Below are 56,099 nucleotides of genomic sequence, written 5' to 3' on the forward strand. Positions count from 1 at the left end.
CTACAGCACTATCTTCAACTATGTCCGGTGTCGTGTCTTCACCTTCACCCGTTGTAGTGGTAAAGGTTTGATTATCTGTCACAAACTGACGATAACCAATCGCGTCATCGGTGCCTAAGCCTGATACACTACTAATGGTATTGCTCATAACACCCGTTACTGCTTTAGGTTCTGGTTCTGGCTCTGGTTCTGGTTCTGGCGTTACGTCTTGGTTCTTCTCAGCACCATAAGTACCTTGTGAACCGTTACCTTCATAGATACCACCGATATAATTGGCATCTTCACCGTAGAAAGCACCTTCAGTATTGTAGCCACTCTCATCAGCGGCCTCCCCTGAGAATTCGTTACCGTCGATGTCTGCTGCTAGGTTAATGTCATCTGCATTGGCAAACTTCAATTCACCAGCTACTTTCTTCTCAACGAAGTCTGCTGTAAAAGCAGAGGTGCCATATTCAATCGCATTGTCTGCACCTACTTTACGATTGGTAGCATCCCCTGTGTATTCAAACTTACCTTCTGTCGGTAAGGTAGCAGTTCTATTACCAACCACTAAAACTCCGTCTACTGGAATTTCATTACCTAGTGCGCTGACAGCACCGTTGACATGAGCAATACGTAACTCACCATCAGCTCCAAAGTCTTTGTAGGTCGAAGTATAGCTCAAGTCACCTTCAGCTAGGACGCTGCCTGTTCCTTCGTATGATTTAAAGCCACTTTCGGTGTCAGCGTCGCTATCACCTGATAAGGTAACGGCCACTGGGTTTTGTACGACGCCTGTTAATACTTCGTCGGCGCGAGCATCTACATCCGCAGTACTGCGAATATCAAATTCGCGAGTGGTGTTCGTTAGAGCGCCTTGACCAATAGCTGTTGCATCAACAGATAGGTGCTGAGCGCCTGATAGGTCCGCTTCTGCGGCTGAGCTATAGTCTTCACCAGGCTCTGGTTCAGGAGTAGGCTCTGGTTCAGGAGTAGGCTCTGGTTCAGGAGTAGGTTCTGGCTCAGGAGTAGGTTCTGGCTCAGGAGTAGGTTCTGGCTCAGGAGTAGGTTCTGGCTCAGGAGTAGGCTCTGGCTCAGGAGTAGGTTCTGGCTCAGGAGTAGGCTCTGGCTCTGGAGTAGGCTCTGGCTCAGGAGTAGGCTCTGGCTCTGGAGTAGGTTCTGGCTCAGGAGTAGGTTCTGGCTCTGGAGTAGGTTCTGGCTCTGGAGTAGGTTCTGGCTCAGGAGTAGGCTCTGGTTCTGGCGTTGGCGTCGGTGTTGGCTCAGGTGTTGCTACCGGTAATTGTGGTACATAATTACTATCGTGATCGTTTGCACATGCAGATAATATGACAGCAGTGATCAGCACTATACTGGCTTTTAAGGGAGTTTTTAACTTTTTTGCTGTTGATACAGCTGAGATTGATTGACGGTTCGGTGACATTCGTCTTCCTCCATGAAGATTTTGTGATAGTCCGTTAAGTACTGATTAAAATCAGACACTGCTATAGATAACCAAAACCCTTATTTAAAGTCAACTTTTATAGAGAGACTATGCATTCATTTTAAATGGTAGTAAAAATAAATTATCAAGATATTAAATATCTTAATACCAGATGATAGCCATAAAAAAAGCGCCATAAGGCGCTTTTTTATTCATTATATATTGATATTTTAATTTACTGCTTTTCAGCACCAAAAGTACCTTGAGCACTCTCACTTGAATAGATACCTCCTAAGTATTTAGCATCATCACCGTAAAACCCACCTTTAGTAGTATAAGCACCACTAGTGCCAGCGAATTGGCTTCCATCGATATCACCTGCGATAGCTATATTACCAGCATTGTTAAACGAGAGCGTTCCATCAACTGTTTTAGCGGCAAAGTCAGCTGTGAATGTAGAGCTACCATACTCTATTGATTTATCTAGACCAAGCTCTCGGTAAGTCGCATCACCCGCGTAGGCAACGCTACCATCTGTAGGTAAGGTGAGTGTTTTATTACCATATACTGCTACACCACTCACAGGAAGCTTAGCCTCACCTGCAGCAGCAGACCCATCAATATGTCCGATACGCATCTGATTACTAAAGTCTTTGTAAACTGAAGTATAAGTCAAAGGTAATTCGCCAAAAGAGGTAGCGACTCCAACAGTGTCATTATGGCTTTTGAAACCGTTTGAGGTGCTAGAATCGCCAGAACCTGAAGTAGTAATAGTCACTTTAGTTAATAGATTGTTAGATGCAAGGTCTGCTCTTGCCACTAAGCTATTCGCGTCAATCTTAAAATCGTCAGTTGTGGTTATAAATTCTTGACTTATTAATGCCGTAGCATCAATATTCAATGTTTGAAAACCAGTTTTTGTCGTTTCGACACCTGAACTATAACTAGGATCGCCACCAGTATCGCCACCAGTATCGCCACCAGTATCGCCACCAGTATCGCCACCAGTATCGCCACCAGTATCGTCACCAGTATCGTCACCAGTATCGCCACCAGTATCGCCACCAGTATCGCCACCAGTATCAGTGTCGGTATCCGTATTATCGCTATCGCCTGGCGTCACTGCTGGACTACCGTCAAAAATATCCCCAAGAGCATATGAATTATCATTATCACTTCCACATGCAGATAACATAACAGCAGTAATAAGTAATACACCAGCTTTTAGAGGCATATCTAAAGACTTTAATGAAAAAGCAGTACGATTTGAATGATTATTGATTAACATTTTCATTCCTCCATGAATGGTCAAATGGTATTTTTATGATATTAGTATTAAAACTAAGACCAGTATATTAGATAACCCAAGCTAATATACTAGCTTTAATATTTAAAGTATTGATAGAAATATTAGAAGTAAAGTTATTTAGCTGCTAGTCAGAGCCTTATAAAATCTATCTGCTTATTCAGATAGACTTTATACGTTAAAATGCTAAATTACTGGCTTTGATAAGACAGCTTGACACCTGCGATATAGCCATCATTGTCTTCTGCTCTACTAACGATACTGCCATTAGGTAACTGTCCAGTAGCATCACCAAATTTGAGGTACTTACCACCAACTGATACTGCCCACTCAGGAGTGACATTGTATTTCACGCCGCCACCGATACTATAGAACCCTTCAATAGTACCAAGCGAGCTCACCGGATCGCCTGCACCAGAGTCATAGCCGACAACCACTGAACCAGCCAGTTTTTCATTGAAACGTTTGGCTAGACCCACGTCGACTTTCCATTGGTCTTTGTCATAGGACAATAATGGCAAGCCTTCTGGAACAGCAGCCTTAGAGTAAGCATTGTATAATGGTGGTACGATGGTAAAATCACTCCATGGTACCCAGCGTACATCTAATGTACCTAATAGCTGATACTTTTCACTTAGACCTGTTTGAATATTTAAGTTCACAGACTCAGGCGTTGTGACTGTCGCATCAGTGGTGGCATATTCGCCAACAGACTGGCCTAACTCAGAATTTGGATCAATCCCAAGTTTGCCTAGTGCAATATCTCGTAGAGGTGACCCTAATAGAGGTATTCTCTCTCCCACCGGGGTTTCATGGTCAATCTCTGAGCGATACGTTAAGGCAGCATTTAAGGCGATTTCAGGCTTGCTATACGCCAAGCCTGCTACCCAACCATAGTCAGTGTCACTATTCACATTAGCATCGTAGCCTGTCAACGGACCGTATGCTTGACCGCGCAAGTGCACATCTGCTTTTACCTTTTGCATCACAGGACCGCCATAGACTTGAAAGCCATTGGACTTATAACCGATCAAACCTGTCCAGGATTCAGAGTGCACACTGACGTTGGTATTTTTGTCGTAATCTGGGTCTAGTACCGAAGAGTTGATAACTTGGTTTGGAACGGATGTCCCAGTTGACGAGTCGGCAATAGTATCCTTACCTGCTTGAGAGACAAACGTGCTATCGCCAGAGTACTCTACTTCTGCACCAAATGGTTCGTCATAAAATACACCAATACTGAAGTTCTCATTGATGTCGGTTTTGACGCCATAGCGCATAAAACTATATGTATCTGGAGTTGCATCACCAGTTGACTTACCTTTTCTATAAGCATCTTCTGTCGAAGTAATGCCATTACTAATATCACCACCTGGAGTAGTAATAGCACCGGCATTATCATGGGCTGAAACATCAGTATCAATGTAAGCGTAATCAATCTCGGCATAAGTACCAGGATTAAAAAAGCCTTTGATGTCTTGACCAGAACGGTCGAGGCCAGCAGCTTGCGTCAACGAAGCAGCCGATAGCGTGATCAGAGCGAGGGTAAGTTTAGAGATAGGAAAATTTTGAGACACTTAGATATCCTCCATGAATAAAATAACTGGCAAGTAGCTCGAAGACTATACAGACTAGTGACCTGTACTAGTAACGTCAGCCGATGCTATGGAATCCTTTGCCAAACGACTTAACTGTCGAAAGTAACGATGGTTTACGCAACATCACTTTCGTTGTTATCAGACATTACCGCTATGTAAGACAACGTAACTGATTTCAGTATCATAATTAAACTTCTATACTATAGCAATACTCTTTTAGAAATTTTACATAGATAGATTTATGTTAATAGAATATTCACCACTGTTTCATTGAGCCAATAATGTGGCATTTTTTACCTCACAAACGCTTTCTTATCGTCTATATGCCACCTTATATGATGTACTATATCTCATTGATTATAATAGATATATTTTATAAATTTTTTTTTGTAAAAAAAGTCAGCGGTTTTAGGCCGTCATTTTTATAAAGAATAGCACAATAAATTGTTAAAACAATCGTTCACTGACTTATAAGTATTAATTAGCTATTTGACATTTTGATTAAGCAGAAATCTCATCTATGGTCGACTCTAAGTAAAAGAATTATATGTTTATTCACCAGTAAGGCTGACCATATTATTTGTTTTTGCCAAAAAAAAGCGACCCGTAATGGATCGCTTTTTTAGCATTTATCTCAGTTTAAAACTCAACTGATTTAGTGCTTATTTTGCTTGATAAGACAGCTTCACACCCAGCGCAAAACCGTCGTTGTCTTCAAACTTGCTAACAACTTGCTTTGATGGAATTTGACCATCAGCATCGCCGAACCGTAGATATTTACCACCTGCAGACACCGCCCAGTTTTCTGTGATGTCGTATTTACCACCTAGACCGACACTATAATAGCCTTCGATAGGGCCTAGTGAAGTGACAGGGTTGCCAGCGCCACTGTCCCAACCAACGGTACCACTAACGGCAAACTTTGGTGCTAGACGTTTGGCAAGACCTAACTCTACCTGCCATTGGTCTTTATCATAGCTTACTAATGCCAAGCCTTTATCATCTTGCGTAGCAACTTTACTCACATCGTTGTATAACGACGGTACGATAGCAAAGTCGCTCCACGGTACCCAGCGCACTTTAGCAGTGGCTAATGTGGTTGGATTGATACCCGTTTGGAAATCAAAGTTAACTGACTCTGGTGTGTTAATTTCGATATCAGCATGTCTAGTCGTTGATAATGGAACGCCGATAGTGGCACCAGCAGCGGTGGCCAAAGGGAAAGATTCGAACGCTTTTGCGCTATGCTTGATCTCAGAGCGATATGTCAACGCCGCTTTTAGCGCAATCTCAGGCTTGCTATATGCCATACCAGCAATCCAACCATAGTCTTGGTCATTGCTAATATGCGTGGTATAGCCTTTTGCTGAGCTGTATGCATCGCCACGCAGCATCACGTCCGCTCTTACACGCTGAGCAACGGGACCACCATATGCTTGGAACTCTTTGTTTTGACCAAACTTCATTCCAAGAATACCCGTGATACTTTCGGTACGTACTTCAACTTGTGTCTCTTCGCCTGCAACTGCTGCTAGACCTTTAGCGGCTTCTAGACCGATTAGCTGAGCCTGTGCCTCTTTTAATTGCTCAGCTGTCAAACCGCCTGGGTTACCTGGCGCGAGCGCGCCTTGCAACTGCGGTATCAACACATCATCAACATAAGCTTCGGTAACATTAGGGTTGCCTGTAAAATCTTGGATGATAGCATCGGCATCAGTATTGGTAATGAAGTCATTTTTACCAATATAGTCGGCTGCGGCGCCAAATGGCTCATCATATAAGACACCGATACTAAAGGTGTCATTGATATCTGTTTTTACGCCGTAACGGAAAAAGTCGTAATCTTCTGCGATGTCGTCAATTTTGTTGCCTGATGAATCTTCACCCGTTACATCAGCATCGATATAAGTATAAACAGATTCGGCATAAGTGCCATCTTGTAGAAATGCGGTGATGTCTTGACCTGAACGATCAAGACCAGCAGCACTAGCAACGCTAGCGACAGATAGAGTAGCAACAGCTACTGTGAGAGTTTTTAAATGAAAAGTTGCGCGCATTATATATCTCCAAACATCCGCATTGTTTCACTACTTAACCCGACTTTTATGGGTAAGCAGCATCCGAGGGTGAAGATAGTAAAGATTTTGGCACACGAAAACAACTGTAAAAACACATTATTTCTTGTTTATGACTGAACAGTATCTTCATCTATTGACTTCCTCCCCTCCCTAAACGGAGGGGATTCCTACTAAAGACGGCCAAGCCCGACCGCGAGAATGTTTTTTGCTCCATTAACATCTCTGTTATGGGTCGTTTTACAAGAACGACAAAACCATACTCTTATACCAAGACCTTCTCTACCTTTCGGACTGTCTTGGCGGGAGCCGCAATTTGATCAGGTTTGGGTGCTGTACGCTTCATTGACTTCGATATAGTGGCAACCTGCGTTCGCGCATTTATAATCCAGTTGCCGCTTAATCTCAAACCAACCTGCGTCATAGACGGATTTGGCCAGTTTGGATGAAGTGAATGAGTTTGATTTAATCTTTCCAACAACGATTAGGCTGTTGGCCTTAACAAGCTTTGATGTGAATTTATGGATCAGATCTTGACGGGTGTTTTTAATCTTGGCGTGAATGGCTTTGACCCGCTTTTTGTTTTTAGCACGTTGGGCGGTGGCCAGTTTTTCTGCGTATTGATGGGTGACTTTGGTTTGTAGCTGATCACCATCGCTACTGACTGCTGAATCCTTGCAGCCTAGTTCAATACCAACTTGGCCCGTGCCACACTTAATCTTTGGAAATTCTTTGACGGTGATACAGGCATACCATCTGCCTCGTGCATCTTGTACCAGCTCACAGGTGTTGATGCTATACAGGGCTAGGTTATAGCTGTCCCATAGATCTATAGTAAGTTTTTTGCCTTTAGCAAGGCTTAGCTGAATGGTGGATTTAAGGCTTTTCTTGCCTGACTGGCGGGTTGCTAGGTGTTTAATCGCGGTCTTTTTAAAAGGAATCCAGCCCAAACTTCTTCTCTTGGCCTTTGGGTTGTTGGTGCGCCAGTTGAGTTTGGCTTTTTTAAACTGTTTACGGGATTTAGCGTAAACCTCACTAATCGCTTGCAAGGTTTGGCTGTGCAAGTTTAAATACTCGCCACTGCCTTTGGTATAAGCGGCCAAGTCATAGGCTGAAAAGAATTGACCTATACACTTAAGATGTTTAAAACTTAGATCATTAACGTAATTCCAGACAAAGTTAACCGCCCCAGCCAAGATATTTAGCTGAGTGGCATGTTTGTCTTTGATGCGTAGCTTGAGCGTTTTCATGGGATAATTATGATCTCAATGCAGTTGGGTATCAAGGGGTTCACAATATTGTACGACAACGACTGACGCCTGATATCTACGACCTAGAAGGATGTAGATATCAGGCGCTGGTTGATAAAACAATCAAACAAAAAATATCCAGTCCTGCATCAGATATTGGTTTAGAAATCAGTAATGTGGCGGTCTATCTGCCATCACATCAAATGGTGCAATACCCACTTCAGTAGCTTGACTGTCTATTTGCTTATAAATGAGCTGTAACTGACGCTGCAATGTATGAATATCCTTATCTTGTCGCGTAATGACGTCATTTAACCTTTCGACAGTGACCTCAAGATGCGCTAGGCTCGTTTGTAAATCGATTACTTGGGCTTGCAAGTCATCTTGCATACCAAACCCGTCCTCTTTATCTTTGAATTGATTCATGTTGTTCTCTAAATAATGGTAAGTAGAAGGTCAAATAGACTCGGCAGCAGCATATTTGCAGCAGCGTCAATAGTAGCCAGTCACCTTTGATAACAGGCATTAAATCGCCGCCACTATGCAAAGTAATAAATAGTGTTGATAAAACCACTTACGCGCACTACAGTGATGCGGTGGCATGTTATACTGCTGGCAATTTTGCAACAACCCCTACTTCACTATTATATAAGCTTAAGATACTCTATGGCACTGATACATCTAAAAGACATTCACTTAGCCTTTGGCGTCGCCCCCATTCTCGATGGTATTGATTTTTCGATCAATGCAGGCGAGCGTGTGTGCTTAATCGGCCGCAATGGCGAAGGTAAATCTACTTTATTTAAACTGATCAATGGCTCGCTGCAGCCAGATAGTGGTGAGATCATCACCAATAGTAGCATGCGCGTTGCGATGCTCGAGCAAGACGTTCCCGAGTCGAGCGGACGCATACTTGATATCGTCATGGGCGGTAGCCGCCGCACAGCTGAGCTGCTGATCAATTATAATAAGCAAGTGGAGATGTGCGCCAATGGCGACATGGACGCTTGCGAGCACATGGCGACCTTGCAGCATGATATCGACGCCGTCCATGGCTGGGACTTAGAGCGCGATGCCACCCGTCTAATCACCACCATGGGGCTTGACCCAGAGGACGACCTCTCCTCGCTATCTGGAGGCCGTAAGCGCCGCGTTTTACTCGCGCGTGCGCTGGTCACCAAACCTGATGTACTCTTACTTGATGAGCCGACCAACCATCTAGACGTTGATAGTATTGAGTGGTTAGAGCGCTTCTTGCTTGATTGGCAAGGACTGACTTTGTTATTTGTCACGCACGATAGAGCATTCGTTGATAAGCTTGCGACTCGTATTGTAGAGCTTGACCGTGGCCAATTGACCAGCTATGACGTCACCCAAGGCGCCAAAGGCTACGCTCGTTATCAAGAGCTAAAAGAGCAGCAGCTACTTGCTGAGGAAAAAAACAATGCCAATTTTGATAAAAAACTGGCGCAAGAAGAAGTGTGGATTCGTCAAGGCATCAAAGCCCGTCGTACCCGTAACGAAGGCCGCGTACGCGAGCTAAAAGCCCTGCGCGAAGAGCGAAAAAACCGCCGCGAGCAAGTCGGCAACGTCAATATCACCATGGGTGAAGGCGAAAAAAGCGGCAAGCTGGTCTGTAAAGTCAAAAACCTGCACCTTGAATATGAGGGTAATGTACTGGTTGACAACTTTACGACCACTATTATGCGCGGCGACAAAATCGGTATTGTCGGCCCTAACGGCGCAGGCAAAACCACATTAATCAAAGCCCTACTCGATATGTCGGATGACGAGGTTACCAAGACCGGCAGCGTCACGCTTGGCACCAATTTGCAAATTGCCTTTTTTGATCAGCTTCGCGATCAGCTCGACCTTGAGGCAAGCGTCGCGCAAAACGTCTCAGAGGGCTCGGATTTTGTCGAAGTGGGCGGCCGAAAAACCCATATCATGAGCTATTTGCAAGACTTCTTATTTGCGCCGGAGCGCGCGCGTACACCTGTCAAAGCCTTATCGGGTGGTGAGCGCAACCGCGTATTACTTGCCAAGCAATTATTAAAACCTGCCAACATATTAGTACTTGATGAGCCGACCAACGATTTGGATATGGCCACCCTTGAGCTATTAGAAGAGTCGGTCAGCAGCTTTAACGGTACCATCTTGCTGATCAGTCATGACCGCTCATTTATGGACAATGTGGTCACCTCCACTTGGGTATTTGACACGGATGAAAATGGCAATGGCATCGTCAAAGAGTATGTCGGCGGTTATCAAGAGTACTTGATACAAAAAAACCGTGAGGAAGCCGCGCGCGCCGCAAAAGCACCCGTTAGCAATACTAAAGCGTCAAAATCAGCCAATAAAGCTGACGCTGGAAAGCCAAATAAAGCCGCCAAAAAGCTCAACTTCAATGAGCAGCGCGAGCTAGATAGCTTACCCAAAGAAATCGCGGCGCTAGAAGCCGAACAAAAAACGCTAGAAGACAAGCTGGCTGATGGCTCATGGTTTACCACCGACTTTGATGCCGCGACGGCCGCCAGTGAGCGCTTATTGGCCATCGAAGAGGAGATGATGAGCAAGCTTGAACGCTGGAGTGAGCTTGAAGGCTAATCGCCTAAAGACGCGTTTAGGATAATAAAAGATCACCGCTTTTGTCGCTAAAGTGGTGATTGTTGATTGACGATGAGAGACATAACGCTTAAGTACTGAAAGTTAGTGAACATTGCCTGAATTTCAAGTATCATTCGCTATTGCTGAATATCCTTATTGATTATAAGGTCATCACGTGACCATCGTCTGCAAAACCGTTGAAGCGCCTTTGCGCCCTTTATCGAAACAAAACGGATGTTAGACGTTGATAATCCAGCTTTTTTGTATGGGTTACCCTGTTCAACCTTATACTGTGTTCTCTCAAGGTTGCTTTATTTTTAACGCAATAATTTATTTTATCACCGAAATAGCTTAGAATAGCAACAATTAGCAAAATTAGGCACAGCTAAAGTGGCTTGATATTGTATATTTTCTAAGCCACAAACCCAGTGTGGGATAATCCCATTTCATTCACCTGGAGGAAGTATTAATGAGCCAAGCCGAAGGCGTTAACGTACAACGCCGTAGAGTTCTTATTGCCTCAACTGCCGCAATTGGTGCAGCTGGGGTAGCTGCTGTGGCAACACCTTTTGTCCGCTCTTGGTACCCAAGCGCCAAAGCTGAGGCTGCAGGGGCTGCAGTCACCCAAGACATCAGCTCTATTGAAGCGGGACAGATGATTGTCGTCAAATATCGCGGTAAACCGATCTTTGTGGTAAAACGTACCGAAGACATGTTGAGCACGCTTGAGTCAGTTAAGCCATTACTATCTGACCCTAATTCAGAAGCATCGCTACAACCAGAGTATTGCCAAAACCCAGAGCGTTCTTTGACACCAGAAGTCTTGGTGGTCGAAGGCGTGTGTACGCATTTAGGCTGTGCACCGAACTACCGTCCTGATGTGGGCGCAACTGATTTGGGTGGTAACGACTGGTACGGCGGCTTTTTTTGCCCCTGTCACGGATCAAAATATGACTTAGCAGGCCGTGTCTATAGTGGCGTTCCTGCACCGCTGAATTTACCTGTTCCAGAATATAGCATGCAAGGTACCATCTTGACGGTTGGGGAGGCTTAATATGAGTATGGGTAAAAAGTTAATGCATTGGGTGGACGCGCGTTTCCCAGCGACTGAAACCTATGAATACCACATGTCAAAGTACTATGCACCAAAGAACTTTAACTTTTGGTACTTCTTTGGCGTATTGTCAATGGTCGTATTGGTCAACCAGTTGGTGACCGGTATTTGGCTGACGATGATGTACAACCCTAGTGCCGAGGGCGCATTTGCGTCTGTAGAATACATCATGCGTGATGTCAAAGGCGGTTGGCTCATCCGTTATATGCACTCGACTGGCGCCTCAGCGTTCTTTGTCGTGGTGTATTTGCATATGTTTAGAGCACTGCTCTACGGCTCATATCAAAAACCTCGTGAGCTTATTTGGCTCATCGGTATGGGCATCTATTTGGCTCTTATGGCCGAAGGTTTCTTTGGATACCTACTCCCTTGGGGCAACATGTCATTTTGGGGTGCTCAGGTTATCTTAAACCTTCCTGCGGCGCTGCCGGTAATTGGTGACGGTCTTGCTGAGTGGGTACGTGGTGACTATATCATCTCAGGTATCACCCTAAACCGCTTCTTTGCGCTACACGTTGTCGCTATTCCATTGGTCCTTGTGGGCTTGGTCTTCATGCACATTGTCGCATTGCACCATGTAGGCTCTAACAACCCTGATGGTATCGATATTAAGAAGCTAAAAGACAAAAATGGCGTACCATTAGACGGTATCGAATTCCATCCATACTACACTGTGCATGATATGGTGGGTATCGTAGTATTCTTTATCTGTTTCTTTGCGGTGGTGTTCTTCTTCCCTGAAGGCGGCGGTTATTTCCTTGAGCCACCTAACTTTGAAGTGGCGAACTCTCTAAAAACACCAGAGCATATCGCGCCAGTATGGTACTACACACCGTTCTATGCCATCTTGCGTGCGGTTCCAAGTAAGCTGGGCGGGGTCATCGCCATGGGTGCGGCCATCGCTGTACTATTCTTGATACCGTGGCTCGACAGATCACCTGTACGCTCAATACGCTACAAAGGTATCTTGTCTAAGATTGCACTAACTGTCTTTGCTATTAGCTTTATCGTACTTGGCTATTTGGGTGCAACACCTGCAACGCCAACTGCGACTATTATGGCTCGTGTATTCACGATTCTATATTTCTTGTTCTTCTTGTTGATGCCGTTTTACACTGCAATCGAGAAGTGTAAACAGCCACCAGAACGCGTTACCGGAGGTCACTAATGAGCACGCTAATCAAATCCCTAGCTGGTCTAGGCTTAGGCGCGGCATTGAGTTTGACTGCTGGTAGTGCGCTGGCAGCTGGCGGTCACGGCTGTGGTACTTTTACCAATGCCGACGGCGTGGTAGAACATTTGGCTTGTAGTGAAGCCCCCATTGACTTTACCAATAAAGGCTCGCTACAAAACGGTGCAAAAATCTTTATGAACTACTGTGCTGGTTGTCATTCTGCACAGTACGTTCGTCATTCGCGCATCGCCAAAGACTTGGATATTCCACCTGAGCTGGTCGAAAAATACCTAATGGTCACCACCGATCAAATCGGTGATCATATCACAGCGGAGATTGACCCTGAGGTTCAAGCCGCGTGGTTTGGTGCGGCGCCACCAGACCTGTCGCTTGAAACCAGACTACGCGGTGATGACTGGGTTTATACTTATCTATTGTCATTTTATGAAGATCCAAGCCGTCCTTGGGGCTCAAACAACTTAGTGCTGGCAAACGCAGCAATGCCGCACGTATTGCATAACATGCAAGAAGAGCTTAGTGCTGAAGAGTTTGAATCTGAAGTTGGTGACTTGGTCAACTTTATGGCATGGATGGCAGAACCTGCCCGTCATGACCGTCAAGTGATTGGCTTCTTTGTGATTTTATTCTTGTTAGTATTACTGATCCCAGTTTACTTACTCAATAAAGAATTCTGGAAAGACGTAAAGTAACAGCATCATAAACATAGCCTATCGCTATAAAAAATTGGTCATAATAGACACAAAAAGGCACTACTTGGGTAGTGCCTTTTTTCATTTTGCCGCACCGTATTTTGTACGTGTTACTATATAGTTTGATCCAAGTAAATCAGATACATGGCTATCAAGTCGCTCAATGAAACGTTTTTATATCGAATCGAGGATAGCGTAGATAATAGAGACTGATAAGATAATAAAGACTGACAATAGAACAAACACCTCTCCATACGGCATCCACCCATCGTGTTTACGTACGCTGGCTTGATAATCGGCTCTACTTTGTTTACGATGACACCCTTTACTATGAACATTAGGCTTTCATGATTGATGCAAACGACATTCCAAGTAGTCAGCTAATCTTATATGCTGATGACGGCTACGACAGTCATGTGGTGCGCCTATTACTTGAAGAAAAAAAGCTCGATTATTATTTGTCACGTTTGCACTCTGAGCGTCCCGAAGACTTAACTGAGCTAAACCCTTATCATACCCTGCCTGTGTTGCAGCAGCGTGATATTGCCCTTTATGAAATCAACGTGATTTTTGAATACTTAGAAGAGCGCTACCATACCAATAAGCTGCTCCCTGAAGCCCCGCAAGAGCGCGCACAGTTTCGCCAATTGGCATGGCGCATCCAGCATGATTGGCTGGTGCTCGGCAAGCAGCTACTGACACATCCTGATAGTTTTAATAAAGCGAAAGCTGTCATTGCCAAAAAACAGCTCAGTGATTCTTTAATCACGCTTGCGCCTTTGTTTGCGCATAAGCCTTATTTTATGGCAGATGACTTTGGCTGGTGTGACGTGTTGTTAGCGCCTTTACTGTGGCGACTAGAAGACATGGGCATAGCGCTACCGCGTGCGATCAGTCGGCCTTTATTGGACTATCAGCAGCGTATCTTTGAGCGCGAGAGCTTCCAAAGAAGTGTGCGCTAATTAGACAACGCTCGATGTCTGTCTTAGAATAAAAAGTGTAAAAAGAATAAAAACCAAACAGACAGTGACAACGCAAAAATCAGTCCCGCCATACTTGTCTGTTGCAAACAATGTATTATTTAAAATAGTAGACTGTTGTCAAAGATGACCGTTTATCTCTTAACCCATATTTAGTATAGGAAATCATTAGATGAGCGATACCACTTCTCTCACCCCAACTCGTCCATATATGGTACGCGCCCTTTATCAATGGATAGAGGACAATGCGCTGACGCCCTATCTGATGGTCGATGCGACGGCCAAAAACGTCCAGGTACCAACCGAACATGTACAAGATGGCCGTATTGTGCTCAATATTGCCAGCCGTGCGACAGGCAATATGCGCATGGACAATGACTATATCCAATTCAGCGCTCGTTTTGGTGGCGTCTCACAAGAGATTTGGGTGCCATTGACGGCGGTGATGGGTATCTATGCCAAAGAAAACTCGCAAGGCATGTTTTTTGATCCAAACGAGTATGACAATTATGTGCCAGAAGAGCAGCACACGACGCCCAAGGCGGACAAGCCTAAACCCAAACGCGATAACAAAGCGGGTCTAAAAGTCTTAAAGTAACAAAAACCTCTAACACCTTAGTTTTTAGCCCACAAAAAAGCCAGTCGTATGAACCATGACTGGCTTTTTGCTTATTTAACACTCTATAACGTTACTCTATAAGGCTAAAGACCTAAGCTAGCGCCAAACAGCAATAATTGAGCGGCTGCCGACTACGTTCTTGGCAGCGTGACACCGCGTTGACCTTGGTACTTGCCGCCACGGTCTTTATAGCTGGTTTCACAAACATCATCGCTATCACTTTGGAAAAACAGCATCTGTGCAACCCCTTCACCTGCATAAATGCGCGCAGGTAGATTGGTGGTATTACTAAACTCAAGCGTCACATGCCCTTCCCACTCTGGCTCAAGTGGTGTGACGTTGACGATGATGCCGCAGCGTGCATAAGTAGATTTACCAAGACAAATAGTCAGGACATCGCGTGGTATACGAAAGTACTCAACAGTACGCGCCAGCGCAAATGAGTTGGGTGGAATGATGCACTCATCACCAACGATATCGATAAAGCTTTTATCATCGAAGTTTTTGGGATCGACCACCACAGAGTGTACATTGGTAAAAACTTTAAACTCAGGGGCACAGCGCACATCGTATCCGTAGCTTGATGTGCCGTAGCTGACCAAACGCTCGCCTGCATCGTTGAAACGTACTTGACCCGCCTCAAATGGCTCAATCATGCCATGTTCTTCAGCCATTTTGCGAATCCAGCGGTCAGATTTGATAGACATTTTTGTTCCTTAGCAAATAATAATATAGGGGTTGGGCGCTGACGATAACGCATCAATGCTCCAGAGGCTGTCATGATTGCCACCTTCTAAGAGACACGCTTCGTATATTGGTAGCGGTGATTATACGGAATTGAGCGCTGAATTTATAGAGCTGTCACTATTTATCATGCAAACCATTTAATAGCCAAACCCTTAACACCCAAACTACTTGACAACCAAACTTTTAACACCCGAGTCAACCGAGTAACTTTATAAAAAGCAGGCAAGACCTCTAGGCTACCATTTGGCAAAATGGTCTTCTGCCAATCCCATGACATGATCGAGCCTGATGACGGTATCGCCCAGCCGTATCTCCCCACTATACCAGCCAAGCCATTGCTCAAAAATACTGGCCAGCACGCCAAAGTTATCGGTTTTTTGATAGGCAGTTATGGGCGTAAAGGTCAAATCAATATCGACATTGCTCCAGCCAAGGTTTTGATGATAAACACGCCAAGTACTTGGCACAGTTGCCTGCAAGGCCTGACGTACAAACATCACAGGCGGTAGATAATGTATCTGCCCATCTAGCCAGCAGGCATTTTCGCTCATACCTGTTTCATTGACACCCATCGATAAGTTCAATAAAAAATGGCGACCATCGGGCAAATAGTGATTGATACATGTCCAAAACCAATTGGTCTCGCGACGCATATAGCCCAGCGTCCAATCTAGATTGGCAATTGCAGACGCATCAAAGTCTATTTGCTTGGTTTGGCTGCCAGCCGTAACCGCAGCGATATTAAACATTGATGCTTCTTTGATGCACATGTGTCCCACGACTGCTGTCAGTGGCTCTTTTTGTGTGTATGTCCAGCCGCGCCTGCCCGTTGGGGTGCAGATCGCAAGTGGCTGCGCTTGCCGCTGTAGCATCGCATCAAGCGTAATGTGTTTACTATCCAATGCTACTACGATTTGTGAAGGCGTAAAATCCAATGTTACGGTCAGCTTATTATGGGTAAATGCCATTCGCCCTTGATAGCAATCACCTATTAGCTGCGTCTGCCGCGTCAAAGGCTGCAAAGCTTCACAAATCTCTCGCTCATCAGTCTCATCGTTATAAAGATAAACAAAGGCACTGGTGGCAAGTTTGATGGTCGCCAGTGCCAAACAGATGCGATAAGGCGGCTGGATAATTTGGATAAAGCAAAATTGATTGGCTTTGAGATCTTTTCGCCAGTTTGGCAGCGTCTTTTGCGAGATCAGATGACTGTGGTAGTCAAGATAATTGATGCTTTTGACTTGCGTAAACACCCCAAAAGTGGGCTGTCCCTCTTGGATAAGCTGTTCAATAACTGGTCTTGCACCCACAGGTGAGTGCGGCTGATTTTGTGCGTTAGGGCTGGGGTTTTGGTTCATAAGTGAGGTATCCTACCAAAATTTTATCGTGAGACTACCTGTCCTTGGTAGCCAACGGTGGTGCTTACGACGCTTCTTTTTGCTTGTCTTGCAGACACCCAAATGGCTTCTCTTATCACCTTAATCTCTATATCGGTCAAACCATCTGTCAGCTTTTGTGTCACATCAGTAGCGGCTATCGCGCTCATCCATAGAAAGTGCCGAGGAAACTTTTTTAATAACTCAGCCAACACTGCTGAAAACTTATTAAAATCAGCGATCACCATGCGGCGATTGCTAAATTCGGCGTTGATTTGATACCGTTTGCTACTACCGTCTTTGTAATAGCAAACAGCAATTATTTGATTGTTTGAAAGCTCGATCATATATATCGGCGGGCGCAACAGTTTCAATAACACATACTGCTTGGGAATATCGTCTAAATGACGCCGATAAATCGATATACTCACCATACTTCCTTGCTGTAAACCACGTTCTTTATGGAAAAATACGCTTAGGCTATTTTACTATTATTCGAGTAGCGCGCGAAACTTATCAAAAAATTCGCTTATCATCGACTGGTTTGGCAAATTTTGCAATGTTGGCTTCGATGTTTTTGGCAATGCTCAAATAATAAGAGGCAAACTCATCGTCAGCCAAGACGCTTGGCACCCCTTTGTCCACTTGGGCGCGGATACCACTGGCAAGTGGCAACTGGCCTAGTAGCGGCACCTGATATTGCTCTGCGATAAACTCGCCGCCACCGCTGCCAAAGATGGCCTCGGTATGGTTGCAGTTACTACAGGTATGCAGCGCCATGTTTTCCACCACACCCAGTACGGGGATATTGGTTTTGTTAAACATCTCAACGCCCTTTTGCGCATCCATCAAGGCCACATGCTGCGGTGTTGTCACAATCACCGCCCCTGTGACAGGAATACGCTGCGCCAATGTCAGCTGAATATCACCTGTACCAGGTGGCATATCAATCACCAAATAGTCCAATTGTGGCCAGTTGGTTTGATTGTATAGCTGCATCAGGGCGCCCGTGGCCTTGGGGCCGCGCCACGCGACAGGAGTGTTGTCACTATCGAGCAAGCTACCTATCGATAGCATGGCCATGCTGTGCGCCTCGACAGGCACAAACTGCTCGTTTTCTAGCTCAGGCTTGATATCCGCCACACCCAGCATCGTTGGCATACTAGGGCCATAGATATCGGCATCTAGCACGCCCACACGGTTGCCAAGCTTTTGTAATGCCAAAGCAATATTGACTGTCGTCGTTGATTTGCCGACGCCGCCTTTGCCTGAGGCCACCACAATGATATGACGAATACGTGGGTGCGCTGCCAGCGATGCTTGCGTCGGCGCAGCCTTAGTAATTGGTGGCTCGCTGCTTGTCGGTTGTTGGTCTGCTTGGGTAGCAGCTTTGGCGTGAGTGGCCATGGCATCTGTCGTCTTTGGCATCGATTTGGGCGGCGCTTTGGGCAAGCTTGCACCAGCACCTTTAACATCGGCTGGTAGGCGCACATTCATATGAATGGTTCTGATACCATGCGGATGCAGAAGTTGACCCAGCTCCTGTTGTATCTGTTCAGGGTTACTGTCTTTGGGTAAGCGCAAATCTAAGGTGAGCACTTGCCCGTCGCGCTCAAGCCCCGTCACCATCGTGGCAATGCTAACGGTGCCGACTTCATAGCCGAGCAAGACTTTATCAACTGCGCTATCACGCTCGGCACGCTGCTGCGGTGTTTCGGCTTTGGATTTTTTTTTCATAAAATTAAACATGGCTATTATGACTACCTATTTTGCAAGTGGGCCGGTAGGACAACTCGAGCAATACCGTTGTCGCGCTGGTCAATAATACATCATCAGCTTTTTTGTCTACCCTTATTATCCGACAGTGTAGCTCAATTGACGCTATAAAAAAACCACAATGCCAGTGGGTCTGACATTGTGGTTTTTTCTATTATAATAGGCGCAATATTTGTCTATTAATTCATAAACCAGCCATGACTGGCAACGATAGATTGTCCTGTAAACACATTACTGGGAAACGCCGCTAAGAATAGTGCCAGCTGGGCAATATCATCGACTGTGGTAAACGCTTTATCGACGGTATTGACCAGCATAATGTCATTCACCACTGACTCTTCACTGATGCCTTTTTCGGTGGCTTGTTCGGGGATTTGTTTTTCGACCAGTGGGGTTTTGACAAACCCTTGGCATAGGTTTCGGCGATATCGCGTCCAATACCACTTGCGGCGCCTGTGATTAAGGCCACTTTGCCTGTCAAATCTTGTTGTAATTGGGTCGCCATATGCGATCATCCTTTATCAGTTGGCTGTGTTCAGTCTTTGTTGGCCACCGTTATTGCACAATGCGCACTGGGGTTTTTTCTTGTAGCTCCTCAAAGCTGACACCCTCTGCCAATTCCACCAGCTTTAGGCCATCATGGGTGACGTCTAATACCGCAAGCTCGGTGATGATACGGTCGACCACGCCTTTGCCTGTCAAGGGTAGCGCGCATTCTGCAAGGATTTTTGGCTCGCCGTGTTTGTTGACTTGCTCCATCAGCACAATCACCCGCTGCACGCCGGCCACCAAATCCATCGCCCCGCCCATGCCTTTGACCATTTTTTTGGGGATCATCCAGTTGGCCAAATCCCCTTTTTCTGACACTTCCATCGCGCCGAGTATCGCCAGATTGACATGACCACCTCGAATCATCGCAAACGACTCTGAGCTACTAAAATAACTGGCGCCCGGCTCTGCGGTCACCGTTTGCTTGCCCGCATTAATCAAATCGGCATCGACATTCTCCGCTGTTGGAAACTCGCCAATACCTAATAGGCCGTTTTCAGACTGCAGCCAGACATCCACCCCTTCAGGAATGTAGTTGGCCACGAGGGTCGGTAGTCCAATGCCCAAGTTTACATAATAGCCGTCTTGCAACTCTTGTGCGGCACGCTGTGCCATCTGCTCTCTTGTCCATGCCATGGTGATTTCCTTATTTTTATAACCACTCCAAGAAATATGATTAGCGGCATCAAACTCGCTTAGTCTACAAAATGTAGCACTTAGGGTTATCTTACTTGCTGCTCAATTTTTAGAAGTAGTATTACAATATTCTATTATTAACGTCATTTTTAAAAGGTTTGGGTAAAACCACTAACTAAGCACTCTTGGCGGCTTTAGTGGTGGTTTTTTCGATACGTTTTTCAGGGTTATCATTTAAGACGATACGCTGCACAAAGATACCGGGCAGGTGTACGTCATCAGGGTCAAGAGTGCCGGTCTCGACGATTTCTTCGACCTCAACAATGGTCACTTTGCCCGCCATCGCACAATCCGGGTTGAAGTTACGAGCGGTTTTATTAAAGATTAAATTGCCCGCCTTATCAGCCTTTTGCGCTTTAATCAATGCCACATCGGCGCGCAGTGAATGCTCTAACACATAAGTACGACCGTCAAACTCACGGGTTTCTTTGCCTTCAGCGACCAGCGTACCAACGCCTGTGGCGGTATAAAATGCAGGAATGCCTGCACCGCCTGAGCGCAGTTTTTCGGCCAAGGTGCCTTGCGGCGTCAGCTCAACTTCAAGCTCACCTGCCAAATACTGACGCTCAAACTCTTTGTTTTCGCCGACGTAAGATGAAATCATTTTTTTAATTTGACGGGTTTGTAGTAGTAATCCTAAACCGAAGTCATCGACACCGGCGTTGTTACTGATACAGGTCAAATCCTTAACTCCGCTATCACGCAATGCTTCGATTAACGCTTCAGGAATACCGCACAGACCAAACCCGCCAATAGCAAGCGTCTGCCCATCACTGACGATGCCTTTTAGCGCCTCTTCGGCACTACTATATACTTTTGATCGACTCATACTTATCTCCTTGCAAGTCTGTTTTTGTTATTAACGTCCATTATCTATCATGATTTATTTATTGTGCCAATCAATAGCGTATTGACTGTTTTAAATTTAAATCGATACACTTTATATCGATATATCATATATCAAATACTTATGCTAACTTAACATATAATTCTCGTAGCGAGAAGATAATAACACTAAGAACGAATGAGACAGTACAGTAGCGAGGTATGAAGCAAGTCAATATCATATTATTCTAGATTGATATTTGATAAAAAATCAAAAATTACATATTTTGATTAATTTTATTGACCTATGTACCCAAGCGCTTGATTCCAGCAGCGATTGCGCTTGGCTCCTTTACCTTTACCATGACAGCACTACCAGGCACGCCAGCCATTCAAAACGCCATCCCAATCCCATACTACAATACCAATGTTTTTGCCGCACCGATACTGGGTATCATCGGCGGTACCATTATGTTAGCGCACCTCACTCTACAACCGTTTTATTTTCGATTGATGATAACCACGAATACCACCCACTTAGCCTGCGCTCGGTGGATTTTTTATGTCAAAGCGATGCTGGTTTTTTATAAAGATTCAGCCATCACTTAGCGTTAATTACTAAGGAATATCACAAATTTGGCCGAATTACGGTATCATAGGCACACTTTTTAGACTTTTGCTTATTTGAGAAGTTTTTAGCCTTGATAACGTCATCATCATACCTCTATAAACAGCGTGTGACGTTTGATAACCAACCCATTTATACAAAAATATAGGTGATAAAAGTGCGTGAGATTTTAGTAACCAGTGCGCTGCCCTACGCCAATGGCTACATCCATTTGGGGCACCTTGTAGAATACATTCAGACAGACATCTGGGTACGTGCCATGAAGGCGCAAGGCCATCAGGTCACTTATGTCTGTGCCGATGACGCGCACGGTACAGCCATCATGCTCAAAGCAGAAGCCAATGGCGTCACGCCAGAAGAGCAAATCGCCTCGGTCAAAGCCTCACACGAAGCAGACTTTGCAAAGTTTTTGATTGAATTTGACAACTACCACAGCACCCACTCAGAAGAAAACAAGCATTTTTCAGAGCTGATTTATCGTCGTCTAAATAACGCCGGCCACATCAGCACAAAGGATGTCGAGCAATTGTTTGACCCCGAAAAACAATTGTTTTTGGCCGATCGATTTGTCAAGGGAGAGTGCCCAGAATGCGCTAGCCCAGACCAATATGGTGATAACTGTGAAGTCTGCGGCACTACCTATGATGCCACCGAGCTAAAAAACCCCTATTCGACGTTGTCGGATGCCACGCCGGTACTCAAAACCTCAAAGCATTATTTCTTTGATTTGCCAGAATTTGAGCAGTTTTTAAAAGACTGGACCCGCAGTGATGAGCGCTTGCAAGTTTCGGTCGCCAATAAGCTGCAAGAATGGTTTGAAGCGGGTCTCACCAGTTGGGATATCTCTCGCGATGCGCCGTATTTTGGTTTTCAGATACCCGATACCCCAAGCGATGAGCCAGACAAATACTTTTATGTATGGCTCGATGCGCCAGTGGGCTACATGGCCAGCTTTAAAAACCTATGCGACAAACGCGAAGGCAGCGATCAGGCGCTCGATTTTGACCGCTATTGGGCACAGGAAAATGAGCATAAAACCGAGGTGTATCACTTCATCGGTAAAGACATCGTGTATTTCCATGCACTGTTTTGGCCTGCCATGCTAGCCGGTAGTGAATTCCGCACGCCAACGGGCGTTTTTGCTCATGGTTTTTTAATGGTCAATGGCGAAAAAATGAGTAAGTCACGCGGCACCTTTATCAAAGCTGAGACTTATGCCGAGCACTTGCACCCAGAGTATCTGCGTTATTACTTCGCCAGTAAGCTGTCGGATAAGGTCGAGGACATCAACCTTGATTTAGAAGATTTTATGCAAAAGGTCAACTCTGACTTGGTAGGTAAAGTGGTCAATATCGCCAGTCGCAGCGCCGGTTTTATCGTCAAAAAATACGACGGGATGCTCTCAGAGGTCTGCGCTGAGCCTGAGTTGTTAGAAGACATCACCAAAACGGGCGATGAGATTGCTGCTGCTTATGAAAACCGTGAATTCTCACGTGCTATGCGTTTAATTATGCAATGTGCGGACAAGGCCAACGAGTATATCGATGGCAAAAAACCATGGTCACTTGCCAAGCAAGAAGGCACTGAACAAGAGGTGCAAGACGTCTGCTCGGTGGCGATCAACATCTTCCGTCAACTCATGGTTTATCTTGCGCCAGTATTGCCTGAGCTGACCGCCAATGCCAAAACGTTTTTGAATATTGAAGACTTAAGCTTTGCCAGCCGCAATGAGTGGCTACTGGGTCATAAAATCAACAAGTTCAAACCACTGATGCAGCGCATTGAAGAGAAAAACGTACAAGCGATGGTCGACGCATCAAAGGCTTCTTTGGAAGCCACACCGACTGCGGATAATGCTAACGATAAAGACAGCGCTAAAGAGAAAGCAGCTGCCAAAAATACTGATGCAGCGGATGCCGACTATATTGGTATTGAAGACTTTGCTAAGGTTGAGATGAAAGTCGCTAAAGTGCTTGAGTGCAATCACGTAGAAGGCGCGGATAAGCTGCTACAGTTCACGCTAGATGTTGGTGAAGAAAAGCCACGTAACGTGTTTAGCGGCATTCGTAAATTCTATGAGCCTGAGCAACTGACGGGTAAGAAAGTCATTTGCGTGACCAACCTTGCCCCGCGAAAGATGAAATTTGGTATCTCTGAAGGCATGGTACTCTCAACCGGTCATCCAAAGACAGGGCTTACGGTCGTCACCTTGTCAGATGACTGCGTGATTGGCGATACATTAGCGTAAAGTCGGTTTTGAGCGTAATATTCTTTGTAACTTTATGATTTTTTTGTTTCAAAAAAGACGTCCAAGTGACGTCTTTTTTGCGTTTTTGCCGATAAAAGCTGAGAAACCCCATCGTCAATATATCTGGCGAGATGACTCATGACGAACTCGCCTTAATTTTTTATTGCGATAACTTACATTACTGTCATAATATGGACGTAATAATCATGGACTGATTACTTTTATGTTCGCCCGTTATCTCAGCATGTACATAATATTGACTCGGGTAACCTGCACTTCTTTAACCGACGAGCCAGAATAACATGACCTTTGCTACTACTTTACGCTTTAGCCTATACGGTGCCGTCATGAGCGCTGCCCTTGGACTACTGGGCTGCTCAGACGCTACCGACACCGCCGCCGATAGTGCTGGTACTGATGCCGATAAACCTGCCAAGACTTTGGCCATCACCCAGATCGTCGAACATCCATCGCTAGATGAGATGCGCCGCGGTATCATTGATGAGCTGGCTGATAATGGCTACATCGAAGGTCAAAACCTCACAGTAAACTTCCAAAGTGCGCAGGGTAATACTGCCACCGCAGGGCAAATCGCCAAACAGTTTGCCGGCGACAACCCTGATGCCATCGTCGCCATATCGACGCCCTCGGCACAGTCAGTGGTAGCCTCTACCAAAACCGTCCCTGTGATTTATACCGCCATCTCAGACCCTGTGGCTGCAAAACTCATCGACGCCAATGACGTGCCTATCCAGTCAAACATCACTGGCCTATCAAGTGAGCTGCCTATCGAGCCGCAACTGGACAATATCAAAAAAATCGTCCCCGATGCCAAAACCATCGGCTATGTCTATAGCCCAGGTGAAGTCAACTCTGTGGTGGTGCTCGATCAGCTCAAAAAAGCCGCGCCAAATTATGGCTTTACCATCTTAGATGTCACGGCCAATCGCCCAACCGATGTCGCCATGGCAACGCGCAGCCTCTCAGGTCGTGCCGATGTCATTTATACCTCGCTTGACAACAACGTAGTATCCGCCTTTGAAGCCATGGCAGGCGCAGCCAACGAGCTGGATATTCCGGTGATTGCTTCGGACGAGTTTAGCGTACGACGCGGCGCGACCGCCGCACTTGGGGTCAATGATTATGATTTTGGTCGTACCACAGGCAAGATGGTCTATCGCGTGCTAAATGGCGAAGCCGTGAGCGCCATTAAGCCTGAGGTCATGAACACCTTAACCTTGTACGCCAGTCCAAAGCATGCCGCTGAGCAAGGCGTAATCTTGAGTGAGGATTTGCTAAAAAACGCCATCAATATCGACAAAAAGGCACAAACCACTGCGCAGTAGTCATAGGCCGTGTGATGCAGTGATTGTATGACACAGTCAACTGACATTATCCTTTACCCATTTATTAAATAATGTACGGACACATTATTATTTTCAGGAGTGAGAGCTATGTTTTATCAAAACCGTTTTGGTCATTTCAACTTCAGTAAGGCGCTGTTATTAGGCGGCGTTTGTACTGCAATCTTAACTGGCTGTAATCAGACAGCCCAAAACACCGATAGTGCTGACGGTACGACAGACAGTACCGCCACGCAAATGAAAACGGTCGCCATTACCGCCATTGTCGAGCATCCTGCCTTAGATGACGTACGTAAAGGCGTGATCGACGAGCTCGATGAAGCAGGTTTTAAAGACGGTGAAAACCTAACGGTTAACTTTCAAAGCGCACAAGGCAATACGGCAACAGCCGGACAGATCGCCAAGCAGTTTGTCGCGGATGAGCCAGACGCTATTGTCGCGATCGCCACCCCATCCGCTCAGTCTGTTGCGGCAGCGACCAGCACCATTCCGATGGTGTTCTCGGCTGTGACTGACCCTATCGCCGCCAAGCTAGTACCGAAACTTGATGGCTCAGGCACCAACGTCACTGGCGCATCAGATGCGCTACCCTATGAGCCGCAAATCGAGCTGATGCGTCAGATCATCCCAGACCTAAAAAACGTCGGTTACGTCTATAGCCCAGGTGAAGTCAACTCAACCATCATCCTAAAAAACTTAAAAGAAAAGCTGACGCCGCTTGGTATCAATGTGCATGAAGCGCCAGCACAGCGTAGTAACGATATCGCCATGGCCGCCCGCAGTCTTGAGGGTAAGGTGGATATGATCTACACCTCAACCGATAACAACGTGGTGTCGGCTTATGAGTCGCTATACCAAATCGCCAAAGAAAGTAAGATTCCGCTGATTGCCTCAGACACCAGCTCAGTCGAGCGCGGGGCGGTGGCGGCGTTGGGCGTCAACTACTACGATCTTGGCCGCGAAACTGGCAAAATCGTTGTGCGTATCTTAAATGGTGAAAAAGCCGGCGCTATCCCTGTCTATACGCCGCAAGCGCTAGATTTGTATGTCAGTCCAAAACATGCGACTGAAGAAGGCATTACTTTGTCACAAGCGGTTATCGATAACGCCAAAGAAGTGATAGAATAACGACCTTTTATCTTTGACGTCACATAGCAGCGTCTATCTATCAGCAAAACCACCAAACAGACAGCGAGCGCTATTCATGGCTGTCTGTCGTTGGTTTTGTCCGATGGGGCTATATAATTAAAACCAAGGTAGCTTATGATCGTTATTCATCGTGATATGTTTTGGTTTACCCTAACCGCAGATTGTTTAATCTGTTAAATTCACCGCTTAGCTGTTTGGCGTTTATATGAGTGTGGCAATCGCCGCGCATTTATGTGACTCTCTCGCGCCGGACACTTGGTTATGACTTACTGATCTCTTATGTCTTTAATTGCTTTTTTTGGTGCGCTTGAAAGCGGTCTGATTTATGGCCTTGTTGCACTTGGCGTCCTGATCTCATTTCGTACGCTCGACTTTCCTGATCTGACGGCTGATGGCAGCTTTCCGCTCGGCGGCGCTGTCGCTGGTATCTCTATCGTCGCTGGTATCAACCCATGGCTAGCTTGCGCGTTTGGTATGCTCGCAGGATCAGTCGCAGGTATCGTCACGGCATGGCTCCACGTCAAGCTGGGTATCTTGCAGCTACTTGCCAGTATCTTGGTGATGGTCGCGCTATACTCTGTCAACTTGCGCATCATGGGTGCGCCAAACTTACCGCTCCTTGGTGAGACCACTGTATTTAGCAGCTTGGTAACCGATGGCAACGGCTATTGGATGCGCTGCTTGATCATTGGGGTGGTGATCTTACTGGCCAAGCTGTTTTTAGATTGGTTTTATAACACTGAAACTGGCTTGTCGATGCGTGCCACAGGCTCCAACCTACGGATGGCACAAGCCCAAGGAATCAACACCTCATGGATGACCATCATCGGTATGGCCATATCCAATGGTCTAATCGCACTGGCAGGTGCTTTGTTTGTACAAACACAAGGCGGCGCGGACATCTCTATCGGTATCGGTACCATTGTCATTGGTCTAGCAGCCGTCATCATCGGTGAGACCATCATTCCTGCCAAGCGTATCTGGCTGATTACCTTTGCTGTTATCGTCGGGGCGGTACTATATAAGCTTTTTATTCAGGTGGCGCTATCGAGCGATACACTACGTAGCATCGGCTTTGGTCCGCAGGATTTAAACCTAATCACCGCCCTACTGGTGGTACTGGCACTGGTACTACCAAAAGCCAAAACCAAGTTTTTATCTCGCAAGGCTCGCGCTTAATAGTGGGTAAAGTAGCAATACAAGCTTGAAGTGACTGTCTTAAAGTGACAATAAGGAATAACGACTATGATGCAAGCCACAGATTTGCGGTTAACCTTTAACCCAGGCACCCCTATCGAAAATCCGGCGCTACGCGGCATCAATCTCAACATTGCAGATGGTGAGTTTGTGACGGTGATTGGTACCAATGGTGCTGGTAAATCCACGTTTTTGAATGCTGTTAGTGGTACCACACGTGTCGATAGTGGCTCAATCTTACTCAATGGTATTGATGTCACCAAAAAAACCGCGCATCAGCGCGCGCACTGGGTCGCTCGCGTGTTTCAAGACCCGATGGCAGGCACCTGCGAGGCGCTCACTATCGAAGAAAACATGGCACTGGCGTACAAACGTGGCGGCAAGCGTGGGTTGAGCTTTGCCTTAAACCAAAATAACCGTGATTTGTTTCGCGAAAAGCTGTCCGTGCTTAAACTGGGATTAGAAAACCGCTTAACTGACCGCATGGGATTGCTATCAGGCGGTCAACGTCAGGCAGTTAGCCTCCTGATGGCCTCGCTCCAGCCTTCCAAAATCTTATTACTAGATGAACATACGGCTGCGCTTGACCCGAAGACAGCAGCGTTTGTCTTGGAGCTGACTGATAAGATCGTCACAGACAATAGCCTCACGACGATGATGGTCACCCACTCTATGCAGCAGGCGCTGGCGCACGGCACGCGCACGGTAATGCTACATCAAGGCCAAGTGGTCTTAGATGTTGCAGGAGACACTCGTCGCGGCATGACCGTCCATGACCTGCTCGATATGTTCGAGCAAACCCGTGGTGAAAAGGTCGAAGACGATAGCCTGATTTTAAGCTAAGTCATTGATATTATGCACAGCGCTTATTTAAAAACAGGTCCCTGATAGCTGGTAAATAGACCGCAAAATGAGGCATCAGTAAGGATATGCCCTAAGTGTCAAGCAGCACCAGCTTTTGAATCAATTCACTGACATGCTGCGCTCGCATCTTTTTCATCACCTGTGAGCGGTGCACCTCGACTGTGCGCACGGCAATATCTAAGTGGTCGGCGATGACTTTATTGATATTACCTTGTAGCAGCTCATCGGCTACCAGCTTTTCTTTATCCGTCAGCTGAGCATACAGCTTGCGTATCTCGTACAGTTTGGCACGCTTGATGGTCAATGATTGCGCCTGTGCCAACGCTTGCTGTAGACGCTGACTGCCTATGGGTTTTTCTAGATAGTCGGCCGCGCCCTGTTTGAGCATATTTACCGCATCAGCAATCTCGCCATTACCTGTCAAAGCGATGAGCGCCATAGGGCTATCATGATTATTCAGATACGCCTGTAGCGCCTGCCCGCTCATCTCCGGCATCATCAAATCACTGATGATGACAGCGGGATGATAGATATCTACCTGCTGCAAAAACGCTAACGCACTCGGCCATCCTTGCGCTTGCACCCCCAAACTCCCAAGTAAAAACTCACAAGAGAAGCGCACGCTTTCTTCATCATCGATGATATGAACGACAAGGGACTCAGCGCTGGTTTTTGGTACATGGTCAGATGACATCATAGGCGTATCTTGACCGTTCTCAGAGATGTGTGTCAAAGGGGAAAAAATCATATAAACCTCTTTGGCCCAATTGAGTGATGATAAATGATGGTGTTTTTAAATGTAGGTTGCGCAGCATCGAAGGCATGCAGCACACATAAAACTTATACCCATCACGCTTCACAATTTATAACCGTTTTTGTCAACTGGCTATATTACTGCCCGTTGTTTTTATCAAGTACAGACAGCGGCAAATAAAAAGAGACTTGCGCGCCTATCGTATTTGCTGGCGGCTGGCCTAGATGCGCGGGTAGCGACTGCAGTTTACCCTGTAAGGTGCGCCGAAAGCGATAGGTCTGAGCGTTTGCCACAAGATATTTATAGAGCTCTGCGGCCACTTTGATATTACTTAGCGCTATCTGTGCCTCTATGGACTTACACAGCCGCTGACAAATCATCAGACCCAACCCCAGACCGTCCGCTTTGCTCGACTGCGCGGCATAATATCCAGATGCAGTTTCGTGCTGATGAGACTGAGCCAATTGCCGCGCATCAAATCCTCCTGCGTCGTCACTGACATGCAGCGCCAGCCACTTTTTGTCATCGCGGCTATCTATCTGACAGCGTAACGAGATATTTGTCGCACCTTGCTGGGCGGCATTGCTCATGGTATTGATAAGCAGTTGCTCTAAGAGCAGATGCGGCAGGGTCAGGCCTTTATAGTCAGTTATCAGCCAAAAATCGATACCGCTCGCTTTATCACCCAATAATAAAACACACTGCCGATAGGTCGCTCTGATGTCGACCCTCACGTCATCGGCGGCGCTCCGCTGCGAGCGTCCCGCCCAGCTGCGGATATTGTTGACGATCGCTGCGACACGTTTGGTCTCATGGACGATCTGCTCTAAGGCATTTTGTGTCATTTTATTGTTTGTCTCTTTATTATTTATTTCTGTCTTAGTCTTATTCTGATACCGTATCAGCAGTCCTTGTGCGTAGTTTTGGATAGTTGCCAGCGGCTGATTGATTTCATGGGCGATGGCACCGCTCATCTCACCAATGACCGCAAAACGCTCTGATTGGCGCAGCTGCTCATCATAGTCACGAATGAGACGGTTTTGCGTCAGTATTTTTTGGCGTCGACGCCATACCAGCCAGCTCATCCAGCCATAGTTGATGGTCGATATCAGGATAATAAACACCAGCACGCCGACCCCCAGCCGATGCGCTTGTATCCAGTCGAGCAAATGAGCGCTGAGCGGTTTTTGGGCTGGATGACGCTGCATCTCATACAAGACACGCTCAGCCTCCATACTAGACTCTGGAGGCAGCCAGCGCAGCCCTGCCGTAGACATTTGCTCTGCTGGCGGCGGGGCAAATACCTGCTGACTGACTTGCCGTACCAATGCCGCAGGTGCTTGCTCAGTGGCGGCCAGCGTCCAGTTGGGATAGATCGCTGTAGAAGACTTGCAGTTTGATGCGGTCGCGACTGGATGCAGTAGACGATATTGTTTGGCATGTATTTTCCCTTGCCGCGTCATCTCCTCCATCAAGCATAGCGGCACGATGGCAGCATCGACCCTGCCATGGGCCAAAGCCTGCAAACTCCGCTCAATCGGATAGCCGGTGAACTGTATATGATAATGACTGGGCGTGATGCCGTTTTGCTGTAGTAAATGCGCGCCCAGCAAATATCCACCAAACGCATCGGCATAAACTGCGGCCACCGTACGGCGCTGTAAATCTGACAAACGATAGATATTGCTATCGGCTGCCACCCATAAGGCACTGGCGACCGCTTCCATCGCGCTGGGCTGTTGCTGCGCTATCGGCTCAGGTATTTGGCGAAACTGCTGAGCCAAGCTAACCGTCGCCTGCGATGCACGTTGGGTGAGCGTATGTGCCCGAAAGCCTTGCACCTTATCATCGACCGACAGCGCCTGCTCAGACAACACTGTCGGCGCCTGCAACGTAGCCAGCCAGCGCCATTTGGTGGTATTCATTTTTATAAACTGAACTTGCGGACCCAGCACAAATGCAAACTGTTTGGCTTGTATTTGCTGTTGCCAGTTTTCTAATGCCAACGGCACTAATATCACCGTGTCCTCGGCGAGCTGCCGATTGATATCATCTAGCCATGGCTGCCAGCGATCTTGCGCGGCTCTCTCACCTTGCGGCGCCAGCACGCCCAAATAATACGTCTGCGCAAATGCTGTCGCGACACCTACCCCACTGTATAATGTCATCACAAGCAGCAAGACGGCACTAACAGACGCATGCCACACCGCCTTATTTTTAGAGCCTTTGTACATCGTACTCACTTCCCACTGGACCTATCAGTCGATATTATAAACCAAAACCCTAATTATAATGTGGTTTTCCACAATATCGCCAGTGCCGCGCCTGCCCTATACTTAACCATCATAGTACGACCTTTAAATCGTCATGCGCACCGTATGCAATCCTAGGGCATGGTGTGCTGGACACAGCTATCTTATGGAGGGTGGACGGATGAAAAACAAAAAGTGGCCACTGATTATCTTAATCATCGGTATTATCGGGCTGGTCATTGCCTTTATTATTGGACAATTATTGCCAAATATGCGCACCAGCACGAGCAATATCGAGGTCGATATCACCGATCCGGCCTTAATAAAAAAAGGCGCATACATCGCCCGTACCGCAGACTGTGTCGCTTGTCATACGACGCTTGACGGCGAGACTTATGCAGGCGGTCTCCCGATGCTGACGCCACTTGGGGCGATTTACTCAACTAACATCACCCCCGACAAAGACACGGGCATTGGCAATTATAGTTTTGATGATTTCAAAAATGCGGTCAAACACGGGGTACGCCGTGATAACAAAGCCTTGTATCCTGCGATGCCCTACCCGTCTTATCAGCTGATGCCAGATGAGGACGTGGCCGCAATGTATGCGTTTTTTATGTCTGATGTCAAACCCGTTCAGCAAGCCAACCTAAAGAGCGAGCTACCACCAGTGGCCAATTGGCGCTGGCCCTTAGCCTACTGGCAGGTGTTATTTGATCGCAAGCGTGAGTTTGTCCCTGAGACGGACGATGCGCTCTTGACCCGTGGCCAGTATTTAATTGAAGGCCCTGGACATTGCGGCTCTTGTCACACTGACCGCGGTATCGGCTTTCAAGAGGTCGCACTCAGTAACGCGGACTCCAACAAATATCTAAGCGGCGCGGTCATCGATGGCTGGCGTGCCAAAAGCATACGCGGCGAGCATCGCGGACTTGGCACGTGGACAGTAGCAGAATTAAACGACTTCTTTAAGACTGGCCGTACCGACACCACTGCTGCCTTTGGTGCTATGGCCGAAGTGGTCGAGCACAGCACCCAATACATGACTGACGACGATATCAACGCCATGTCGTCCTACCTCAAAACCCTAAGCCCTGCACCAAACAAAGAAGAAACCCTGCCGAATAAAGCAGACACCACCACGCAAAAACTGCTAGATGGCAACTATGACTCACGCGGCGCAATCCTTTACGCAGAGTATTGTCAAGTGTGCCACCGCGCCGATGGTCAAGGTGTCGCACGTATCTTCCCCGCCCTTGATGGTAATAGCGCGGTGTATTCTAAAAACGCGGACTCCGTCCTACAAATCACCTTAAGCGGCGGCCGGATGCCTAAGACCCCTTATGACCGTATGGCATTTACCATGCCTGAGTTTTCTAACTTAAGCGATGCGGATGTGGCCGAGGTGGTCAACTATGTCCGCAACAGCTGGACCAACCAAGCGCCCAAAATCGATGTCAATGACGTAGTAAAAATGCGCGCTTTTCTCGCCAAAAAACCAAAAACCAGTACCGATATCGCCCCAGACCTAAGCATTGACGCTGCAGAAAAAGGAGCAAACCAATGACCCATTTACTATTTACATTGCCGCGCGCTGCGGTTTATGCCATCTTAGGTGTCATCAGTATAAGCACTGTCAGCGGCTGCTCCAATCCTGACCCTGCTGAGCGCAATGCACCTGAATTTAACACGGTCACAGCCGACGATGCCAACGAAGATATCGGCACATATATCCTACCGCAAGACACTGCCATCTTATATGAGCCAAATGCTGAGGAAATATTTTATGGCAAGCGGCTCCTTAACGAAACCAAGCGCCTGCTACCAGAGCACGTCGGCGCGCAGATGAACTGTAATAGCTGCCATATATCACAAGGCAAAGTCCCGCTTGGCGACCCCTATATCAACAGCTATAACACCTACCCACGAGTGATGCCGCGTGCTGGCAAAGAAATCGATCTAGAAGCCCGTATCAACGGCTGTTTTCAGCGCTCAATGAATGGCAAACCCTTAGACCGTGAGTCACCTGAGATGCAGGCGATGATGGCTTATATGAAATGGCTGTCACAGAACACGCCAAAAGAGCACAAAGTCGATATCAAAAACGCAGGCGCTGTCGATACCTCATTGACACCGGACCCTATACGCGGCGAGCAAATCTATCAAGCACAATGCGCGACTTGCCATAGCGACAATGGCGAAGGGCTCAAAGACAGTCGCGGTGACATCGTTTTTCCGCCATTATGGGGCGATGAGTCTTTTAATATCGGCGCAGGCATGGCTCGCACCTATAAAGCTGCCGCCTTTATTAAATACAACATGCCCATGGGCATTCAGACTAAAGGACTATGGGGCCACGGCAATGTCCTAAGCGATCAAGATGCTGTCGACGTGGCGCATTTCTTTACCCATCAGCCGCGCCCTGATTTTGCAGGCAAAGTCAATGACTGGCCCAGTGGTAAAAAACCCAAAGACGCACGCTACTGATCGCCCTAAACGCGGCGTTCTCCGTGGTTGTCTTTAGCTGTTGATAAAGCCGCCCTAACAGAGCATACCTTTAAGAAAACGCGCTTTTCTTAAAGGTTTTTTGTTATCTATGGTTACTACTGCTACACACGGTACAGCGGGCATTATATAGTGATGAAACACCACCATTATGCCGCCATTTATCGATGAGGTCTGTCATGCGCAAAATTCCTGTTTACTCCCACCCTGCTGCAGGTTGGCCTGCGCTGATCTCCTCGACACGCAAACTGATGGATTATCAGACTTTTTTACGCGGTAGTGTCAGCGTCCTAAAAAGCAATCAGCCTCAAGGCGGATTTGACTGCCCAGGCTGCGCGTGGCCAGACCATAAGTCACATAAGCGCATCGACGTCTGCGAAAACGGCATCAAAGTCATCGCCAGCGAAACCATGACGAAAAAGGCGGATGCACAATTTTTTGCACGGCATACCGTCACCGAGCTGCAAGGCTGGTCGGGCTATGAGCTTGAGCATAGCGGGCGCTTATCAGAACCTTTATATTACGACGCCGTGCAAGATCGCTATGTACCGATTTCTTGGGAGGCCGCTTATCAGTGTATCGCTGAGCAATTAGGTCAACTTGACTCACCAGATGAGGCGTTATTTTATACCTCAGGGCGCGTGACCAACGAGCCTGCCTTTATGTATCAGCTGTTTGTTCGCAGCTTTGGCACCAACAATCTGCCTGACTGCTCGAACATGTGCCATGAACCGACCTCAATGATGCTCGGTAAACAGCTAGGCGTCGGCAAAGCGACAGTCATGCTAGAGGATTTTGAGCAAGCCAAGCTCATATTGATGTTTGGTCAAAACCCTGCCACCAACCATCCGCGCATGCTCGAGATGCTCGCCCACGCGCATGAGCAAGGGTGCCGCATCATCTCGATTAATCCCATGCGCGAGCAAGGCTTGAGTAAGTTTCGAAACCCACAAAAAACCACGCATATGGCAGCAGGTCAAAGTGATGATATGGTCGATGATGTCATTCAAATTCAAATCGGCGGTGATGCAGCGCTGCTAACGGGTATTGCCAAATGGCTGATTGAGAATAATAAAATTAATACCGATTTTATTACAACGCATACCTCAGGGTTCGAGCCATTAAAACAATGGCTGACCGAGCAATCATGGACGGATATCGAGCAAGGCTGCGGTATCGCTCAGACAGAGATTATCAGGCTTGCTAAGTTGGTCGCCGATAGTCCAGCGACCATTTGCACATGGGGCATGGGTATCACTCAGCATGTACAAGGCGATGACAATGTTGCGATGATTACCAATTTATTGCTGCTAATGGGTATGATTGGCATTGATGGTGCGGGCGCCTCCCCTGTTCGTGGTCACTCTAACGTACAAGGCGATCGTACCATGGGTATCCATGAGCGCCCAGCGCAAAAGCTACTCGATAGCCTAGCACGCGTCTTTAAGAGCCCAATGCCGCAAGCAGCAGGCTATGATGTCGTCACAGGCGCCAAAGCCCTTATCGAAGGTAAATTAAAAGTCTTTATGGGTATGGGCGGTAACTATGCCGTGGCCGCCCCCGATAAGAGCGCTATTCAACAAGCATTAACCACCACTCAACTCAATGTATTTGTAGGCACCAAGCTCAATGAAACCATACTCTACCCCGGGGCGCACAACCTAATACTGCCTTGTCTGGGTCGTACTGAGCGTATCCTGACAACAAAAGGTGAGCAGTTTGCAACGATTGAAGATTCAATGTGTCAGATAGTTCCAACCCAAGGTAAGCTTAAACCTGTGAGTGATACCTTAAAGTCTGAGGCAAAGATTATAGCGGAACTTGCAACACATGTACTTGGTGCTGACTCCTCTATTCCTTGGCTTGCCATGAGCGAAGATTTTGATCTCATTCGAGACTATATTGCTCAAGCCATTAATGGTTTTGATGATTTCAATCAGCGTATTCGTACCAATGAGCGCGGTTTTCATTTATACCACCCAGCGCGCCACCGCGTGTGGAATACAGACAGTGGTAAAGCACAGTTTATCGTGCCGCAATACCCCATCACTTATGTCGCAGCCCAAATGGCCGACACCGCCGCTGCCTTAAATGATGGCTTCAAACCCTCTGACAATGACAGCGCCCAAGGAATCGAACAAAAAATTTGGCAATTGACCAGTGTACGTAGTCACGATCAATTTAACACCATGATTTTTGGCTATAACGATCGCTATCGCCAGACCAACCGCCGCGACGTGCTATTTATGCATCCAGACGAGATGAGCCGCCTAGGCTGGCAAAAAGGAGATCAGGTGATGGTATCGCGGCACGCCAGCAGCTCAAGCCACACAGCGCATAAAAACAAGCCGCGCGTACTAGGGCCGCTCATATTGACTGAGATGGATATCGCCGCCAATGCCGTCGCCGCTTATTATCCTGAATGTAACGACCTGTTTGATTTGGATACCCATGCGCCAGACTCGCACATACCTGCCTACAAATCGACGACCGTGATCTTAGAGCGTGTGAATACAAGTGTTCAGACAGCCGAACCTGTATAAGTGGTGATAATCACTGAAAGTAATTTTGAGCAAAGTGAGCCCTCTAGCAAAATGGCTATGATGGCAGAGACAACTGAAACTAGAGTGATTATGACTGAGATATCTGAGGATAATGATAATGGCGCAGCCGAGACAATGCTCGCTCGCAAACATTTAGCGCAGAAGCATTATTACCCATCGGACAAGGCTCATGGAGCCGATATACCTCAAAGCTGTATTGAGTCTCAAACCACCAGTTTGGCAGTGGAAGCAGCTGTCGCTATTGTTATCAATGGGATTCATTATGCGGTACTGATGGCCAGCCCTTACCAACTAGAGTATTTGGCGGTTGGGTTCTTATTTAGCGAGGGCTTGATTCAGCACAGTCACGAGTTACTCGACTGGGAAGTGACACATCTTACGGATATTGCCATCTACCAAAAGTTTGCTCAATCCTTAAACGATGGGAATCTTGAATCCGCCTCCATTGAACAACGCTTAGAGCAATTTCAAGACTATGACGTCTATGTGGTAGAGCTCAGACTGAGCCAACGCTGCCATCAGCGCATCCAAGCCCAAAAGCGTCAACTGGCGGGGCGTACAGGCTGCGGTATGTGCGGTATCACGGGGCTGACACAAGCCCTACCTGATTTGAGCGCTTATACGCAAGATAGCCAACCAATTCAGGCGGCCTGCCCGCGTCTGGATTATCTATTGGATATGCGCCAGCAAATCACTGCCATGCAGCATACCCATCAGCTAACAGGGGCGGTACACGCTGCAGCGACCCTGCATGACGAGCAGCTGTATTTGTTTGAAGATGTTGGCCGCCACAACGCGCTAGACAAACTGATTGGCTGGCAGCTGCGCAACAAGCGAGAGCCAGACTGTGTGCTGATGACCTCACGCTTGTCTATCGAGCTGGTACAAAAATCGATTCGGGGGCGTATCCCTTGGCTCGTTGGTATGTCTGCGCCCACCAGTACGGCCGTACGGGTCGCCCAGCGCTATGGTTTGGGGCTGGCTGGGTTTTTGCGTGACAATAGAGTCACCTATTACACTGGCATTTGATGAGTATTGCCTAACCACATTTTCTAAATCCTGTCGTTATCACCGATTTGTTTACTTTGATACCCTCACATTGATCATTCAATACTGCCACCATTCAGTATGTTAGCCTTATTGATACCCTCACAAACACCTTTTCATAAACCCCATTTGTCAATGCCATTTTTCTTGAGGTCTGCCTCTGCCTTTTGGTCATTTATGACAGAGAACTGACCGATAGATTTGAGCTTCACAGCAGAATAGGGTACCCTTAGTGCACGAGTATGTTACACATAGTTAACATAGCTGTAGTTTTATTTATAAATACTGAGCCTATGGTGCGACGCATCAGGGCTGTAGCGTGTTTGATACTTAACTACAGGTAATGCGTCAATTACCTAATCATGGGCAAAAATTCGCTCATGCTTGGGTGTATTTCAGCCGGCTATATATAATATTAGCCGATAAAGCTGTCTACACTTAGCACCGTCATCAGCAGATGGCTGAGTGCTTATCCATAATTTTGCTGTAGATACCTGCCTTGTCAGCGCTCTATAGCAGCCAGCTACTATCAAGTATGACCACTTGACAGCGTGATGGACTACCCATCAACAGACGCATGCTGGTGACTGCCCTGCGATTTTTGTGAGACGTGGCTCACTGTTGCATGTGATTTTTCAAATGACGTACAACAGTGAGTGACCGGCATGATGTCAATGGACAGTTGTCATTTACAGGTTGCAGGATCTACTCTTAAAACACCAAGTGCGCCAGCGTGCTGCATTTGGGTCGGCGCTGACCGCTTTTTATGACGGCCAACTGTTAGCACTGTGTGATGCCTCTACATAAGAATTTTATGGGCTTTATTATATTCTTAAAAGCTTTGGATAAAGTTATACTATTAAACTTTTATTTATGTAAAATAATCGCGAGGTATGAATTTGAAAACTGAGTCACTGTTCCAATTTTCATCGTTAACCATTATTTTATTGTTGTTAGCGTTTTATGGCGGCACGTATTTGTTGTCATTGATGATCAAAAAAGACAAAGAAACCACTTCAGGATTTATGGTGGCAGGCCACGGCGTCGGCTTTGGCATGGGTGCTGCTAGTATGACCGCTACTTGGATTTGGGCGGCATCGTTTTATGCGGCGGCGACCTCTGGTTACAAGTATGGCGTGTCAGGGCCGATACATTACGGCTTTTGGGGCGCGCTGATGATCTTATTCATCTATCCTTTTGGTATGCGCTTTCGTGAGCTTGCACCCGATGGTCATACCTTAGGTGAGCTTATCCACGCCCGCCATGGCTCATCAAGCCAATTAATTTTAGCCATATCCAACCTTATGGGCAGCTTAATTAGCTTGATGGTCAACTTTACTGCAGCTGGGGCGTTGGTGTCGGTATTATCGCCATTATCGTTTCAGACCGGTGTACTTATCGCGGGTATCGGCGTCTTAAGCTATACGCTAACCTCAGGGTTTCGCGCTTCCGTCTTTACAGACTTTGCGCAATTGGTCGCTTTGATGGCCATCGGTATTGTCATTATTCCAGCGGTACTGTTTGCGATGGGTGGGCCACAAGTCATGGTCGATGGCCTCTCTAACCTCACGCTTGAACAGCAGGATTTCTTTTCATCCGAAGCGTTTTTTCAGCAAGGAGCGCCCTATTTTGTCGCTGTACTTGCTTATGCGATTGGTAACCAAACCATCACGCAGCGCTTGTTTGCGATCGATAAGACTAAGATTAAACAGACCTTTATTACCGCCACGGTCGGCTATGCTGGTATCGTCATCGGTCTTGGTATGATCGGATTGATGGCTTTGACCATCGGTATCGAGCCGCTAAATGGCGATATGAATAATCTGATTCCGCAGATGGTCAGCACTTACTTGCACCCTGTATTTATCGCCTTGTTCTTTATCTTGGTCATTGGCTCATTGTCATCGACAGCTGATTCGGATTTGTCGGCCTTATCGACCATTATGATGGCGGATGTGTATGGCAAAAACATTGCCAAAGGCCGCGTCAAGCCTAAAACGATGATGCTCGTTGGTCGTAGCACGATGATTATCGCCACCGCTGCCGGACTGATCTTTGCCAGCTTTAAGCTAGATATCTTGGTGATGTTGGTCTTTGTAGGGGCGCTGTGGGGCGCGATTGTTTTTCCGGTCATCGCCAGTGTGTTTTGGAACCGCGTGACCAATACCGCCTTTACCTCGGCGGTCATCGTCGGCCTGCTGCTATTCTGTGTGGTACGCTTTGAGCTGCTACCGATGACAGGCTTTACTGCCCTTTTCTTTGAAATACTGGCCAGTGTGGGCGCCGCAGTCGTGATTGGACTGATGGTCTTTGGCTTTTTGGGTCGTAAAATCGGCATGGTAGCGGCAGCGATCACGCTGGTACTGATGCTCATTTTTGCCACAGGCTTCTTACGTCAGTACATGGTACTACTGGCCTCACTAACGGCCTATGGTGCTAGCACCATCGTTTGTATCATCGTTAGCCTCATGGGTGATGAACACTTTGATTTTGCTTTAATCAATCAACGTGTCGGCGATTATGATAAAAAAGCCAAGGCATCGACCTCTAAGCTTTCATAAACACAGGTAGCGAGCACCGCTTGCGGGTTTGGCAGTTGGTCAATATGTGACCGGCTGCACAGGCAACCCTTCATAAATACGATAAGGAGATATCATGGACAACGTCTTTATCTACGGCTTATATATTTTAATTTGGCCAGCCATTACGCTCGGCGTGCTGGTATTGATTTGTACCGCGACTTATCGCGACATCAAACGAGCCAAACGTAATAACGAAGAGATATTATAAAAGTACATACTCAATGATCAGTACTCTCATCAGTGAGTCCGGCTCGCTGATGAGCCTGAATACGCAAAAAACTCATAAAAAAGCACTAAAATCAGCACAAGTGAGCATATAAGCTATTTTTAGCCAAAAAATGACTTGTAATTTAAATTATTTTTGCTAATATAGTCCACCTTGATTGGCTGGATGGCAGAGTGGTCATGCAGCGGACTGCAACTCCGTTAACGCCGGTTCGATTCCGACTCCAGCCTCCAATTATTTATTAACGTCATGTTAATTTAGGCTTGCATTATTAGCATAACCGCTTATAATAGCGACCACTTATCTTACTAGCGAAAAGCACTATCAACGCTTTTTAATGTATAGATAACACAAGTTTTGCCCGGGTGGTGAAATTGGTAGACACAAGGGATTTAAAATCCCTCGCTCTAACGAGCGTGCCGGTTCAAGTCCGGCTCCGGGTACCATTATAGTAGTACGAAAAAACCGCAAATCATAACGATTTGCGGTTTTTTTGCATTTGTGTCAAATACATAAGTTACAGAATTGATAAAAAATCGAGCAGACCTATTATCGGAGCACATTCTGGCACCTATGGGTCTGCCGATTACTGCTTCACACGGCTTACAAATAGCAATGAGCAGCCTTAATGACACTCACCAAAGCGTTGCTAATGACGTGACGTAATAAGCCCGGTGTCAGTAGACAACACTGCGTTGACTAAGACAAAACACGCTATTCTCAAACATGTCAGCCATACCCTGACTTTATACTAGAAGATAAAGCACACTCTGCTGCTCTGCATTAGCGGCAAAATCCTACTTTGGCTCAGACTGCTCATCACATTATGTCAACGGTGGTAGCGCCATATCCAAATTGAATATTAAAACAGGTAAACCTCACGCTTTTACAGCACCTCCAAACTGACAAGCCGATTTTTTCGATATTTATTGGAGATAATATCACTGATGAAATGGGATTCGCTGCGGTACAAGGAGACCTAGAGTCTCAACCGTCTCTAAAGAACAGCACATCCCTATCCCATTCATCAAAAACCACCTAACAGATCGCCCTTCTCTCTCAATAACAGGCATGGGTACCAAAAAGTCGGTAGCTTGGTATGCGTAACCGTATTGGCTTATTTTTACACATTTCCTTTGGTTTTTTGGCAGCCGCTGCAACAAAACACCAAGCTGATTTATCACCTCGCGCACTACGACCTACTTGGCACGCAGACCATGCAAGACAAAACCAAGGCAACGGTCGTCTGTCAGCCAATCATGTCAAAATCATGTCATAAAAAAAAAGCCAGCCACCTAAGTGACTGACTTTCTTTAAAATATTTGGTGGAGATGGCGGAAACTAAACTACAATCATAAGTCACTGATAATAAAAGCTATTAATATTTTAAAAATAGGCAATACCAACCATAATACCAACAATCGTTTTTGATAATGCTCTTTTTTGGCTGTTTGCTGCTTCACTCAATATTATTTTGTAATTATTTTCACTGTTTGCCGTTTCAACATTTCTCGACACGGTAGGGCGGTATAATTGTTCAGGACTTCGCAAGCGGTGACCGCTGACATCTGCATATTTTTACGACCGCAAAATTAAAAGTTTAGGGGGTTGCTTTTTGGCTTCATGGGGTTGAATTGCTAATCACTGCACGCGCTCGGTAATGGCACTTAAATGCGTGCGTTTTTAATGCGTTTCTGTGCATCTGCTAATTCCCACCAATGGGGGTTATCTGCTCAATAGGTTTTTACGCATTATAAAAAGGCGTTTACCTGTCCGAAAAGTCGCTTATGCTGCCTCGTGTTACTTGTCTTGAAACTATCAATCACGGGCAGAATATGCCCCGTGTGCGTACTGTTCCCGAAACGTGCCCCTAACGTGTCCAACAATACATTTTTAGCCCCTCTTACGATGTCCGAAAAGTCCCTTACGATACCTGTGCATAAAGTCCCTTTTATGGACTCAAAGAATTACCCTTAGTCGATTTAGAACAGTCCGAAAACAGTCCCTTTTTATGGACTCCAAGTATTATTTTAACGGCTTTTTTTATGGACTCCAAAAACTACCCTCTACGATGTCCAAAAACCCCCTTTTATGGTGTATGAAAGCCCTAAAACGTGCTGTTATTCTCTTTTAAAGCAGTCCGAAAAACTACCCCCTTTTATGGACTCCGAAAACTCCTTTTTTATAGTGTATGAAAACCCTGTAATTGGTGTCTGCCTCGCGTGCGCGCGCGATACTTGTCCATTAATTAGCTAAGCCCTTATGCTGCATAGCTTTGTGATATTGGCAATGATGAGGGAATGCCATGCAAAATGTTAGCATTTGTTAGCATTAGCGGCGTGTGATTTGGTTTTGAATGTAAGGTTTTATCAGGTTTTGAATAACAAGTTTTGACAAGTCGGTGCCTGCATTAATCGGTTTTGAATTTACGATTTTATATGGTTCTAACCTTGTGGTAATCATGGGGTGGTAGGCGCTGCCAGTAATAAAATGAATGTGAGGTTTTATGAGGTTCTAACGTGTCCGAAAACCTTAGTTTCTTTACACTATAAAAAGGGTTTGGCAGTGATCGCCTGACGCGTCCGAAAAGTCGCACTTCATTAAGTGATAGGCTCAAATCTGAGCGCATCTATTTTACTTTGACGACTCTATGCTGTTTTAGTGAAGCTATAACGCTGTAGGCTAATGATGGTCATGCTTTGCGCTTAACTTACCCCATTGGGGGTTAGGCAATCGGTAAAACGTGGTAAAAAGAAAAATGCTTTTAAACCTTAACATTTATTAACATGCTGGCAGTTGGCAAACTGATCTCACGATAAGCATCAAGCACAAAAGAAGGCAGACGCTAAACGGCTGCCCCCTTGTCTTAACCGCGCCTTTGCCGTTTACGCTTCTGCCAGTGGCTCATGGCTGGCTTTAGGGATCAAGGTCATTTGTAAGCCCATACCGTCAATAATTTTCAGCATAGTGTCAAAACGTGGCTTCTCTGATCGCAATGTCTTATAAAGACTTTCACGTCTTATGCCTGTCTTTTCTGCCAGCTCGTTCATGCCCTTTGCTTTTGCTACATCGTTTAGTGCTTCGATAAACTCACTAGGTGCGCCATCGGTCAACACTTCGTTCAGGTAAGCATTGATAAGGGTTTCATCTGTTAGATATTCCGCTACATCAAATCGGCTAGTTTTAATATTAGTCATTGGGGTGTTCCTTTTCTTGATCCTTAACTTGCTGCCACAAGGTGCAAGCCTTAGAAATATCGTTTGTTTGGCTGTCTTTACTGCCACCTATCAACAATAGATAGAGTGTATCGCCTTGCTGGGCATAATAGACACGGTAACCATTGCCTTTGAATATTCGCATCTCATAGATACCGTTTGTATTGGCTAATGGTTTATGGTCACCAAAGTTACCGCCTTGCGCTCGCTTAATACGTGCCAATATGCCAACTTTGCCTAACGGGTCTTTTAGCTTGTGCAACCAACGCTCAAACTGTTCTGTTTGGTCAATATTAATCATAGGGTTAGATTATTAGAATACTTATAATTCATTGTAAACTTTTGGATAATATATAACAAGCTATGACTGTGCTTGCTGTGTTGTTTATTGTTGATCCATAAAAAAGGCAGACGCTAAACGCCTACCAATATAGTTTTGTACCTGTAAAAAGTCGCTAAAGTTGCTAAAGTTCCGCTAAGCCTTACCAGCTTTGGCTTGTAGCTTAGATTGCACCTGCTAAGGTGCTGCTAAAGTTGCTATAGTTCCGCTAAAGTTCCGCTAAAGTTCGCTAAGTTTAGCTAAAGTCTAGCAAGTTTAGCAATGCTTAGCAGCGCCCTACCTAAAGTTAAGCCCTTGACTGGCAAGGGCTGTGTGAAGTTTAGCAAGTTTAGCAGCTTTTTAGGGTAGCTAAGTTTAGCTACGCTTAGCTATTCATCAGTAATTAGCTTTGGATTGATTAAAACTAAGCGCCTGCGCCCGTCACTCTCTAACCTGATATGCCCCATGCTTTCTAAATCATCAAGTAAGCTATTAAGTTTCTTACCTCTTAGGGCATTAGGTGCATTCTGTGACACAAACGACTTATTCAATATCGGTGGCTTCTTACCCCTCGCCTTATCCACTAGCCAGCTGCTTAGCTTCTCACTGTCGTTCTGTTCACCCGTGGGGGTGGCATCAAGGTAGCGTAGGCGCTCGCTGGTTGAGTATTCCACAAGCATAAAAGCGCGGGCAATATCATCAGTAGTGATCTCCTTGCGCCCCTCAAAGAACGCCATTAATGATGCGATACGGCTCGCATTCTCTGCCATACGTGACGCATATGCCTTTAAATACTCTAATGCTTGCCCTTGTGCCTGTCTGTTCTCTATCGCTTGCATGTGCTCATAAAAGGCTTGTTCTGCACCCTTAGCCCATTGCATCTTAGTACGCTGCGGTGTGCCTGTGTTGTCATTGGGCTGGCTTGCTGGTAATGGATCAAGCAAGCTCTGACAGCGTGACCAGTAGGCGATTAAATCAGGGTTATCATACGGGCTGTCATTCCTGCGCTTTTCATCGTCCCATACTCGATGACCGCGCAAGTCCTCAGGGCAAGCAATCAAGGCACGGGCTAAAAAGCCTTGCCCATTCATTAAAGGATCAGTTAGTGCCTTCTCTAATATAATGCGTTGCCCCTGTAGTAATAGAGTCATACGCACGTTATGGGCATCTGTTTGCGGTGTGGCATAGGCGGACTTTTGTGATCTTAACCGTGATACTTCACCATCACTATATAGCTTAGTGATTGCAGATAAGGCACTGCCTGCGGTGTCACCCGTCATAGTATGACCGTTAAAGTATTGACCTGCTTCATCAGTGGATAGACTAGCGTTGCTCATTTCTCCAGCGACAAACCTATCTAGTATTGGCTCAATGGTTGCATCGTCAAACATAGTCTTAGGATTGTAGGGCTTTGGGTTGTCATCTAAAAACTCTGATAACTCCTTGCCCTTCAAACTAGCCTTGTCACTTTCCCATGCTGCCACATCGTCTAAGTATCTGGCATATTGCTGGCGCTCATACTCTTTGATCTTAAAGTGAGTTAAGCCCATCGCCTGCGTTTTGCCGCTACCGCTTTCGCCCTCTGTGATTAGAATAAGACTGGCTGGCATGTGACCGTGCCCCATCGGTGCATCAATGAAGCGTTGCCCCATGTGTGCCAATGCCCCTAAAACGCATTGCCCTGCCATGGCAAGCGGTACTTGTGCATAATATGCCACGGCTTCGATAACTTGCCTTAATAGCCCTGTGAATGCGTTAATAGGGTATGGTGTCGGCTTGCTTGGATCATTGGCTAAGGGTTCAGGCTCGCCCCATATCTCAGCTTGTAGATCGAGTATGGTTGTATCATCAAGGGTTAATATCTCTCTATAGCTAAGCTCGCCATATTCTAAATGCTCTAAGAGAGTTCTAGCGCCAGTAATAACCCCTTTGACGTTTGCACCTTTAAACGGCTGACACGCTTTGTCTTTCTCGTCTAAGGTGGTAAAGATAGTCACGGGATAGGCTTCGGCAAAATGGCTGACCATGCCATTAAATAGCAGCTTATCAAGGCTCACCAGTAGCGTGACGTTATCCGCCATAAGATAATAAGCAAGCGTGACAGCATCATTTAAGTTATCAATCGCTATAATCTCTTTGCTACTGTCTAACGTACCAATGATGAAAGCTGACGGCTGCATACGATCAATGATAATCGGCTTTTGAGTGCTGTTAGGTGTGACACTGGCAAGCGTGACGGGCTGGTCTTGATTGTTGTTTAATACTAGCCCTATCGTGTTCTCTGTCAGCTCTCTCTTACCTGTATCAAAGCCCGTGGTTATGGTAATATCGCTATCAAGGTGCAATAGCCTGTCTTGTATGCCTAACTGCTCACATAGGTTATAAAGATTAAGCAATATATTGTCATCTGCCAGCCCTTGCCGTGTGGCTGCATTAAAACGACCTATCATGTCTAAGCCTGCGCTCAATGCGCGGGCTTTTTCATGGGTGTTTGTTTGTAGTGTGGTGGTCATCTAGTCCCCCTTGCGTGTGACTGTTTAGGCTGGCGCGTGGCTCTGTACTTCTTGTAGTAGCTTTTGCGCTTGGCATGCTTACGGCTTTGCTTTGGTGGGTAGCGTTTCATTGGCTGCCCTCCTTGCCGTAACCTGTCATTGCTAGGGTGTCGTTAATGCGCTCTAATTTTTCATATAGTAGGCTTGCCCATGTGTCGGTGGCATCATGTGCAAGGCGTGCCATTGCTGGGACTGTGTGCGTTTCTATCTTGTCATAGTGAATGAGTGCCAGTAATTGACCAACATCATACAAGGCAGTAGCAGCCCCGTTAATGTCACAAGCAATATCTCTTAGATCAAAAGCTGATAATAAAACCGCTTCTTTGTCGTCTGCTTCGGTGGTGTCGATAACTTTACGCTGGTTTGATTGGCTGCCATTGTATAGCGCGGCTATTGCTTGGCGGTTGGCTGGCGTGTCGTGGAATAACTGGGGCAGTGCGTAGCAGTCATCATGATAAGCCCTACCATCAGCGCGATATAGGCACTCAACATTGCCAATATTGATAGTAAGACAGTCTTTTGACTTTTGGACTAGCTTATAAGTACCACTGCCCACAGACGGGCACAGCACGCTATCACCTGCCTTGAATGTGGCTAGTGTGGTGTTGGTAGTGGTTTGGGTGTTTGAGGTCGTACGGATTGAATTAGGCATTATGATGCCCTCCTTGCGTTGTTTTTTGAGTATGTGCCACGCTATACGATGAAAGTATAGGGTGACGGGTCTTACTCTCGGTCACGCAAGCAACCGCCCCGCATATTCGCCTTTCGGCTGTTTTATTTTGCAGCGTCAACCCGTCATAGTCGGTCGGTGAGGTGTTCACCTTAGATATGATGGTTTGCCCCCTTGTGGCGCATGTGTGCGCTTGTGGGGCTATGCTTGAATGGATAGGGACAGCTTGAGAGGCTGCGCTATTATCAGGCACAAAAAAAGCCAATGAATAACGGTCTGGCTTACCGCTTGCGTGTTTTCTTGAGAGGTCTATATAGTAACCGCTGCTATCATCACTTGCAATCGGTTTTGCTTGTACTTGCTGGCAAGCTACCAATGACAGTAGCAAGCCAATACCTATCACCCATGCCATAAAGATGATAAATCTCAGTAGTAAGCCTCGTTTATGTGGCTGGCTGTCGCTGTGTGCCCCGTGCTGGGGCTTTGGGTTGGTTTTGGTGTTATTATTACTCATGGCTTGTTACCTCCTGTGGTGCTGACAGTAGGCTGTCTAACTGGTCGCTTAAGTCCTCACTGATAGCGGCATTGCCTGATAGTGCCATGATGACCGCATTAATAACGCCCTTTGATACCGCGCAATCAACTTGTACCGCTTGCAGCGCCATTAATAAATGCTCAGTATCGAGCGTTAATAACACTAGGCGTTCATTGATATGCTCTAACTGGTCGCTTGATACGCTGATATTATTTTTCACTGTCAGTATCTCCTACAAAGTTAAGGCTAGGCTGCATCTGTTTAAGCGTGCTATCAATTTGCTGTTTTAGTTGTGGCTTGATCTGCTTTCCACCAACACAAAGAAAACGACCTGCACTGGTAAGCCCATCATCAACAATTTTGAGGTCATGGCATAGATCATTAAGCCGCTGGCTAAGTGCTGTCTGCTGGTTTGCGATTGCATCAAAAGCCCGTATGACCAATAACTGAAAGCGTGGGCTGATCCACATGGCATAACTATAGACAAGCTCACGGCATACAAACGTGCCTTGTTGCGAGTTACCACCTTGAATAACTTTGTAAGCTATTGAATTTGTTCCGTTACTCATATCTGAGGAACGCTCTATTTCATCAATTAAACCCTTTGTGGCTTCTAACCGCATGAAGTTACTGGCTTGGTGCTTCTTATTACTGCCACTGGCTCTATGTAGGTCGTTGAGTGAGTAAAGCCCATCTTTCATGCCTATGGTGCTGTTTGAGATAGTAAGCATGATTAAGCCCCCTCTACTGTTTGCTGTGCTGGCGTGTCTATCCAGTAAATTTTGAACGTCTTACCATTGCGTTTGACTGTCTTATCTTGAATAGCCACGCCTTGCGCTCTTAGCTCACTGATCCGCTGTAAAAAGCATGTGATTTGCCATAGATCAAAGGCTTCATAAGTAGATAGGCTGTGACCTGCCAGCATGTGATTATGGATAATCTGCTTATAGCTTTTTTTGGTTTGCCGTGTGCTCATGGTTTACACCTCGCTAGTGGTTGAGGTGTGAGAATTAAGCCATTCGTGAACGTCTGCATAGCTCCATGCTGTCATAGTTGGTGATAGCTTTCTGCCAGCTGGGAAACGTCCATCTTTTGACCATTCAAACAAGGTGGTTTTGCTAAAAGGTAGGAACGGCAAAATATCCTTTGCTCTGCCCATGCCAGTAGTAGGCAGTTGCATAGCTGGACTGTTTGCGGTGGTTGGTTCGGTGTCGTTCGAGGTATTATCAGTAAAGGGAATTACTGGCGTGTTTTGGTTTGGGTGTGTCATTAGATATAGCTCCATGTAGTAGTTTGGCGTTATGCCTCTGCTTACATGGGCTATGTTATGGACTGGGGTTATTTAAGGCATTGTAAATACAATCTGTAAATCGTATTTACGATTTCTTTTTAACATCTTTTAACTTCTTATTCGCATCTTGAAACAGAATATTTATATTATCTTTTTTGATGCCAAATATTTTCATTTCATCAATGTAGCTTGATAGCCCTGTTTGTGACGGCTTATTACTACTGTTTTCGCTGTCATTTTTAAAATGATAAGCGCTAATATCAGGGTTCAACAATAGGTCTTTTAAAACTGCTATTAGACAATAGGCGCTATCTTTTGGGGTTAAATCTTTATCATCGGCTGGCTTGTTTATCGGTTCAGCTTTGGCTTGTGCTAGTTGGTTTTCGAGGTCTGCTATTTGCTCTTTTAGCTTTTCGATAGTATCAGCATCGGCTTCGGTTTGGCTGAAAAGCTTGTCTAGGTCTAACTTGGGATAAAGCAAATCGTGAAAAGTAATTGAATAATCCTCTTTCACTTTACGATAATCAAGAATTTTGTTTTCGACAATTTCTTGCTTTCCATCTACGTGATAAGGCTCAATAGTACAGTTGATAATATTAATGTAGTTTGAACAGTTGTTTTCAATCAGCCTGTTAAAATTTCTATCACTGACAAAATAATAATCATTAACCCTCATGTCATATTTGATATCTGTTAAGACTATTTCATGGTTATTGAAACGACCTGATTTCCTTGTTATTACTTTTTTTTCTAACCAATCCACACTACCAATATAATGAAATACTGGATTTAGTTTACGACTTCGCACAAGTTGAATGATAGTTTCAATAAGTCTGTCCTGGTCTATTGAGCATTCTAAATTAAAATCATAGCTACACTTATCTGCTAAGTAGTCGGCAACATCATTCAATGTTAAAAATTCTTTAATATCATATAAAGCCACAATTCACACCCTTACACCCTTTAATCAAAATAGGTGCAAGGCAGTGACAGCATAAGGGTGTGAATAGCTGTCGTTCGGGTAATTAGTCCTAGCCTTGCATAGTTGGCGCTAAGCCTTAGCCTAGCTTTTGTTTGTGTTGTTTAAAGTCTGCATGGATCACGTTGTCCAGTTTGCCAGCATAAGCATCATCAATGAAGTTTGCCCATTGGTGCATCATGTCGGTTCTATACTTTAGGTGCTGCGCCCCGTTATAGGCTGCACTTATCTTGTTTTCTCTATCGTGTGCCAATTGCAACTCTATAGCTTCATGCATGTATTCTTGTTCGTGTAGCGTGGTACTGGCTAAACCCCTAAAGCCGTGCCCCGTCATCTCACCTTTATAGCCCATATTCCATAAGGCATTAATAAATGCGTTTTGACTGTATGGCTTGCGGGTTGAGGTATTAAAGAAAACGTACTGATCCGAAAAACCTAGCTCTTTGATCTGCTCTAATATTGCTAGTGCTTGCGGTGCTAATGGCACAATATGCAAGCGCCCTGCTTTCATCTTGTCAGCTGGTATCGTCCATAAGCCGCGCTTAAAATCTATATCTTGCCATTCCATGAAGCGGATCTCATTGGTACGTACAAACGTATAGCATAAAAACCATAAGCCCAGCTTCACCAGTACATCACCACCATAAGCATCAATGTCTTTTAGTAGCTTAGGTAGTTGCTGGCTAGTGATACGGTGGTGATTGGTCGTTTTGTGTGGTTTGATGGCTTCGGCTAGGTCGGTGGCTGGGTTGTGTGTGGCTAGTCCATTGCGTATGGCGTGTTTGAATATCTGCCCTACTTCTCTAATGGTACGCCTTGCCATTTCATTAGCGCCCCTTGCTTCTACTGCTTTGCCAATAGCCAGTATGTCAGGCGCGGTTATGTCGTTGATGCTCTTATGACCAATAGAGGGCTTTACATCGCGCATATAGGCGGAATAGTTACGGGAAAAGGTGCTTTCTGCTAGGTAGGTCTTGCGCTCGCTATACCATGACTGAGCTATGTTATCGAAAACATTTAAACCATTTTGACTGGCTTGCTGCTCTTTCTTATGGTCTTTTGGGTTCACACCATCGGCTATTAAGCGTTTTATCTCAATATTGCGTTGCCTTGCATCTTGCAAGCTCATGACTGGATAAGTGCCAATAGTGAGGGTTTGCTGCTTACCTTGCCAGCGATAAGCGCTGATCCATGACTTAACGCCCGTATATCTAACCCATAGTTGCAGCCCGTTACCGTCACTGTGCTTGTCAGGCCGCTTGCTCTCGATAGCCTTTGCGCTAGGTTGTAGCTTATTGATGACCGTATGAGTTAAGGGCATTGGACTATCCTTTGTTGGTATTGAAAGCATGTATAAACTCTAATACCAACAATAATACCAACATTCTATATAGGACGCTATACCCCTATATGATACTCAAAACCCAAAAAACGCCCAAAATAAAGGGCTGACGGTCTATGACGGTCAGCCCTTTATCAATGTTTGGTGGAGATGGCGGGAGTTGAACCCGCGTCCGCCAGCATTACGCTCATGAATCTACATGTTTAGTTTCTGTCTTTAGTTTTAATCCGCACCGATCCGACAGTCAGGATGGATTGGACGATTCTCTACTTTTGAACCCAAGCGATTGAGACAATCACTTGTGGCGAACCTATATGCGGACGCTTCAACTGGGCTAACCAACTATAGGTAATCGGCAGCGCAGTAAGCAGGGTTTAAGCTGCTAGAGCGTAAGTTTCGTCGTTTGCGACTATAACAATATATGTTTGATTAACGAGAGGACATACACTCTCGACATGCATCATTGAGTTTCATCACCAGCGTCGAAGCCAGAACATCCCCAATAAGACTGAGTATTATAGGTTAATTTACGCTTTTTCTCAACTAACATAAGCCTGTTATTACATTATTTTACAGGCTAACCATTGGTTTGAAAGCTCATTGCATTTGACCTTAATCACTCTAACTAATATATAAGGTCAATCATTAGATTTTCAATAGCTTATGGTTTATTTACAAAAGAATATTTATAAGACAAGATCAGGCCAAGACGGTGTTTAGCCATTTGCCGATATTTTGAATCTGCGGCATACAGACTTGATGTGCCATCGGGTAAGTATGGTATTCAACGTTGTAGCCTTTATTTGTCAATAACTGCTGCGCCTGCTCGCCGAGCATCACGGGTACGACTGGATCATGCGTACCATGCTCAATCAAAATCGGCAGGTCTCTATTGGCAGCACTATACTCAATATTGTCATTGGTTGCTAAGTAGGTAGAGAGCGTCATCAGACCCGCCAAGCGCTCTGGATGACTGAGCGCCACATGATAAGCAACCGCCCCGCCCTGCGAAAACCCAGCGATAACGATATGTTCAGGTTTGACGCCGCGCTCAATTTCACGGGCAATCAAATCGCGAATCTGCTGCGCGGATGTCTCAATTTGTGTCACATCAACTTTGCGCTCAAGACTCATCTCCAAAATATCATACCAAGCCGGCATCACCATCCCACCATTGACTGTGACAGGACGCTTGGGCGCATGCGGAAAGATAAACCGTACTGCCATGTCGTCAGCCAGTCCGAGCTGCGGCACCACAGGTTCAAAATCATGACCGCTGGCCCCTAAGCCATGTAACCAAATGACCGCTCTGTCTATCTTTTTTTGTGCCGGATTGTGCTCGGCGGTGACCACGTCTAGATACTTACTCATTATCGCTAGTTTCCTTTTATAAAGCATAAAATATGCATCAAATATAGAACTGAGATGGCGTTTGTATCGCCTTTATCCCTATTATTTTCATCAATTTTTCACAGTGTTTTGCACTGACTGACAAAATCCAGTCACGCTTTTGTGCTACGATAATTATAGACTCTGCTACAACTGATACCAATTGCTGCAGAGCAAGTACGACTGATATCAAACACTGCGCTCACTACTGTATGACGCCTTATTTATATTTTTCAATCTCATATCACCAGTGCCCTATATAGCAGGCACCCTTTAATAAAGATATTACGTTTATGACCCATATTTTACTGGTAGAAGATGATCCTGCAATTGCAATGTCCCTCAAAGTTACTTGTAAACGTGAGGGCTGGCAGATGACGTGGCTCGATAACGCCAGTAGTGTATTGCCAATGCTACACAGTAATGAGGCGCAAGATTTATCGGCTATTATTCTAGATGTTGGGCTGCCCGATGGTGATGGGCTCAGTCTCTGCCAGCAGATACGCCATACACCGGATATCGGCCGATTAAAAGATATCCCTGTGGTGTTTTTGACCGCGCGTAGCGATGAGGTTGACCGTATCTTAGGGCTTGAGATGGGCGGTGATGACTACTGCGCCAAGCCTTTTAGCCCTCGTGAGCTGGTCGCACGCCTAAAAGCCATTTGGCGTCGTGAGCAGCTGCTCTTTGAGCAATCAGCGGCAACGGCGGCTGTTACTGAGGCGGCTGAGAACGCCAATCAGCATGTATCTGCCCTTTCCTCTGGCAGCACTCCTGCTCACCATCTATCAGGGCAAGCCTTGAGCTTTGAGTGTCAATCTGGCATCTGGCATTACCAGCCGCTCAATTACTCTTTGATGTGGCAAGATACAAAACTGGAGCTGAGTAATACCGAGCGTAAGATTTTATTAACCTTATTACAAGCGCCCAATCAAGTCTTTAGCCGTGAGCAGCTGCTAAATGCGGTAAGCGACTATCCTGATCATCGCCTCGCGCGGACGATAGACAGTCATATCAAATCTATCCGTAAGCAGCTGGCGATCGTCGATCCTAGCCGCGATGTTATCTACACGCATCGCGGTTTGGGGTATGCTTTATGCCCAGCTTAGCTCATCCGCTATAGTCAATTTACTCTAAAAATGACATAGCTCTGCTGGGATGAATTTTGCGCAGCCTCTGTGATAACAGCACGCAAGTAAAATTTATACCAGTAGCGCGTTTAGATTTATAACAATTTTAATTTGAACTGACTATATACTCATTTATGATATTACTAAAGTGCTAAAGACATGAACGCTCCTGATAAGAGTCATCGTCCCCTTGACAAAACACCTGCTAATCAGAGCAATTGGTATGCCAAACTGCACCCCATTGGAACCACGCAACAAACCCGCAGTCCGAAACGCCTGCTAAATTTGAGCATATTTTTTCGGATTTGGCTTGCAGTCGCATTAGTGCTAAGCATTTGCGGTGTGGTCGCTTTCACGCAGCTGTTTGGCTACGTCAAACCCACCGCCCAACAAGTCATCGAAGACACGTTGCTAGATACCAGTAAACTGCTGGCTGCGACGCTGCAGCTACCATTGGCATCAGGGCAATTGTACGATGATACTTATCAAGCCACCCTTGATGCGACGCTCAAGCACACTTCAGGCGCGCGCTCTACCCTCGAGCCTACCCAAGAATCCTCAAACAATAACAACTCTCGCGTTTATGTAACAGACGCGAATGGCGTGGTCATATATGACTCTCTGCCTACCCCGCTCAATGCCGAAGGTCAGGACTATAGCCGCTGGAATGATGTGTACCTTACGCTGCAGGGGCGCTACGGCGCGAGGAGCACGGCAGATATCAATAGCACTCGTGGTAGCTCTATTATGTATGTAGCGCAGCCTATCATCGATAGCAGAGGTGCCGTGATCGGTGTCGTCAGTGTTGGCAAACCGGTCGATAGCGTGCTGCCGTATCTTGATAATACCCGCAATCGCATGCTCATTACCGCGCTGCTGATGAGCATTGCCGCTCTTATCCTCGCAGGACTGGTGGCATGGTGGCTCAAACAGAGCATTACTTTGGTCACGCACTACACCAATGCCTTAGCTGAAGACACCAAAAAACCCTATTTTTATTTCGGTCATGAGCTCAACAGCTTGACAGATACGATCGAGTCTATGAAACATCGGTTAGAAAACCGCGCCTATGTCACCGACTATGTCCATACCTTGACTCACGAACTCAAAAGCCCGCTAACCGCCATTCGTGCTAGTAGCGAGCTATTAGAAGATGAGCAACTAGATGCAGAAGATCGGCAGATGTTAAACCACTCGGTCGCTGAACAAAGCATCAAAATGCAGCAGCTGATTGATCGTTTATTACTACTGGCCAAGGTCGAGCAACCTACCTTTAAGCTCAATCGGCAACTGACAGCGCTACTGCCAGTATTGCAAACCCTCACAAAAAACAACAGCGCCAAACTACAACAGCAAAACCTACCACCTATCAAGATTTATAGTGAGGATAAATGTGTGACTGACTTGGTCATCGCCGAGGCTCCAATACGGGCCAATGCGTTGACAAACCCGCATGTCTTTGCTGATCCGTTTTGGTTGGTACAAGCGCTACAAAATGTGTTAGATAATGCCATTTATTTTGCCAACACTGAGGTCACCCTTACTGTGTATAGCCACTCTCACGATAGTAGCGACAAAACCGTGACCATTGATATCTTTAATGATGGCAAACCACTGCCCGAATACGCCCTCTCTAAAGCGTTTGATCGCTATTTTAGTCTCTCGCATCAAAGCCTGCAGACCCATCCCTCAACCTATCAAGCACCCGATCAAACCAATCAGACTGCGCCTGATCAGGCTAATACAGCGCTTAAAAAAGGCACGGGTCTGGGCCTCACCTTAGTCAAGCAAGTAATCGAACACCATGGCGGTCATGTGAAGATCCGTAATATCGGCACAGAGCAAGCCTTTGCTAGACATGACAAAAGTCCAAACGCTGGTGTCAGCGTACGCATTACCTTACCGCTGGCTTAAAACACACCCGTTATACCAATTCATCGATTTTTCATCAGAACTGCACAGGATTTCTACTCGCTTGTCTTACGATGACGTTATACACATTCATCACTTATCTTAGGAGTAGAGACCGCATGCCACAGTTATCAATGCATCCGTCTATTGTCAAAAACTTAGTGGGGCAAAGCCGTCAGTGTTGTGCTCAGACTTTATCCGGCCAAGGGATAGATAGTATCGCGTTTGGTCATTGGCTTGCCATACCCAGTCAGCAGCTACTATTGATATTTCGGCATCAGCAGTGCGTGGCGATTGATACCTATCCGCTGGCAGCGTAACTGATTGACCACTCACAAAAAAGCCCTTTAGCATTTTTAGTCATGGCACACTAAAGACGCTAAAGGGCTGCAAACAGTTAAATAAAATATATACAAACCTACCTATTTATTACTATAATAGATAGATTATATCTATAATATAGAGAGCAAGTTATGGGGAAACTGGTTAGTATTGGGGAGGCTGCCAAACATTTCGGGGTTGCTCAATCCACATTAAGACGTTGGGATGAGGACGGTACGTTAG

General features: G+C 46.1%; 47 protein-coding genes, 2 tRNA genes, 1 other RNA gene and 3 pseudogenes. 24 read left to right on the top strand and 29 right to left on the bottom strand.

What is annotated here, in order from left to right; translation table 11 throughout:
• From JMX98_RS09155 to JMX98_RS09180, 6 genes and pseudogenes are all read right to left on the bottom strand, one after another.
• A partial coding sequence (locus JMX98_RS09155) for a transferrin-binding protein-like solute binding protein (RefSeq protein WP_201586067.1) occupies window positions 1-1,420 on the bottom strand: 1,420 nt, incomplete at its 3' end.
• Window positions 1,421-1,655: 235 nt separating this feature from the next.
• A complete protein-coding gene (locus JMX98_RS09160) occupies window positions 1,656-2,708 on the bottom strand; it encodes a transferrin-binding protein-like solute binding protein (protein WP_201586068.1) in 1,053 nt (350 codons plus the stop codon).
• A gap of 209 nt (window positions 2,709-2,917) precedes the next feature.
• The gene (locus JMX98_RS09165; RefSeq protein WP_201586070.1) at window positions 2,918-4,303 is read right to left on the bottom strand and encodes an OmpP1/FadL family transporter; all 1,386 of its coding nucleotides are present in this window, start codon (window positions 4,301-4,303) and stop codon (window positions 2,918-2,920) included.
• A 683-nt stretch (window positions 4,304-4,986) separates the two neighbouring features.
• Complete coding sequence (locus JMX98_RS09170) at window positions 4,987-6,381, bottom strand: outer membrane protein transport protein (RefSeq protein WP_201586072.1); 1,395 nt, start codon at window positions 6,379-6,381, stop codon at window positions 4,987-4,989.
• 171 nt (window positions 6,382-6,552) lie between these two features.
• Window positions 6,553-7,649 (bottom strand): annotated as a pseudogene (locus tag JMX98_RS09175) (RNA-guided endonuclease InsQ/TnpB family protein).
• 168 nt (window positions 7,650-7,817) lie between these two features.
• Window positions 7,818-8,075, bottom strand: a complete 258-nt coding sequence (locus tag JMX98_RS09180; RefSeq protein WP_192993008.1) for a SlyX family protein — start codon at window positions 8,073-8,075, stop codon at window positions 7,818-7,820.
• A gap of 240 nt (window positions 8,076-8,315) precedes the next feature.
• Between JMX98_RS09180 and JMX98_RS09185 the strand changes: the two genes are divergently transcribed.
• The 6 genes from JMX98_RS09185 to JMX98_RS09210 all read left to right on the top strand — a co-directional run bounded on the left by JMX98_RS09185 (window position 8,316) and on the right by JMX98_RS09210 (window position 14,832).
• A complete protein-coding gene (locus JMX98_RS09185) occupies window positions 8,316-10,256 on the top strand; it encodes an ATP-binding cassette domain-containing protein (RefSeq protein ID WP_201586074.1) in 1,941 nt (646 codons plus the stop codon).
• 469 nt (window positions 10,257-10,725) lie between these two features.
• Window positions 10,726-11,310, top strand: coding sequence for a ubiquinol-cytochrome c reductase iron-sulfur subunit (gene petA / locus JMX98_RS09190; RefSeq protein ID WP_201586076.1), 585 nt, complete (start codon window positions 10,726-10,728; stop codon window positions 11,308-11,310).
• 7 nt (window positions 11,311-11,317) lie between these two features.
• Window positions 11,318-12,538: a cytochrome b gene (locus tag JMX98_RS09195; protein ID WP_413786544.1), complete on the top strand. Its 1,221-nt coding sequence runs from the start codon at window positions 11,318-11,320 to the stop codon at window positions 12,536-12,538.
• Complete coding sequence (locus tag JMX98_RS09200; RefSeq protein ID WP_201586078.1) at window positions 12,538-13,254, top strand: cytochrome c1; 717 nt, start codon at window positions 12,538-12,540, stop codon at window positions 13,252-13,254. Before JMX98_RS09195 ends, JMX98_RS09200 begins: the two co-directional genes overlap by 1 nt.
• A 347-nt stretch (window positions 13,255-13,601) precedes the next feature.
• Window positions 13,602-14,216 carry a glutathione S-transferase N-terminal domain-containing protein gene (locus JMX98_RS09205; protein WP_192993004.1) on the top strand — a complete coding sequence of 205 codons (615 nt, stop codon included), beginning with the start codon at window positions 13,602-13,604 and terminating at the stop codon, window positions 14,214-14,216.
• A 190-nt stretch (window positions 14,217-14,406) separates the two neighbouring features.
• Complete coding sequence (locus JMX98_RS09210) at window positions 14,407-14,832, top strand: ClpXP protease specificity-enhancing factor (protein ID WP_201586080.1); 426 nt, start codon at window positions 14,407-14,409, stop codon at window positions 14,830-14,832.
• A 152-nt stretch (window positions 14,833-14,984) separates the two neighbouring features.
• Here JMX98_RS09210 and dcd read toward each other — a convergent pair whose 3' ends face one another.
• From dcd to JMX98_RS09245, 8 genes and pseudogenes are all read right to left on the bottom strand, one after another.
• Window positions 14,985-15,560, bottom strand: a complete 576-nt coding sequence (gene dcd, locus JMX98_RS09215; protein ID WP_075101619.1) for a dCTP deaminase — start codon at window positions 15,558-15,560, stop codon at window positions 14,985-14,987.
• Window positions 15,561-15,836: 276 nt separating this feature from the next.
• Complete coding sequence (locus JMX98_RS09220; protein WP_201586082.1) at window positions 15,837-16,958, bottom strand: DUF2804 domain-containing protein; 1,122 nt, start codon at window positions 16,956-16,958, stop codon at window positions 15,837-15,839.
• Window positions 16,959-16,981: 23 nt separating this feature from the next.
• Window positions 16,982-17,407, bottom strand: coding sequence for a hypothetical protein (locus JMX98_RS09225; protein WP_201586083.1), 426 nt, complete (start codon window positions 17,405-17,407; stop codon window positions 16,982-16,984).
• Window positions 17,408-17,492: 85 nt separating this feature from the next.
• A complete protein-coding gene (gene apbC / locus JMX98_RS09230; protein WP_201586084.1) occupies window positions 17,493-18,725 on the bottom strand; it encodes an iron-sulfur cluster carrier protein ApbC in 1,233 nt (410 codons plus the stop codon).
• A 206-nt stretch (window positions 18,726-18,931) separates the two neighbouring features.
• Window positions 18,932-19,081, bottom strand: coding sequence for a hypothetical protein (locus tag JMX98_RS14315; RefSeq protein WP_334221518.1), 150 nt, complete (start codon window positions 19,079-19,081; stop codon window positions 18,932-18,934).
• Window positions 19,082-19,158: 77 nt separating this feature from the next.
• Window positions 19,159-19,257, bottom strand: a pseudogene (locus JMX98_RS14320) (3-hydroxybutyrate dehydrogenase); the annotation flags it as partial.
• A 50-nt stretch (window positions 19,258-19,307) separates the two neighbouring features.
• Window positions 19,308-19,937, bottom strand: a complete 630-nt coding sequence (locus JMX98_RS09240) for a CoA transferase subunit B (protein ID WP_201586085.1) — start codon at window positions 19,935-19,937, stop codon at window positions 19,308-19,310.
• A gap of 175 nt (window positions 19,938-20,112) precedes the next feature.
• Complete coding sequence (locus JMX98_RS09245) at window positions 20,113-20,826, bottom strand: CoA transferase subunit A (RefSeq protein WP_105243737.1); 714 nt, start codon at window positions 20,824-20,826, stop codon at window positions 20,113-20,115.
• A gap of 305 nt (window positions 20,827-21,131) precedes the next feature.
• Here JMX98_RS09245 and JMX98_RS09250 point away from each other — a divergent pair.
• The 6 genes and pseudogenes from JMX98_RS09250 to JMX98_RS09275 all read left to right on the top strand — a co-directional run.
• Window positions 21,132-21,296: pseudogene (locus JMX98_RS09250) on the top strand (GntP family permease); the annotation flags it as partial.
• Window positions 21,297-21,598: 302 nt separating this feature from the next.
• On the top strand, window positions 21,599-23,698 hold the full coding sequence (metG, locus tag JMX98_RS09255; RefSeq protein ID WP_413786543.1) for a methionine--tRNA ligase: 2,100 nt from the start codon (window positions 21,599-21,601) through the stop codon (window positions 23,696-23,698).
• A gap of 302 nt (window positions 23,699-24,000) precedes the next feature.
• Window positions 24,001-25,044 (top strand): ABC transporter substrate-binding protein, encoded by a 1,044-nt coding sequence (locus JMX98_RS09260; protein ID WP_201586087.1) that lies wholly within the window; start codon window positions 24,001-24,003, stop codon window positions 25,042-25,044.
• 108 nt (window positions 25,045-25,152) lie between these two features.
• Entirely contained in the window at window positions 25,153-26,190 is a 1,038-nt protein-coding gene (locus JMX98_RS09265; protein ID WP_201586088.1) for an ABC transporter substrate-binding protein, read from the top strand.
• A 300-nt stretch (window positions 26,191-26,490) separates the two neighbouring features.
• A complete protein-coding gene (locus JMX98_RS09270; protein ID WP_075101629.1) occupies window positions 26,491-27,390 on the top strand; it encodes an ABC transporter permease in 900 nt (299 codons plus the stop codon).
• A 66-nt stretch (window positions 27,391-27,456) separates the two neighbouring features.
• Window positions 27,457-28,251, top strand: coding sequence for an ABC transporter ATP-binding protein (locus JMX98_RS09275; protein WP_100749770.1), 795 nt, complete (start codon window positions 27,457-27,459; stop codon window positions 28,249-28,251).
• A gap of 91 nt (window positions 28,252-28,342) precedes the next feature.
• Here the strand turns inward: JMX98_RS09275 and JMX98_RS09280 are convergent, their stop codons facing one another.
• Both JMX98_RS09280 and JMX98_RS09285 read right to left on the bottom strand, forming a co-directional pair.
• Window positions 28,343-29,020 (bottom strand): response regulator transcription factor, encoded by a 678-nt coding sequence (locus JMX98_RS09280; protein WP_201586090.1) that lies wholly within the window; start codon window positions 29,018-29,020, stop codon window positions 28,343-28,345.
• A gap of 143 nt (window positions 29,021-29,163) precedes the next feature.
• Window positions 29,164-31,260 (bottom strand): PhnD/SsuA/transferrin family substrate-binding protein, encoded by a 2,097-nt coding sequence (locus JMX98_RS09285; protein ID WP_227680111.1) that lies wholly within the window; start codon window positions 31,258-31,260, stop codon window positions 29,164-29,166.
• A 199-nt stretch (window positions 31,261-31,459) separates the two neighbouring features.
• On the opposite strand from JMX98_RS09285, the gene JMX98_RS09290 reads away from it, so the two are divergent.
• From JMX98_RS09290 to JMX98_RS09320, 8 genes are all read left to right on the top strand, one after another.
• Window positions 31,460-32,845, top strand: coding sequence for a cytochrome c (locus tag JMX98_RS09290; protein ID WP_227680107.1), 1,386 nt, complete (start codon window positions 31,460-31,462; stop codon window positions 32,843-32,845).
• Window positions 32,842-33,765: a c-type cytochrome gene (locus JMX98_RS09295; RefSeq protein ID WP_201586093.1), complete on the top strand. Its 924-nt coding sequence runs from the start codon at window positions 32,842-32,844 to the stop codon at window positions 33,763-33,765. The genes JMX98_RS09290 and JMX98_RS09295 overlap by 4 nt, the downstream gene beginning before the upstream one ends.
• 197 nt (window positions 33,766-33,962) lie before the next feature.
• Window positions 33,963-36,326: an FdhF/YdeP family oxidoreductase gene (locus tag JMX98_RS09300; RefSeq protein ID WP_201586094.1), complete on the top strand. Its 2,364-nt coding sequence runs from the start codon at window positions 33,963-33,965 to the stop codon at window positions 36,324-36,326.
• A gap of 90 nt (window positions 36,327-36,416) precedes the next feature.
• The gene (gene fdhD / locus JMX98_RS09305) at window positions 36,417-37,376 is read left to right on the top strand and encodes a formate dehydrogenase accessory sulfurtransferase FdhD (RefSeq protein ID WP_201586095.1); all 960 of its coding nucleotides are present in this window, start codon (window positions 36,417-36,419) and stop codon (window positions 37,374-37,376) included.
• 911 nt (window positions 37,377-38,287) lie between these two features.
• The gene (locus tag JMX98_RS09310) at window positions 38,288-39,955 is read left to right on the top strand and encodes a sodium:solute symporter family protein (RefSeq protein WP_227680108.1); all 1,668 of its coding nucleotides are present in this window, start codon (window positions 38,288-38,290) and stop codon (window positions 39,953-39,955) included.
• A 94-nt stretch (window positions 39,956-40,049) separates the two neighbouring features.
• Window positions 40,050-40,184: a putative transporter small subunit gene (locus tag JMX98_RS14090; RefSeq protein ID WP_208855952.1), complete on the top strand. Its 135-nt coding sequence runs from the start codon at window positions 40,050-40,052 to the stop codon at window positions 40,182-40,184.
• Between the two features lie 177 nt (window positions 40,185-40,361).
• Window positions 40,362-40,435 (top strand) — tRNA-Cys (locus tag JMX98_RS09315).
• 126 nt (window positions 40,436-40,561) lie between these two features.
• Window positions 40,562-40,648: transfer RNA gene (locus tag JMX98_RS09320), tRNA-Leu, on the top strand.
• Window positions 40,649-43,087: 2,439 nt separating this feature from the next.
• Here JMX98_RS09320 and JMX98_RS09325 read toward each other — a convergent pair.
• The 13 genes from JMX98_RS09325 to JMX98_RS09385 all read right to left on the bottom strand — a co-directional run bounded on the left by JMX98_RS09325 (window position 43,088) and on the right by JMX98_RS09385 (window position 52,476).
• On the bottom strand, window positions 43,088-43,399 hold the full coding sequence (locus tag JMX98_RS09325; protein WP_201586096.1) for an addiction module antidote protein: 312 nt from the start codon (window positions 43,397-43,399) through the stop codon (window positions 43,088-43,090).
• Window positions 43,392-43,718: a type II toxin-antitoxin system RelE/ParE family toxin gene (locus JMX98_RS09330; RefSeq protein WP_201586097.1), complete on the bottom strand. Its 327-nt coding sequence runs from the start codon at window positions 43,716-43,718 to the stop codon at window positions 43,392-43,394. The genes JMX98_RS09325 and JMX98_RS09330 overlap by 8 nt, the downstream gene beginning before the upstream one ends.
• 407 nt (window positions 43,719-44,125) lie before the next feature.
• Window positions 44,126-46,249: a DUF3987 domain-containing protein gene (locus tag JMX98_RS09335; protein WP_201586098.1), complete on the bottom strand. Its 2,124-nt coding sequence runs from the start codon at window positions 46,247-46,249 to the stop codon at window positions 44,126-44,128.
• Between the two features lie 106 nt (window positions 46,250-46,355).
• Entirely contained in the window at window positions 46,356-46,940 is a 585-nt protein-coding gene (locus JMX98_RS09340; RefSeq protein WP_201586099.1) for a hypothetical protein, read from the bottom strand.
• The gene (locus JMX98_RS09345; RefSeq protein WP_201586101.1) at window positions 46,933-47,472 is read right to left on the bottom strand and encodes a hypothetical protein; all 540 of its coding nucleotides are present in this window, start codon (window positions 47,470-47,472) and stop codon (window positions 46,933-46,935) included. Before JMX98_RS09345 ends, JMX98_RS09340 begins: the two co-directional genes overlap by 8 nt.
• Window positions 47,465-47,713, bottom strand: coding sequence for a hypothetical protein (locus JMX98_RS09350; RefSeq protein WP_201586102.1), 249 nt, complete (start codon window positions 47,711-47,713; stop codon window positions 47,465-47,467). Before JMX98_RS09350 ends, JMX98_RS09345 begins: the two co-directional genes overlap by 8 nt.
• Window positions 47,703-48,224, bottom strand: coding sequence for a KilA-N domain-containing protein (locus JMX98_RS09355; protein WP_201586103.1), 522 nt, complete (start codon window positions 48,222-48,224; stop codon window positions 47,703-47,705). The genes JMX98_RS09350 and JMX98_RS09355 overlap by 11 nt, the downstream gene beginning before the upstream one ends.
• A 2-nt stretch (window positions 48,225-48,226) precedes the next feature.
• Entirely contained in the window at window positions 48,227-48,469 is a 243-nt protein-coding gene (locus JMX98_RS09360) for a helix-turn-helix domain-containing protein (RefSeq protein ID WP_201586104.1), read from the bottom strand.
• A 3-nt stretch (window positions 48,470-48,472) separates the two neighbouring features.
• Window positions 48,473-48,763 carry a helix-turn-helix transcriptional regulator gene (locus JMX98_RS09365; RefSeq protein WP_227680109.1) on the bottom strand — a complete coding sequence of 97 codons (291 nt, stop codon included), beginning with the start codon at window positions 48,761-48,763 and terminating at the stop codon, window positions 48,473-48,475.
• Between the two features lie 106 nt (window positions 48,764-48,869).
• Window positions 48,870-49,727, bottom strand: coding sequence for a hypothetical protein (locus JMX98_RS09370; RefSeq protein ID WP_201586105.1), 858 nt, complete (start codon window positions 49,725-49,727; stop codon window positions 48,870-48,872).
• Window positions 49,728-49,842: 115 nt separating this feature from the next.
• Window positions 49,843-51,084 (bottom strand): tyrosine-type recombinase/integrase, encoded by a 1,242-nt coding sequence (locus JMX98_RS09375; protein ID WP_201586106.1) that lies wholly within the window; start codon window positions 51,082-51,084, stop codon window positions 49,843-49,845.
• Between the two features lie 163 nt (window positions 51,085-51,247).
• Window positions 51,248-51,606: a transfer-messenger RNA gene (gene ssrA / locus JMX98_RS09380) on the bottom strand.
• Window positions 51,607-51,804: 198 nt separating this feature from the next.
• Window positions 51,805-52,476: an alpha/beta hydrolase gene (locus JMX98_RS09385; protein ID WP_201586107.1), complete on the bottom strand. Its 672-nt coding sequence runs from the start codon at window positions 52,474-52,476 to the stop codon at window positions 51,805-51,807.
• Window positions 52,477-52,787: 311 nt separating this feature from the next.
• Here JMX98_RS09385 and JMX98_RS09390 point away from each other — a divergent pair, with 311 nt between their 5' ends.
• From JMX98_RS09390 to JMX98_RS09405, 4 genes are all read left to right on the top strand, one after another.
• Window positions 52,788-53,603, top strand: coding sequence for a response regulator (locus JMX98_RS09390; protein ID WP_201586108.1), 816 nt, complete (start codon window positions 52,788-52,790; stop codon window positions 53,601-53,603).
• 180 nt (window positions 53,604-53,783) lie between these two features.
• Window positions 53,784-55,538, top strand: coding sequence for a two-component system sensor histidine kinase CreC (gene creC, locus JMX98_RS09395; protein WP_201586109.1), 1,755 nt, complete (start codon window positions 53,784-53,786; stop codon window positions 55,536-55,538).
• Window positions 55,539-55,654: 116 nt separating this feature from the next.
• The gene (locus JMX98_RS09400; protein ID WP_105243788.1) at window positions 55,655-55,855 is read left to right on the top strand and encodes a hypothetical protein; all 201 of its coding nucleotides are present in this window, start codon (window positions 55,655-55,657) and stop codon (window positions 55,853-55,855) included.
• A gap of 153 nt (window positions 55,856-56,008) precedes the next feature.
• Window positions 56,009-56,099 (top strand): MerR family transcriptional regulator (locus JMX98_RS09405; RefSeq protein ID WP_201586110.1); only part of this gene is annotated, 91 nt, incomplete at its 3' end.

The sequence above is a fragment of the Psychrobacter sp. HII-4 genome (genome assembly GCF_904846595.1).
GTDB lineage: Bacteria > Pseudomonadota > Gammaproteobacteria > Pseudomonadales > Moraxellaceae > Psychrobacter > Psychrobacter celer.

Bases quoted from the DNA above. Each gene is read 5' to 3' on its own strand.
- JMX98_RS09385 (WP_201586107.1), bottom strand. From the start codon at position 52,476: ATGAGTAAGTATCTAGACGTGGTCACCGCCGAGCACAATCCGGCACAA.
- JMX98_RS09210 (WP_201586080.1), top strand. From the start codon at position 14,407: ATGAGCGATACCACTTCTCTCACCCCAACTCGTCCATATATGGTACGC.
- JMX98_RS09160 (WP_201586068.1), bottom strand. From the start codon at position 2,708: ATGTTAATCAATAATCATTCAAATCGTACTGCTTTTTCATTAAAGTCT.
- JMX98_RS09375 (WP_201586106.1), bottom strand. From the start codon at position 51,084: ATGCCCTTAACTCATACGGTCATCAATAAGCTACAACCTAGCGCAAAG.
- JMX98_RS09285 (WP_227680111.1), bottom strand. From the start codon at position 31,260: ATGTACAAAGGCTCTAAAAATAAGGCGGTGTGGCATGCGTCTGTTAGT.
- JMX98_RS09345 (WP_201586101.1), bottom strand. From the start codon at position 47,472: ATGAGTAATAATAACACCAAAACCAACCCAAAGCCCCAGCACGGGGCA.
- JMX98_RS09185 (WP_201586074.1), top strand. From the start codon at position 8,316: ATGGCACTGATACATCTAAAAGACATTCACTTAGCCTTTGGCGTCGCC.
- JMX98_RS09355 (WP_201586103.1), bottom strand. From the start codon at position 48,224: ATGCTTACTATCTCAAACAGCACCATAGGCATGAAAGATGGGCTTTAC.
- apbC (WP_201586084.1), bottom strand. From the start codon at position 18,725: ATGTTTAATTTTATGAAAAAAAAATCCAAAGCCGAAACACCGCAGCAG.
- JMX98_RS09360 (WP_201586104.1), bottom strand. From the start codon at position 48,469: ATGAGCACACGGCAAACCAAAAAAAGCTATAAGCAGATTATCCATAAT.
- JMX98_RS14090 (WP_208855952.1), top strand. From the start codon at position 40,050: ATGGACAACGTCTTTATCTACGGCTTATATATTTTAATTTGGCCAGCC.
- JMX98_RS09335 (WP_201586098.1), bottom strand. From the start codon at position 46,249: ATGACCACCACACTACAAACAAACACCCATGAAAAAGCCCGCGCATTG.
- creC (WP_201586109.1), top strand. From the start codon at position 53,784: ATGAACGCTCCTGATAAGAGTCATCGTCCCCTTGACAAAACACCTGCT.
- JMX98_RS09260 (WP_201586087.1), top strand. From the start codon at position 24,001: ATGACCTTTGCTACTACTTTACGCTTTAGCCTATACGGTGCCGTCATG.
- JMX98_RS09265 (WP_201586088.1), top strand. From the start codon at position 25,153: ATGTTTTATCAAAACCGTTTTGGTCATTTCAACTTCAGTAAGGCGCTG.
- JMX98_RS09195 (WP_413786544.1), top strand. From the start codon at position 11,318: ATGGGTAAAAAGTTAATGCATTGGGTGGACGCGCGTTTCCCAGCGACT.
- JMX98_RS09365 (WP_227680109.1), bottom strand. From the start codon at position 48,763: ATGACACACCCAAACCAAAACACGCCAGTAATTCCCTTTACTGATAAT.
- JMX98_RS09280 (WP_201586090.1), bottom strand. From the start codon at position 29,020: ATGATTTTTTCCCCTTTGACACACATCTCTGAGAACGGTCAAGATACG.
- JMX98_RS09220 (WP_201586082.1), bottom strand. From the start codon at position 16,958: ATGAACCAAAACCCCAGCCCTAACGCACAAAATCAGCCGCACTCACCT.
- JMX98_RS09295 (WP_201586093.1), top strand. From the start codon at position 32,842: ATGACCCATTTACTATTTACATTGCCGCGCGCTGCGGTTTATGCCATC.
- JMX98_RS09275 (WP_100749770.1), top strand. From the start codon at position 27,457: ATGATGCAAGCCACAGATTTGCGGTTAACCTTTAACCCAGGCACCCCT.
- JMX98_RS09170 (WP_201586072.1), bottom strand. From the start codon at position 6,381: ATGCGCGCAACTTTTCATTTAAAAACTCTCACAGTAGCTGTTGCTACT.
- JMX98_RS09245 (WP_105243737.1), bottom strand. From the start codon at position 20,826: ATGAGTCGATCAAAAGTATATAGTAGTGCCGAAGAGGCGCTAAAAGGC.
- JMX98_RS09290 (WP_227680107.1), top strand. From the start codon at position 31,460: ATGAAAAACAAAAAGTGGCCACTGATTATCTTAATCATCGGTATTATC.
- JMX98_RS09390 (WP_201586108.1), top strand. From the start codon at position 52,788: ATGACCCATATTTTACTGGTAGAAGATGATCCTGCAATTGCAATGTCC.
- JMX98_RS09400 (WP_105243788.1), top strand. From the start codon at position 55,655: ATGCCACAGTTATCAATGCATCCGTCTATTGTCAAAAACTTAGTGGGG.
- JMX98_RS09270 (WP_075101629.1), top strand. From the start codon at position 26,491: ATGTCTTTAATTGCTTTTTTTGGTGCGCTTGAAAGCGGTCTGATTTAT.
- JMX98_RS09180 (WP_192993008.1), bottom strand. From the start codon at position 8,075: ATGAATCAATTCAAAGATAAAGAGGACGGGTTTGGTATGCAAGATGAC.
- JMX98_RS09310 (WP_227680108.1), top strand. From the start codon at position 38,288: ATGAATTTGAAAACTGAGTCACTGTTCCAATTTTCATCGTTAACCATT.
- JMX98_RS09340 (WP_201586099.1), bottom strand. From the start codon at position 46,940: ATGCCTAATTCAATCCGTACGACCTCAAACACCCAAACCACTACCAAC.
- JMX98_RS09325 (WP_201586096.1), bottom strand. From the start codon at position 43,399: ATGACTAATATTAAAACTAGCCGATTTGATGTAGCGGAATATCTAACA.
- dcd (WP_075101619.1), bottom strand. From the start codon at position 15,560: ATGTCTATCAAATCTGACCGCTGGATTCGCAAAATGGCTGAAGAACAT.
- JMX98_RS09200 (WP_201586078.1), top strand. From the start codon at position 12,538: ATGAGCACGCTAATCAAATCCCTAGCTGGTCTAGGCTTAGGCGCGGCA.
- petA (WP_201586076.1), top strand. From the start codon at position 10,726: ATGAGCCAAGCCGAAGGCGTTAACGTACAACGCCGTAGAGTTCTTATT.
- JMX98_RS09300 (WP_201586094.1), top strand. From the start codon at position 33,963: ATGCGCAAAATTCCTGTTTACTCCCACCCTGCTGCAGGTTGGCCTGCG.
- JMX98_RS09240 (WP_201586085.1), bottom strand. From the start codon at position 19,937: ATGGCATGGACAAGAGAGCAGATGGCACAGCGTGCCGCACAAGAGTTG.
- JMX98_RS09205 (WP_192993004.1), top strand. From the start codon at position 13,602: ATGATTGATGCAAACGACATTCCAAGTAGTCAGCTAATCTTATATGCT.
- JMX98_RS09330 (WP_201586097.1), bottom strand. From the start codon at position 43,718: ATGATTAATATTGACCAAACAGAACAGTTTGAGCGTTGGTTGCACAAG.
- fdhD (WP_201586095.1), top strand. From the start codon at position 36,417: ATGACTGAGATATCTGAGGATAATGATAATGGCGCAGCCGAGACAATG.